Annotated in this window: 46 protein-coding genes (1 of these 46 running past the window's edge); 25 read left to right on the forward strand and 21 right to left on the reverse strand. The window is 64.0% G+C overall.

Features of this window, described 5'->3' with window-relative positions:
• Window positions 1-156: 156 nt before the first annotated feature.
• Window positions 157-1,047: an acyltransferase gene (locus tag HU770_RS18245; protein ID WP_186658545.1), complete on the reverse strand. Its 891-nt coding sequence runs from the start codon at window positions 1,045-1,047 to the stop codon at window positions 157-159.
• Window positions 1,048-1,229: 182 nt separating this feature from the next.
• Here HU770_RS18245 and HU770_RS18250 point away from each other — a divergent pair, with 182 nt between their 5' ends.
• From HU770_RS18250 to creD, 4 genes are all read left to right on the forward strand, one after another.
• Window positions 1,230-1,730 carry an ATP-dependent zinc protease gene (locus tag HU770_RS18250; RefSeq protein ID WP_095065441.1) on the forward strand — a complete coding sequence of 167 codons (501 nt, stop codon included), beginning with the start codon at window positions 1,230-1,232 and terminating at the stop codon, window positions 1,728-1,730.
• A 177-nt stretch (window positions 1,731-1,907) separates the two neighbouring features.
• Window positions 1,908-2,588 carry a two-component system response regulator CreB gene (creB, locus tag HU770_RS18255; RefSeq protein WP_033703127.1) on the forward strand — a complete coding sequence of 227 codons (681 nt, stop codon included), beginning with the start codon at window positions 1,908-1,910 and terminating at the stop codon, window positions 2,586-2,588.
• Complete coding sequence (gene creC, locus HU770_RS18260) at window positions 2,588-4,021, forward strand: two-component system sensor histidine kinase CreC (RefSeq protein ID WP_186664716.1); 1,434 nt, start codon at window positions 2,588-2,590, stop codon at window positions 4,019-4,021. Before creB ends, creC begins: the two co-directional genes overlap by 1 nt.
• 100 nt (window positions 4,022-4,121) lie before the next feature.
• The gene (gene creD / locus HU770_RS18265; RefSeq protein ID WP_186664719.1) at window positions 4,122-5,450 is read left to right on the forward strand and encodes a cell envelope integrity protein CreD; all 1,329 of its coding nucleotides are present in this window, start codon (window positions 4,122-4,124) and stop codon (window positions 5,448-5,450) included.
• Between the two features lie 124 nt (window positions 5,451-5,574).
• Here creD and HU770_RS18270 read toward each other — a convergent pair whose 3' ends face one another.
• The 5 genes from HU770_RS18270 to aceE form a co-directional block, all read right to left on the reverse strand.
• Window positions 5,575-6,198, reverse strand: a complete 624-nt coding sequence (locus HU770_RS18270) for a glutathione S-transferase (RefSeq protein WP_186658555.1) — start codon at window positions 6,196-6,198, stop codon at window positions 5,575-5,577.
• Window positions 6,199-6,201: 3 nt separating this feature from the next.
• The gene (gene msrA, locus HU770_RS18275) at window positions 6,202-6,870 is read right to left on the reverse strand and encodes a peptide-methionine (S)-S-oxide reductase MsrA (RefSeq protein ID WP_186664722.1); all 669 of its coding nucleotides are present in this window, start codon (window positions 6,868-6,870) and stop codon (window positions 6,202-6,204) included.
• 103 nt (window positions 6,871-6,973) lie between these two features.
• On the reverse strand, window positions 6,974-9,664 hold the full coding sequence (locus tag HU770_RS18280) for an EAL domain-containing protein (protein WP_033703122.1): 2,691 nt from the start codon (window positions 9,662-9,664) through the stop codon (window positions 6,974-6,976).
• A 283-nt stretch (window positions 9,665-9,947) separates the two neighbouring features.
• Window positions 9,948-11,588: a dihydrolipoyllysine-residue acetyltransferase gene (gene aceF, locus HU770_RS18285; RefSeq protein ID WP_186664725.1), complete on the reverse strand. Its 1,641-nt coding sequence runs from the start codon at window positions 11,586-11,588 to the stop codon at window positions 9,948-9,950.
• A gap of 13 nt (window positions 11,589-11,601) precedes the next feature.
• Window positions 11,602-14,247, reverse strand: a complete 2,646-nt coding sequence (aceE, locus tag HU770_RS18290) for a pyruvate dehydrogenase (acetyl-transferring), homodimeric type (RefSeq protein WP_033703119.1) — start codon at window positions 14,245-14,247, stop codon at window positions 11,602-11,604.
• A gap of 383 nt (window positions 14,248-14,630) precedes the next feature.
• Here aceE and glnE point away from each other — a divergent pair, with 383 nt between their 5' ends.
• From glnE to HU770_RS18330, 8 genes are all read left to right on the forward strand, one after another.
• The gene (glnE, locus tag HU770_RS18295; protein WP_033703118.1) at window positions 14,631-17,564 is read left to right on the forward strand and encodes a bifunctional [glutamate--ammonia ligase]-adenylyl-L-tyrosine phosphorylase/[glutamate--ammonia-ligase] adenylyltransferase; all 2,934 of its coding nucleotides are present in this window, start codon (window positions 14,631-14,633) and stop codon (window positions 17,562-17,564) included.
• Window positions 17,565-17,748: 184 nt separating this feature from the next.
• Window positions 17,749-18,798: a lipopolysaccharide heptosyltransferase II gene (gene waaF / locus HU770_RS18300; protein ID WP_186664729.1), complete on the forward strand. Its 1,050-nt coding sequence runs from the start codon at window positions 17,749-17,751 to the stop codon at window positions 18,796-18,798.
• Entirely contained in the window at window positions 18,799-19,857 is a 1,059-nt protein-coding gene (gene waaC, locus HU770_RS18305) for a lipopolysaccharide heptosyltransferase I (protein ID WP_033703116.1), read from the forward strand.
• The gene (locus HU770_RS18310; RefSeq protein WP_095065449.1) at window positions 19,857-20,978 is read left to right on the forward strand and encodes a glycosyltransferase family 4 protein; all 1,122 of its coding nucleotides are present in this window, start codon (window positions 19,857-19,859) and stop codon (window positions 20,976-20,978) included. Before waaC ends, HU770_RS18310 begins: the two co-directional genes overlap by 1 nt.
• A complete protein-coding gene (rfaP, locus tag HU770_RS18315) occupies window positions 20,975-21,781 on the forward strand; it encodes a lipopolysaccharide core heptose(I) kinase RfaP (RefSeq protein ID WP_186658562.1) in 807 nt (268 codons plus the stop codon). Before HU770_RS18310 ends, rfaP begins: the two co-directional genes overlap by 4 nt.
• Window positions 21,781-22,515: a lipopolysaccharide kinase InaA family protein gene (locus tag HU770_RS18320; protein WP_033703113.1), complete on the forward strand. Its 735-nt coding sequence runs from the start codon at window positions 21,781-21,783 to the stop codon at window positions 22,513-22,515. The genes rfaP and HU770_RS18320 overlap by 1 nt, the downstream gene beginning before the upstream one ends.
• Window positions 22,512-23,264 (forward strand): lipopolysaccharide kinase InaA family protein, encoded by a 753-nt coding sequence (locus tag HU770_RS18325; RefSeq protein WP_047583687.1) that lies wholly within the window; start codon window positions 22,512-22,514, stop codon window positions 23,262-23,264. The genes HU770_RS18320 and HU770_RS18325 overlap by 4 nt, the downstream gene beginning before the upstream one ends.
• Window positions 23,264-24,706, forward strand: a complete 1,443-nt coding sequence (locus HU770_RS18330; protein ID WP_186664732.1) for a lipopolysaccharide kinase InaA family protein — start codon at window positions 23,264-23,266, stop codon at window positions 24,704-24,706. Before HU770_RS18325 ends, HU770_RS18330 begins: the two co-directional genes overlap by 1 nt.
• On the opposite strand, the gene HU770_RS18335 is transcribed toward HU770_RS18330, so the two are convergent.
• The 8 genes from HU770_RS18335 to HU770_RS18370 form a co-directional block, all read right to left on the reverse strand.
• Entirely contained in the window at window positions 24,667-27,468 is a 2,802-nt protein-coding gene (locus HU770_RS18335) for a DUF6543 domain-containing protein (RefSeq protein WP_186664735.1), read from the reverse strand. The genes HU770_RS18330 and HU770_RS18335 overlap by 40 nt on opposite strands.
• Before the next feature lie 66 nt (window positions 27,469-27,534).
• Window positions 27,535-27,711 carry a hypothetical protein gene (locus tag HU770_RS18340; RefSeq protein WP_077068766.1) on the reverse strand — a complete coding sequence of 59 codons (177 nt, stop codon included), beginning with the start codon at window positions 27,709-27,711 and terminating at the stop codon, window positions 27,535-27,537.
• Entirely contained in the window at window positions 27,708-28,820 is a 1,113-nt protein-coding gene (locus HU770_RS18345) for a PepSY-associated TM helix domain-containing protein (protein WP_186658569.1), read from the reverse strand. Before HU770_RS18345 ends, HU770_RS18340 begins: the two co-directional genes overlap by 4 nt.
• A gap of 55 nt (window positions 28,821-28,875) precedes the next feature.
• Window positions 28,876-31,311, reverse strand: coding sequence for a TonB-dependent siderophore receptor (locus HU770_RS18350; RefSeq protein ID WP_186664738.1), 2,436 nt, complete (start codon window positions 31,309-31,311; stop codon window positions 28,876-28,878).
• A gap of 117 nt (window positions 31,312-31,428) precedes the next feature.
• The gene (locus HU770_RS18355) at window positions 31,429-32,385 is read right to left on the reverse strand and encodes a FecR domain-containing protein (RefSeq protein WP_186664741.1); all 957 of its coding nucleotides are present in this window, start codon (window positions 32,383-32,385) and stop codon (window positions 31,429-31,431) included.
• A complete protein-coding gene (locus HU770_RS18360) occupies window positions 32,382-32,900 on the reverse strand; it encodes an RNA polymerase sigma factor (RefSeq protein ID WP_047583689.1) in 519 nt (172 codons plus the stop codon). Before HU770_RS18360 ends, HU770_RS18355 begins: the two co-directional genes overlap by 4 nt.
• A gap of 136 nt (window positions 32,901-33,036) precedes the next feature.
• Window positions 33,037-33,747 (reverse strand): 3'-5' exonuclease, encoded by a 711-nt coding sequence (locus HU770_RS18365; protein WP_186658578.1) that lies wholly within the window; start codon window positions 33,745-33,747, stop codon window positions 33,037-33,039.
• Window positions 33,744-35,681: a putative nucleotidyltransferase substrate binding domain-containing protein gene (locus HU770_RS18370; protein WP_186664760.1), complete on the reverse strand. Its 1,938-nt coding sequence runs from the start codon at window positions 35,679-35,681 to the stop codon at window positions 33,744-33,746. The genes HU770_RS18365 and HU770_RS18370 overlap by 4 nt, the downstream gene beginning before the upstream one ends.
• A 186-nt stretch (window positions 35,682-35,867) precedes the next feature.
• Here HU770_RS18370 and HU770_RS18375 point away from each other — a divergent pair, with 186 nt between their 5' ends.
• Window positions 35,868-36,311 carry a response regulator gene (locus tag HU770_RS18375; protein WP_186658581.1) on the forward strand — a complete coding sequence of 148 codons (444 nt, stop codon included), beginning with the start codon at window positions 35,868-35,870 and terminating at the stop codon, window positions 36,309-36,311.
• Between the two features lie 43 nt (window positions 36,312-36,354).
• Here HU770_RS18375 and HU770_RS18380 read toward each other — a convergent pair whose 3' ends face one another.
• Window positions 36,355-38,532 (reverse strand): malate synthase G, encoded by a 2,178-nt coding sequence (locus HU770_RS18380; RefSeq protein WP_186664763.1) that lies wholly within the window; start codon window positions 38,530-38,532, stop codon window positions 36,355-36,357.
• 453 nt (window positions 38,533-38,985) lie between these two features.
• Between HU770_RS18380 and HU770_RS18385 the strand changes: the two genes are divergently transcribed.
• Window positions 38,986-39,504 carry an ACT domain-containing protein gene (locus tag HU770_RS18385; RefSeq protein ID WP_033703100.1) on the forward strand — a complete coding sequence of 173 codons (519 nt, stop codon included), beginning with the start codon at window positions 38,986-38,988 and terminating at the stop codon, window positions 39,502-39,504.
• A gap of 247 nt (window positions 39,505-39,751) precedes the next feature.
• Here HU770_RS18385 and rarD read toward each other — a convergent pair whose 3' ends face one another.
• From rarD to HU770_RS18405, 4 genes are all read right to left on the reverse strand, one after another.
• Window positions 39,752-40,639 carry an EamA family transporter RarD gene (gene rarD, locus HU770_RS18390; protein ID WP_033703099.1) on the reverse strand — a complete coding sequence of 296 codons (888 nt, stop codon included), beginning with the start codon at window positions 40,637-40,639 and terminating at the stop codon, window positions 39,752-39,754.
• A 64-nt stretch (window positions 40,640-40,703) separates the two neighbouring features.
• Window positions 40,704-41,678 carry a serine/threonine protein kinase gene (locus tag HU770_RS18395; RefSeq protein WP_033703098.1) on the reverse strand — a complete coding sequence of 325 codons (975 nt, stop codon included), beginning with the start codon at window positions 41,676-41,678 and terminating at the stop codon, window positions 40,704-40,706.
• 69 nt (window positions 41,679-41,747) lie between these two features.
• A complete protein-coding gene (locus HU770_RS18400) occupies window positions 41,748-42,512 on the reverse strand; it encodes a TOBE domain-containing protein (RefSeq protein WP_186664766.1) in 765 nt (254 codons plus the stop codon).
• 276 nt (window positions 42,513-42,788) lie between these two features.
• Window positions 42,789-43,520 carry a ComF family protein gene (locus HU770_RS18405; protein ID WP_186664769.1) on the reverse strand — a complete coding sequence of 244 codons (732 nt, stop codon included), beginning with the start codon at window positions 43,518-43,520 and terminating at the stop codon, window positions 42,789-42,791.
• Between the two features lie 89 nt (window positions 43,521-43,609).
• Between HU770_RS18405 and bioB the strand changes: the two genes are divergently transcribed.
• The 9 genes from bioB to HU770_RS18450 all read left to right on the forward strand — a co-directional run bounded on the left by bioB (window position 43,610) and on the right by HU770_RS18450 (window position 53,975).
• Window positions 43,610-44,668, forward strand: coding sequence for a biotin synthase BioB (gene bioB, locus HU770_RS18410; protein ID WP_033703095.1), 1,059 nt, complete (start codon window positions 43,610-43,612; stop codon window positions 44,666-44,668).
• Window position 44,669: 1 nt separating this feature from the next.
• The gene (gene bioF / locus HU770_RS18415; RefSeq protein WP_186658623.1) at window positions 44,670-45,863 is read left to right on the forward strand and encodes an 8-amino-7-oxononanoate synthase; all 1,194 of its coding nucleotides are present in this window, start codon (window positions 44,670-44,672) and stop codon (window positions 45,861-45,863) included.
• Window positions 45,848-46,579, forward strand: coding sequence for an alpha/beta fold hydrolase (locus tag HU770_RS18420; protein ID WP_186658628.1), 732 nt, complete (start codon window positions 45,848-45,850; stop codon window positions 46,577-46,579). Before bioF ends, HU770_RS18420 begins: the two co-directional genes overlap by 16 nt.
• The gene (gene bioC, locus HU770_RS18425; protein WP_186658631.1) at window positions 46,572-47,390 is read left to right on the forward strand and encodes a malonyl-ACP O-methyltransferase BioC; all 819 of its coding nucleotides are present in this window, start codon (window positions 46,572-46,574) and stop codon (window positions 47,388-47,390) included. The genes HU770_RS18420 and bioC overlap by 8 nt, the downstream gene beginning before the upstream one ends.
• A 10-nt stretch (window positions 47,391-47,400) precedes the next feature.
• Window positions 47,401-48,081: a dethiobiotin synthase gene (gene bioD, locus HU770_RS18430; RefSeq protein WP_033703090.1), complete on the forward strand. Its 681-nt coding sequence runs from the start codon at window positions 47,401-47,403 to the stop codon at window positions 48,079-48,081.
• 112 nt (window positions 48,082-48,193) lie between these two features.
• A complete protein-coding gene (locus HU770_RS18435; protein ID WP_033703088.1) occupies window positions 48,194-48,508 on the forward strand; it encodes a hypothetical protein in 315 nt (104 codons plus the stop codon).
• A 317-nt stretch (window positions 48,509-48,825) separates the two neighbouring features.
• Entirely contained in the window at window positions 48,826-50,631 is a 1,806-nt protein-coding gene (locus tag HU770_RS18440; RefSeq protein WP_033703087.1) for a phenylacyl-CoA dehydrogenase, read from the forward strand.
• A gap of 158 nt (window positions 50,632-50,789) precedes the next feature.
• A complete protein-coding gene (locus HU770_RS18445) occupies window positions 50,790-52,073 on the forward strand; it encodes a GGDEF domain-containing protein (RefSeq protein ID WP_186658634.1) in 1,284 nt (427 codons plus the stop codon).
• A gap of 123 nt (window positions 52,074-52,196) precedes the next feature.
• Window positions 52,197-53,975, forward strand: a complete 1,779-nt coding sequence (locus tag HU770_RS18450) for an acyl-CoA dehydrogenase C-terminal domain-containing protein (RefSeq protein ID WP_033703084.1) — start codon at window positions 52,197-52,199, stop codon at window positions 53,973-53,975.
• A 302-nt stretch (window positions 53,976-54,277) separates the two neighbouring features.
• Here HU770_RS18450 and HU770_RS18455 read toward each other — a convergent pair whose 3' ends face one another.
• A complete protein-coding gene (locus tag HU770_RS18455; protein ID WP_033703083.1) occupies window positions 54,278-55,201 on the reverse strand; it encodes a LysR family transcriptional regulator in 924 nt (307 codons plus the stop codon).
• A 209-nt stretch (window positions 55,202-55,410) separates the two neighbouring features.
• On the opposite strand from HU770_RS18455, the gene HU770_RS18460 reads away from it, so the two are divergent.
• Entirely contained in the window at window positions 55,411-56,691 is a 1,281-nt protein-coding gene (locus HU770_RS18460; RefSeq protein WP_186664772.1) for an aminotransferase class III-fold pyridoxal phosphate-dependent enzyme, read from the forward strand.
• 151 nt (window positions 56,692-56,842) lie between these two features.
• A complete protein-coding gene (locus HU770_RS18465) occupies window positions 56,843-57,001 on the forward strand; it encodes a YqaE/Pmp3 family membrane protein (RefSeq protein WP_003177654.1) in 159 nt (52 codons plus the stop codon).
• A 47-nt stretch (window positions 57,002-57,048) separates the two neighbouring features.
• Here HU770_RS18465 and HU770_RS18470 read toward each other — a convergent pair whose 3' ends face one another.
• On the reverse strand, window positions 57,049-57,671 hold the final stretch of the coding sequence (locus HU770_RS18470) for a S9 family peptidase (protein ID WP_186664775.1). 1,210 nt of this gene lie beyond the right edge of the window; only the last 623 of its 1,833 coding nucleotides appear in the window; its start codon lies off the right edge, out of view; its stop codon occupies window positions 57,049-57,051.

Below are 57,671 nucleotides of genomic sequence, written 5' to 3' on the forward strand. Positions count from 1 at the left end.
GCTACCATCTAGGTAGGCTGAGATGGCTGTGAGTTTGAACTGCTCTGTGTATTTGCCCATCGGTCCCCCCAAGGGTTGGATTTTTTGTCCAACTTCTTGGGGGCAGTCCAATCCGTGGGAGCGGGCTTGCCCCGCGAAGAGGCCGGCCCAGGCTTACTACTTAGCCAATTCCCCACGCAACTGCTCGATCCGCTGATCCTTCTCCAGCCACAGCTGATTCACCCACGCCTGCACGGACTGCCGGAAGGCCGGGTCATTTTCATAATCCCCATCCCACAATGCCGGGTCCAGCTCACGCACTTGGATGTCGATAATCACCCGGCTAATGCTGCCATTGAGCAAGTCCCAGAAGCCGGGCGCCTTGTGGCCGGGGTAAACGATGGTCACGTCCAGCAGCGCGTCCAGCTGCTCGCCCAGCGCTGCCAGCACAAAAGCCACGCCCCCGGCCTTGGGCTTTAGCAGGTGACGGTAAGGCGATTGCTGCTCTTGGCGCTTGGCCTCGGTGAAGCGTGTGCCTTCGAGGTAGTTGACCACGGTCACCGGCTGGCGCTTGAACAGCTCGCAGGCGGCTTTGGTGATTTCCAGGTCCTTGCCCTTGAGCTCGGGGTGCTTGTCCAGAAACGCCTTGCTGTAGCGCTTCATGAATGGGTAATCCAGCCCCCACCAGGCCAGGCCCAGCAGCGGTACCCAGATCAGCTCCTTCTTGAGGAAGAACTTGAAGAACGGCGTGCGGCGGTTGAGGCTTTCGATCAGCGCGGGGATGTCGACCCAGCTCTGGTGGTTACTCACGGCCAGGTACGAGGTGTCCTTGCGCAGGCGCTCGACGCCGCGGATGTCCCACTGGGTGGGGATGCACAGGGCAAAGATCGCTTTGTCGATCTCCGACCAGGTTTCGGCCACCCACATCACTGCAGCGGATGCGTAGTCGCGGCCACGGCCCGGCAGCACCAGCTTGAGCAGGGCAAACACCAGCAGCGGGCAGATCAACACCACGGTGTTGAGCAGCAACAGAAGGGTTGTGAGAATGCCGGTCAGCAGGCGACGCATAAAGAAACTCTTGTTGTGAGATAAACGCGGTCGGCAATGATAAGCAGCGATGCGCCCCACGCCAAATTTCCAGTGCCCGTCGGCGGGGACAAATGTTTCACATTGTGTTGATTACCCTGTAACGACGAACCTATTCAACGTGTGCAGTCTAAGCACTGTCTGCAATCAAGGAAGCGTAACCCGTGAAATCACTGCTTGCCCTGTTGTCGCTGTTTGCCTTGCCGGTCATGGCCGCTGAGCCGACGATTTATGGCCGTTACGAAAACATTGCCCTGCCGGAAATCGGCGAAACGCTGAAGGCCAAGATGGACACTGGCGCCTTCACTGCATCGCTGTCGGCCAAGGACATCGAGCTGTTCACCCGCGATGGCGATGAGTGGGTGCGCTTCCGCCTGGCGACCAAGGAGTCCGACGGCAAGGTCTACGAGCACAAGGTCTCGCGCATCAGCAAGATCAAGGGCCGTGCCGACGAAGAGGAAGAAGGCGATGCGCCGGAAATCTCCAAGCGTCCGGTGGTGGACCTGGAGTTGTGCCTGGGTGATGAGAAGCGCACCGTTGAGGTGAACCTGGTAGACCGCAGCAGCTTCAACTACCCGCTGTTGATCGGGTCAAAGGCGTTGCGTGAGTTCAAGGCGGCGGTCAACCCGGCCAAGAAGTTTACCGCGGGCAAGCCGGACTGCTGACCTGGAACCTGACTGGCCCATTGTAGGAGCGGCCTTGCGTCGCGATAGGGCTGCGTAGCGGCCCCGGCGATTTATGCCACTACAGAAAACCTGGGGCCGCTACGCACCCCTATCGCGACGCAAGGCCGCTCCTACACAATAGTGCGTCGCCATCGACATTTGCACAGGCCGCGCACCATGCCCCATATCCTCATCGTCGAAGACGAAGCCGCCATCGCCGACACGCTGGTCTACGCCCTGCAGGCCGATGGCCACAGCACCGAATGGGTGACCCTGGGCAGCGCGGCCCTCGATAAGCAACGCCAGCGCCCGGCCGACCTGATCATCCTCGACATCGGCCTGCCCGATATCAGTGGCTTCGAAACCTGCCGCCAGCTACGCCGCTTCAGCGAAGTGCCGGTGATGTTCCTCAGCGCCCGCGACGGTGAAATCGACCGGGTGGTGGGCCTGGAGATCGGTGCCGACGATTATGTCGTCAAACCCTTCAGCCCGCGCGAGGTGGCCGCGCGCGTGCGGGCGATCCTCAAGCGCATGGCGCCAAGGGCTGAGCCTGCTGCTGCGGCAACGCTGTTCCAGCTCGACACCCTGCGCATGCAGATCAGCTACCGCAACCAGCCGCTGGCCCTGACCCGCCATGAGTTCCGCCTACTGCAATGCCTGCTGGAGCAGCCCCAGCGGGTATTCAGCCGCGAGCAATTGCTCGATGCCTTGGGGGTGGCCTCCGACGTGGGCTACGAGCGCACCATCGACAGCCATATCAAGAGCCTGCGTGCCAAGTTGCGCCTGGTGGCCAGCGCGGCAGAGCCGATCCAGACCCACCGCGGCCTGGGCTACAGCTACAGCCCGGATCACGCCTGATGCGCCTGGGCATCCGGATCTTCCTGGTGTATTTCCTGTTCGTTGGGCTGGCAGGCTACTTTCTGCTCAACACAGTGCGCGAGCAGATCCGCCCGGTGGTGCGCCAATCGTCCGAGGAAACCCTGGTAGACACCGCCAACCTGCTGGCGGAGATCCTGCACGATGACGTCAAGGCCGGCACCCTCGGCCAGAGCCGCCTGCCCGAAGTGCTCAAGGCCTATGGGTCGCGTAGCCCGGGCGCGCAGATCTGGGGGTTGGCGAAGAACCAGGTCAGCCACCGCATCTACGTGACTGACGCCAAAGGCATCGTCCTGCTCGACTCCAGCGGTGAAGGCCTGGGCAAGGACTATTCGAAGTGGAACGATGTCTACCTCACCCTGCGCGGCGAATACGGTGCCCGCTCCACGCGCAGCGTCGCTGATGACGAAAGCACCTCGGTGATGCACGTGGCCGCGCCGATCATCGATGACGGCCGGATCATCGGCGTGGTGACCGTGGCCAAGCCCAACAGCTCGCTGCAACCCTACATCGACCGCTCCGAGCAGCGCTTGCTGACGTTGGGCCTGGGCTTGATCGGCCTGGGCCTGTTGATCGGTGCCGCGCTGTCGTGGTGGCTGGCGCGCTCGCTGCGCAGGCTGGCCCGCTACGCCCAGGCCGTCAGCGAAGGCGAACGCGCGGCGCTGCCGCACTACAAGGGCGGTGAGCTGGCGCACCTGGCCAATGCGGTGGAGCGCATGCGTACGCAACTGGAAGGCAAAGCGTACGTCGAGCGCTACGTGCATACCCTGACCCACGAACTGAAAAGCCCGCTGGCGGCCATTCGCGGTGCTTCCGAGTTGCTGCAGGGCGAGATGCCGGCCGAACAGCGGGCGCGCTTTGTGGGCAACATCGAACGGGAGAGCGAGCGCTTGCAACAGATGATCGAGCGCCTGCTCAACCTGGCGCGGGTCGAGCAGATGCAGGCGCTGGAAGACGAACAGCAGGTGGCGCTGGCATCGCTGGTCGACGAACTGCTGCTGGCCCATGCGGCACGTATCGAAGGGGCTGGCTTGCAGGTGCGACAGCGGGTGCCGGTAGGGCTGCGGTTGTTGTGTGATCCGTTTCTGATGCGCCAGGCGCTGGCCAACCTGCTCGATAACGCGCTGGACTTTACCCCGGTGGGCGGGGCGCTGCTGTTCGAGCTGGAGCGCGAGGGCGGGCGCGTGGCATTGAGCCTGTTCAACCAGGGGCAGGCTATCCCGGCGTATGCCATCGGGCGGGTCAGCGAGCGGTTCTACTCACTGCCACGGCCGGGCAGCGGGCGCAAGAGTACCGGGCTGGGGCTGAATTTTGTGGCTGAGGTGATGCAGTTGCATGGCGGCACGTTGGCGGTGGATAACGTTGACGGCGGGGTGCGGGTGCGGTTGTGGCTGCCGATGCGGCGTATCAGCTGAGGTTGCTGGGGCTACGCGCAAAAACACGCAATCTCCATAGAGTCTCCCCAAAGCCTCCATGCAAGGCGCAGACACTGCGCCCACTGCCATAGGAGGCCCCATGAACAAGACCTTGAGTTTCAAGCTCGGCATGATTGCCCTGCTGATGTTGCTGTTGCTGATCCCCCTGCTGCTGATCAACGGCCTTATCGACGAGCGCCAGAGCCTGCGTGACAGTGTGGTGCGGGACATCGCCCAGAGCGCCAGTTTCGACCAGCAGCTCAGCGGCCCGCTGCTGGTGGTGCCCTATCGCAAGTACCAACGGCGCTGGATCGACAAGGACGGCGAGCGTACCCAGGAGACCAGCACCGTCGCCGGCCATCTGTACTTCCTCCCGGAAACCTTCGACGCCGACCTGGGCGTGGAGACCGAGCTGCGCGCACGCGGTATCTACCAGGCGCGGCTGTTTCACGCCAAGGGCCGTATCAGTGGCCGCTTCAAACTGCCCGAGCGCTGGGGCATCGACAAGGACTTCGACGACTACCGGTTCGACAAGCCCTTCCTGGTGGTGGGCATCAGCGATATCCGCGGCATCGAGAACGGCCTGGAGCTGACCTTCGACGAACGCAAATTGCCGTTCGAAGCCGGCACCGGGCTCAGCTGGATGCGCGCGGGCGTGCATGCCAGTCTGCCAGGGCTGGATGGCCTGCAGGCGCGCGAGTTCAGCTATGGCTTCGACCTGGCGTTGCAGGGCACTGGCCAGCTGCAGGTATTGCCGGTGGGCCGCACCAGCAGTGTCGACCTGCGCGCCAACTGGCCGCACCCAAGCTTCATCGGCAGCTACCTGCCCAGCCGTCGCGACATCGATGCCCAGGGCTTCAGTGCCCATTGGCAGACGTCGTTCTTCGCCACCAACCTCGAAGACGCCCTGCGCCAGTGCGCCAGCGGGGGGGAGTGCACGGACTTCAGCGAGCGGACCTTCGGCGTGAGCTTCGTCGACCCAGTGGACCAGTACCTGAAGAGCGAGCGGGCGATCAAATATGCGTTGTTGTTCATCGCGCTGACCTTTGCCGGCTTCTTCCTGTTCGAGGTGTTGAAAAACCTCAGCGTGCACCCGGTGCAGTACATCCTGGTGGGAGTGGCGCTGGCGTTCTTCTACCTGCTGTTGCTGTCGTTGTCCGAGCACATTGGCTTCGGCCCGGCGTATGGGCTGTCGGCTTTGGCCTGTGTGTTGCTGATTGGCTTCTACCTGAGCCACGTGTTGCACAGCCTCGGCCGTGGGGTGGGGTTTGCAGCAGGGTTGGCAGCGCTGTACGCGATGCTTTATGGGCTGCTCAGCGCCGAGGACTATGCGCTGCTGATGGGCTCGCTGCTGTGCTTTGGCTTGCTGGGCGTGTTCATGGTGCTGACCCGGCGGCTGGACTGGGCACGGGTGGGGAGGGCGGCATGAGGGAGGATAGAGAAATCGGGCGCTGGTTGGCCCGCAGGATCGGGCAGTTGTTTCCTGTGATACCCAAGTAAGGCTTGGGGCTGCTTTGCAGCCCATTCGCGGGGCAAGCCCGCGAATGGCCCTGTCAGGCTGTCGGTGCTGTGGCGACCATCGAAGGCCGCTTGGCCACCTCGGCATACCAGGCCGCCAACCTAGGCTGGTGCTCACGCCAGCCAAAATCAGGCTGGCGCAAATCCAGGTATCCCAGTGCGCACGCCACACCGATTGCCGCCAGATCAAAGCCCGAGATCAGCTCCGCCAGGTGCTCCTGCTCCAGGTTGGCCAGGCTGCGGCGGATCTTCTCGCCCTGCGCTTCAAGCCAGCCGTCCCAGCGCTTGCCTTCAGGCCGCAGGAAGCTCTCATAGCGCGACGACACCGCCGCATCCATGATCGCATCGGCCTGCGACACCAGCGTCATGCGCCGCCAGCGCGCCGAGCCTTCACGCGGCAGCAACGGCAGGCCGACATGCTGCAGGTCCAGGTACTCGCAGATCACCCGGCTGTCGTGCAGCACCGTGCCGTCGTCCAGGCGCAGGGCCGGGATCTTGCCGATCGGGTTGCCCAGGTTGAGCTGCGCGTCGCCGCTCACCGGGCTGATGTTCACCGGTTGCAGGGTGACGCGGTCAAGCTGGCCAGTCTCGTGCAGCACTACCATGACCTTGCGCACGAAGGGCGATAGTGGCGAGTGGAACAGCGTCATCGTGGCCATGGTTCAGTTGCCTTGCAGGCTGGGCGGCAGGCACACGCCGGTACCGCCGATGCCGCAGTAGCCGCCCGGGTTCTTGGCCAGGTACTGCTGGTGGTAGGCCTCGGCGAAGTACACGGTTGGCGCTTGGTCGATCTCGGTGGTGATCTCGCCGAAACCGGCCTTGTTCAGCTCGGCCTGGAAGGCGTTGCGGCTGGCCTTGGCTTCGTCGAGCTGCTGCGGCGAGGTGCAGTAGATGGCCGAGCGGTACTGGGTGCCGACATCGTTGCCCTGACGCATGCCCTGTGTCGGGTTGTGCAGTTCCCAGAACATCGCCAGCAACTCGCGGTAGCTGAGCTTGTTCTTGTCGAACACCACCAGCACCACTTCGGTGTGGCCGGTCAGGCCCGAGCAGACCTCTTCGTAGGTGGGGTTGGGGGTGAAGCCGCCGGCATAGCCGACCACGGTGCTGACCACGCCTTCACGCTGCCAGAAGCGGCGCTCGGCGCCCCAGAAGCAGCCCAGGCCGAAGATGGCGAAGTCGATGTCACCTTCGAAGAACGGGCCGAGCAGGGGCGTGCCCTCGAACACATGGTGGAACTCGGGCAGGGACATTGGGGTTTCGCGGCCAGGCAGCGCCTGCTCCGCAGTTGGCATGACGTTTTTGTTCACCAGGATTTCCGAACGCAGGACCATGGCCGTTCCTCTTTTTTTTTCAGATATCTGTTTGTCAGATAGATAAGTGTGGGCCGCGAAAGGGCCCGAATGGACTCTATAGTGCACGAGGTTGACGCTGCTGTCAGGCCACCGGGCCGCGCGGATAGCGCTTGAGTTTCTCGGCCAGCTCACGCCCCGGAATCGGCCGATCGAACAGATAGCCCTGGCCCACATCGCAGCGGTGCCGGCGCAGAAACGCCAATTGCGCCGGGGTCTCGATGCCCTCGGCCACCACCTTGAGCTTGAGGTTATGGGCCATGGCCACCACCGCCGAGGTGATCTCCATGTCGTCCTGGTTGTCGGGGATTTCGTTGATGAAGCTGCGGTCGATCTTGATGATGTCGATCGGAAACTTCTTCAGGTAGCTCAACGACGAATAGCCCGTGCCGAAGTCGTCCATGGCCAAGGTCAGGCCCAGGGCCTTGAGCTCGTCGAGCTGGCGGTGGGTGTCTTCGGTCGCTTCCAGCAGCAGGCCTTCGGTCAGCTCCAGCTCCAGCAGGTGCGGGGGCAGGGCCTCCTCCTTGATGATCGAGCTGATCGACGCTACCAGGTCAGGGTCGGAAAACTGCTTGGGCGACAGGTTGATGGCCACGTGCAGGTTGCCCATGCCGGCCTCGCGCAGCTGTTGGCTCATGCGGCACGCCTGGCGCACCACCCACTTGCCGATGGGGATGATCAGGCCGGTTTCCTCGGCCACGCTGATGAACTGGTCCGGGCGGATCATGCCGCGCTCGGGGTGGTTCCAGCGCAGCAGTGCCTCCAGCCCCAGCAGGCGGCCGCTGCGCAGGCACAGCTTGGGCTGGTAGAACACCTCCAGCTCGTTCTGGGTCAGGGCGCGGCGCAGGTTGTTCTCGACGAACAGCTTGTAACTGGCCTCGGCATTGAGCACTTCGGTAAACACCTGCACCTGGTGCTTGCCGTTGGCTTTGGCCTTGTGCAGGGCCAGGCCTGCGTTTTTCATCAGGCTCGCGGGGTCGATGCCATGCAGCGGCGCGCAGGCCAGGCCCACCGAGGCGGTGACGTTGATCAGCTGGTTGTCGACGAACATCGGTTTGTCGAGGGTGCGCAGCAATTGCTGGGCGACGCCCTGGCCATCTTCCAGGTGGGTGTCGTCGAGCAGCACGGCAAACTCGTTGCTGGCAAAGCGCGCCAGGATGCCGCCGGCGCTGAGGCTGTTGCGCAACCGGCGGGCGAGGCTGACCAGCAGCTTGTCACCGGTCTGGTGGCCGAGGCTGTCGTTGATGCGCTTGAAGTTGTCGATGTCCACCAGCAGCAGGCACATGGAATGCTCGTCGTTGCGGGCAAAGCGCTCGTCGAGGCTGCGGATGAAGGCCGGGCGGTTGCCCAGGTTGGTCAGGTTGTCGGTGTAGGCCAGGCGTTCGATGCGTTGCTGGGCCAGCTTGGTCTGGGTGACATCTTCGTAGATGCCGATGTAGTGGGTCAGCTCGCGGTTGTCACCATACACCTTGGAAATCGACAGCTGGCCCCAGTAGGGCTCGAGGTTTTTACGCCGGCTCTTGAATTCGCCCTGCCAACTGTTGCCCATGGCCAGGCTCGACGGCGAATCGAACAGCAGCTCGCTGAGGTTTTCCAGGGCGGGCAGTTCGGCCAGTTGGCGGCCCTGGACTTCGTCGGTGCTGTATTGGGTGATCGCGGTGAAGCTTGGGTTGACGTACTCCACCACGCCATCGCGGTTGACCAGCAAAAAGGCGCTGGCGCTTTGCTCTACGGCGCGCTGGAACAGGTGCAGGGCACTGGCTGCCGTGCGCCGGTTGTGGTTGGTGATGACCTGGGCGAACTGGTCGGCCAGCTCACCGGCAAAGGCGATTTCGTCAGACTGCCAGGCCCGCGGCTGGCCGCTCTGCTCCAGGCACAACACGCCGATGACCTGGCCATCGACGCGCACGCTGGCATCGAGCATGGCTTTGTTGTCGGGGCGCAGGCTTTGCGTCAGGGCGCGGGTGCGCGGGTCGTGGCTAGCGTTGTGGGCGTCGATGGCGCGGCTGGCGTGCAGGGCGTCGAGGTAGTCGGGAAAGCGGCTGGCATCGATGGCTTCGGGCAGGCGGTGTTGCTGCTCGTGGCGATACCAGGCGCTGATCGGCTCCAGGCGCTGGTCTTCCAGGTGCCAGATGCTGGCGCTGTCGACCTTGTAGATTTCGCAGGCGCTCTGGGTGATCAGCTCGGCAGCTTCGAGCAGCGAGTTCCCGGCACTGTAGCGCTGGCGGGCCAGGCGCAGGATGAGGTCTTGCTGGCCACGCACCCGCTCCAGGTGTTCAAGCTGTTCTTGCTGGGCGCGCTGGTTGAGTTGCAGGGCCAGCTGCAGGCGGGTGTTGCGTGACTCCAGCTCGCTGGGGTCTGCGTCGTTGGCGTCGTCGGGCGGGTCGTCGAGCACGCTCAGGTAGCCGCGCAGCAGTTGGCGATTGTGCTGCCTGTAGGCCTCGCCGGCTTCCACCAGGCGCAGCGATGCACCAGGGCCATGCAAGGTGTAGCGCACCCGGTAATAGCCGCGACGGGCCAGTTGCGACTGGATTTCATCGTGCAACCTGTAGCGGGCCTCGGGTTCCATCAGGCTGGCATAGGGCGCATCGACGAGGGCACAGAGTTCGCCGGCCTGCAGGCCGAACTGGCGCTCGCAGGCAGGGTCGAGGTAGAGCATTGCCCAGGTGGCTTCGTTGAGCCTTTCGAAACGCAGCATGCCGAGCCGCGAGGGCACGGGTAGCTGCGTGACGACCTCGGCCGCCACACGGCTGGCGGCATCGGGTTGGCTTTTCATCGAAGACTCGCTTGAAGAGGGTGACACGGCCTGGGGGGCGGCGTATCTGGCAAGGTTGCATCATGTCCCGAGGGCTGGCAAGCGGCCATGCGTGATGCTGTGTACGGGTTATCGGCTGTTTGGCCGGAAATGTTAGTTCGCCTTGAGAATTTTGGCGTCTGGGAGATCGAGCGCCACACCCTATCGGCGGACAAAAAAAAGCCCCGCCAAATGACGGGGTTGAGGTACGAGCGTGGCAGCTCGAAAAGGGTACTGCCCCTCTTGCGAGGGGCAGCTTGCCGCCTTACAGCAGCAGGGTGCGGATATCCGCCAGCACGTCGCCCAGGCGCTTGGTGAAGCGCGCGGCGGCAGCGCCGTTGATCACACGGTGATCGTAGGACAGCGACAGCGGCAGCATCAGCTTCGGCTGGAAGGCTTTGCCATCCCACACCGGCTGCATGGTTGCCTTGGACACACCGAGGATCGCCACCTCTGGCGCATTGACGATCGGCGTGAAGCCGGTGCCGCCAATGTGGCCGAGGCTGGAGATGGTGAAGCAGGCGCCTTGCATGTCGTCGGCCGACAGCTTTTTGGTGCGCGCCTTCTCGGCCAGTGCAGCGGCTTCGGCAGCCAGTTGCAGCAGGTTTTTCTGGTCGACGTTCTTGATCACAGGGACCAGCAGGCCGTCCGGGGTGTCCACGGCAAAGCCGATGTTCACGTATTTCTTGCGGATGATGGCCTTGCCGCTTGGTGCCAGCGAGCTGTTGAAGTCCGGCAGTTCCTTGAGCAGGAAGGCGCAGGCCTTGAGCAGCAGTGGCAGCACGGTCAGCTTGACGCCAGCCTTCTCGGCCACGGCCTTCTGCGCAACGCGGAAGGCTTCCAGCTCGGTGATGTCGGCAGAGTCGAACTGGGTGACGTGCGGCACGTTCAGCCAGCTGCGGTGCAGGTTGGCGGCACCGACCTGCATCAGGCGGGTCAGGGCCACTTCTTCCACTTCGCCGAACTTGCTGAAGTCCACGGCAGGGATCGGCGGGATGCCAGCGCCGCCAGTCGCGCCGGCAGCTGCCGGTGCTTCTTTGGCCTTCTGCATCATCGCCTTGACGTAAACCTGCACGTCTTCTTTCAGGATACGGCCGTGCGGGCCGGTCGCGGCAACCGCGCCCAGCTCGACACCGAACTCACGGGCCAGCTGGCGAACAGCGGGGCCTGCGTGAACCTTGGCGTTGTTGCCGGCAGCCGGTGCGGTAGCGACCGGTGCAGGGGCAGCAGCGGGGGCAGCGGCAGCCGGTGCGGCGGCCGCAGCCGCCTCAGCCTTGGCCGGTGCAGCAGCGGCAGGCGCTGGCGCAGCAGCCGGGGCGGTGCCCGCGACTTCCAGTTTGATGATCAGGTCACCGGTGCCGACTTCGTCGTCCAGCTTGGCGATCACTTCCTTGACCACGCCAGCGGCGGGCGAAGGGATTTCCATGGAGGCCTTGTCGGACTCCAGGGTAATCAGCGACTGGTCGGCTTCGACGGTGTCGCCGACCTTGACCAGCACTTCGATGATCTTGGCCTTGCCCGACGAGCCGATGTCCGGCACGTGGATGTCCTGCACGCTGGCAGCAGCAGGGGCTGCAGCCGGCGCAGGGGCCGCTTCGGCAGCCGGCTTTTCAGCGGCAGCCGGCGCAGCGGCAGGGGCAGGTGCGGCGGCTGGGGCCTCGGACGCAGCAGCGCCCTCGGCTTCCAGAACCAGCAACTCGTCGCCCTCTTTCAGGCGATCGCCCAGCTTGACCTTCAGCTCTTTGACGATGCCTGCCTTGGGGGCCGGGATCTCCATGGAGGCCTTGTCGGACTCCAGGGTCAGCAGGCTCTGGTCAGCCTCGATACGGTCACCGACCTTGACGAACAGCTCGATGATTTCACCTTCACCGCTGCCGATGTCAGGTACGCGAATGAGTTCGCTCACTTAAAAATACTCCTCAGCAGTCCAGTGGGTTGCGCTTGTCCGGATCGATGCCGAACTTGACGATAGCGTCAGCCACCACTTTCGGTTCGATCTCGCCACGGTCAGCCAAGGCTTCCAGGGCAGCCAGCACCACGAAGTGACGGTCGACTTCGAAGAAGTGACGCAGCTTCTTGCGGCTGTCGCTGCGACCGTAACCATCGGTACCCAGGACTTTGAACTCTTTGCTCGGCACCCACTGGCGAATCTGTTCGGCGAACAGCTTCATGTAGTCGGTGGAGGCGATGACCGGGCCTTTGCGACCGTTCAGGCACTCTTCGACGTAAGTCAGCTGAGGCTTCTGGCCAGGCTTGAGGCGGTTGGCGCGTTCCACGGCCAGGCCGTCACGACGCAGTTCGTTGAAGCTGGTGACGCTCCACACGTCGGCACCGACGTTGAACTCTTCACGCAGGATCTTCGCCGCTTCGCGGACTTCGCGCAGGATGGTGCCGGAGCCCATCAGCTGAACGTGGTGCGCGGCTTCGCGGGTGTCTTCTTCGAGCAGGTACATGCCCTTGATGATGCCTTCCTCGACACCGGCCGGCATGGCTGGCTGCTGGTAGGATTCGTTCATCACGGTGATGTAGTAGAAGATGTCCTGTTGCTCTTCGGTCATCTTCTTCATGCCGTCCTGGATGATCACCGCCAGCTCGTAGCCGTAGGTCGGATCATAGGTGCGGCAGTTCGGGATGGTGCCCGCCATCATGTGGCTGTGACCGTCTTCGTGCTGCAGGCCTTCACCGTTGAGGGTGGTGCGGCCGGCGGTACCGCCGATCAGGAAGCCACGGGTGCGGCTGTCGCCAGCGGCCCAGGCCAGGTCGCCGATACGCTGGAAGCCGAACATCGAGTAGAAGATGTAGAACGGCAGCATCGGCTGGTTGTGGCAGCTGTACGAGGTACCGGCAGCGATGAACGACGACATGGCGCCGGCTTCGTTGATGCCTTCCTCGAGGATCTGGCCCTTCTTGTCTTCGCGGTAGAACATCACCTGGTCTTTATCGACTGGCTCGTAGAGCTGGCCGACCGACGAGTAGATGCCCAACTGGCGGAACATGCCTTCCATACCGAAGGTACGGGCTTCGTCCGGGATGATCGGGACGATGCGCTGGCCGATTTCCTTGTCCTTGACCAGCTGCGCCAGGATGCGCACGAAGGCCATGGTGGTGGAAATTTCACGGTCGCCCGAGCCGTCCAGGATCGCTTTCAGCGTTTCCAGGGATGGGGTCGGTACGCTGAAGCTCTTGGCGCGGCGCTGAGGTACGAAGCCACCCAGGGCAGCGCGGCGCTCGGCCAGGTACTTGGCTTCGGCAGAACCTTCTTCCGGCTTGAAGAACGGCAGGTTCTCGAGGTCGGCATCCTTGACCGGGATGTCGAAGCGGTCACGGAAGTGACGCAGGCTGTCGACGTCGACCTTCTTGGTGTTGTGCGCGGTGTTCTTGGCTTCGCCTGCACCGGTGCCGTAACCCTTGATGGTCTTGGCCAGGATGACAGTCGGCTGCTCTTTGTGGTTCACCGCCTGGTGGTAAGCCGCGTAGACCTTGTACGGGTCGTGGCCGCCACGGTTGAGCTTCCAGATCTCTTCGTCGGACAGGTCTTCGACCATGGCCTTGAGCTCTGGGGTGTTGAAGAAGTTCTCACGCACGTAGGCGCCGTCTTTGGCTTTGTAGTTCTGGTACTCGCCATCGATGACTTCGTCCATGCGGCGCTGCAGGGCACCGTTGGTGTCCTTGGCCAGCAGTGGGTCCCAGAAACGGCCCCAGACGACTTTGTTGACGTTCCAGCCACCGCCACGGAACACGCCTTCGAGTTCCTGGATGATTTTGCCGTTACCGCGAACTGGGCCGTCGAGGCGCTGCAGGTTGCAGTTGATGACAAAGATCAGGTTGTCCAGCTTCTCGCGGCCAGCCAGGGCGATTGCGCCCAGGGATTCCGGCTCGTCGCACTCGCCGTCGCCCATGAAGCACCAGACCTTCTGCTTGCCGGCCGGGATGAAGCCACGGGCTTCCAGGTACTTCATGAAGCGTGCCTGGTAGATCGCCTGGATCGGGCCCAGGCCCATCGAAACGGTCGGGAACTGCCAGAAGTCAGGCATCAGCCAAGGGTGCGGGTACGAAGACAGGCCTTTGCCGTCCACTTCCTGACGGAAGTTGTTCATCTGGTCTTCGCTGATGCGCCCTTCCATGAAGGCACGGGCGTAGACGCCTGGCGAAGCGTGGCCCTGGAAGAACACCAGGTCGCCGCCGTGTTCTTCGGTCGGGGCCTGGAAGAAGTAGTTGAAGCCGATGTCGTACAGGGTGGCACTGGAGGCGAAGCTGGAGATGTGCCCGCCCAGGTCCGAGTCTTTCAGGTTGGTGCGCATGACCATGGCCAGAGCGTTCCAACGCACCAACGAGCGAATGCGGCGTTCCATGAACAGGTCGCCAGGCATGCGTGCTTCGTGGGTGACAGGGATGGTGTTGCGGTATGGCGTGGTGATCGCATACGGCAGCTGGGAGCCACTACGGGTGGCCAGCTCGCCCATACGGGTCATCAGGTAATGAGCGCGGTCTTCGCCTTCTTTGTCGAGGACCGACTCCAGGGCATCCAGCCATTCCTGGGTTTCGATTGGATCGAGGTCTTGCATGGCTTGCTCCAGGGCGGAAAGGCAACCAGAATCGATTGCCTGAGTTTGCGACTGGCCTTATGGGCAGACGTCGTGAATTCTTGGATTACCGGAGTGTGATCCGGCGCCGTGTAGTTTTACTACAAATGCATTCGCATTTCATGCTTTTAGACAGTCGGGGTAGTAGTAAAACTACAGAAATGCGGCTTTTGGTCGCACCCCTGCTTGTGGGGAAAAACGTTCATGTTGGTTGGCGGTGTGTCGCGAACGGGTGATTCTTGATGTTTTTTGCCAGTGATTCGTTTTTTTTAGCTATTTCCAACTTTTGTATGACAGTCCAACCGTGGTCCGCCTTCCATTTGGCCGCCTTTACCCCTCTCTTTCACGCCGATCAAGGATAGTCCATGCGCCTGCCTTTGCCGCTCGATCTGCCCGCCACCCTGCAACCGCTGGTCGCTCGTAATCAGCAGTTCCTCAGCGATGCCGTGGCTGGCCACCCCGAACTCGACCTGAACGCTTGGAGCCCGGCCCATCGGCAACAGTTCGACCAGGTTGCCGCCGCCAGCGACTTCGTCCTCGGCCAGGCCCAGCGCGAGCCGGCCATGCTGTTTGCGCTGATGGCCAGTGGGGAACTCGAGCGGCGCTATGCGCCCGGTGAATTGCGCGCGCAGGTCGCTGCCGTGGCCCAGGCCGCGCAAAGCGAAGACGCGCTTGCGCGTAACCTGCGCCGCGAGCGCAACCGTCAACAGGTGCGCATCATCTGGCGCGACATCACCCGCCAGGCCGAACTGGGTGAAACCTGCCGCGACCTCTCCGACCTTGCCGACGCCGCCATCGACGAAGCCTATCAATGGCTGTACCCACGCCATTGCCAGCAGTTCGGCACGCCCATCGGCCACCGCAGCGGCCAGCCGCAGCACATGGTGGTGCTGGGCATGGGCAAGCTGGGGGCGGTAGAGCTGAACCTGTCGTCGGACATCGACCTGATCTTCGCCTTCCCCGAAGGCGGCGAGACCGAAGGGGTCAAGCGCTCGTTGGACAACCAGGAGTTCTTCACCCGCCTGGGCCAGCGCCTGATCAAGGCCCTGGACCCGGTCACCGTCGACGGTTTCGTGTTCCGCGTCGACATGCGCCTGCGCCCCTATGGTTCGGCCGGTTCGCTGGTACTGAGCTTCAATGCCCTGGAACAGTACTACCAGGACCAGGGCCGTGACTGGGAACGCTACGCCATGATCAAGGCCCGGGTAGTGGCCGGTGACCAGGTGGCAGGCGCCCAGTTGCAAGAGATGCTGCGCCCGTTCGTCTATCGCCGTTACCTGGACTTCTCGGCCATCGAGGCCCTGCGCACCATGAAGCAGTTGATCCAGCAGGAGGTGCGGCGCAAGGGCATGTCCGAGAACATCAAGCTGGGTGCCGGCGGCATCCGCGAGGTGGAATTCATCGCCCAGGCCTTCCAGCTGATCCACGGCGGGCGTGACCTGAGCCTGCAGCAACGGCCCTTGCTCAAGGTGCTGGCGACCCTCGAAGGCCAAGGTTACCTGCCGCCGGCGGTGGTGGCCGAGCTGCGCGAAGGCTACGAGTTCCTGCGCTATACCGAGCACGCCATCCAGGCCATCGCCGACCGCCAGACCCAGATGCTGCCAGACAGCGAGACAGACCAGGCGCGTGTCGCCTATATCCTGGGCTTCGCCGACTGGCAGGGCTTCCATGACCAGTTGATGCAATGGCGTGGCCGTGTCGACTGGCACTTCCGCCAGGTGATCGCCGACCCGGATGACGAAGACGGCGAGGGTGAGCTGGTGGTGGGGGGCGAGTGGTCGCCGCTGTGGGAGCAGGCGCAGGATGAAGACGCCGCCTGCCGGCAGCTTGAAGAAGCCGGCTTCAAGCAGCCGGCCGATGCCTTGCGCCGCCTGGCCGGGTTGCGCTCCAGCCCGCAGCTGCGGTCGATGCAGCGCATTGGCCGCGAGCGCCTGGATGCCTTCATCCCACGGCTGCTGGCCCAGGCCGTCGAGCATCAAGACCCTGATCTGGTGCTTGAGCGGGTGCTGCCGCTGGTCGAGGCGGTCGCGCGGCGTTCGGCCTACCTGGTGCTGCTCACCGAAAACCCGGGGGCCCTGCGCCGGCTGTTGACCTTGTGCGCGGCCAGCCCGTGGATCGCCGAACAGATTGCCCGCTACCCGTTGCTGCTCGACGAACTGCTCAACGAAGGCCGGCTGTTCAGCCCGCCACTGGCGCCGGAGCTGGCCAGCGAACTGCGCGAGCGTTTGACGCGCATCCCCGAGGACGACCTGGAGCAGCAGATGGAGGCGCTGCGCCACTTCAAGCTGGCCCACAGCTTGCGTGTGGCCGCCTCGGAAATCAGCGGCAACCTGCCGTTGATGAAAGTCAGCGACTACCTGACCTGGCTGGCCGAAGCCATCCTTGACCAGGTGCTGGCGCTGGCCTGGCGCCAGACCGTGGCCCGCCACGGCCAGCCCAAGCGCAGTGATGGCAGCCTGTGCGACCCGGGTTTCATCATCATTGGCTACGGCAAGGTCGGTGGCCTGGAACTGGGCCATGGCTCGGACCTGGACCTGGTGTTCATCCACGACGGTGACCCGCAGGCCGAAACCGATGGCGACAAGCCCATCGACAGCGCGCAGTTTTTCACCCGCCTGGGCCAGCGCATCATCCACCTGCTGACCACCCAGACCAACTCCGGGCAGCTCTACGACGTGGACATGCGCCTGCGCCCCTCCGGCGCTTCGGGGCTGCTGGTGAGTTCGCTCGGTGCATTCGAGCGCTATCAGCAGAACGAAGCCTGGACCTGGGAGCACCAGGCCCTGGTGCGGGCCCGCGTGCTGGTCGGCTGCAAGCAGGTGGGCGCAGCGTTCGAAGGCGTACGCGCCAAGGTGTTGGGGCAGGCCCGTGACCTTGAGAAATTGCGCACCGAAGTCAGTGAAATGCGCGCCAAGATGCGCGGCAATCTCGGTACCAAGGCTACCGCCGCCGGCACGGCGGCGAATGCGTTCGATGCCGGGGTTGCGTTCGATATCAAGCAGGATGCCGGCGGTATCGTCGATATCGAATTTATGGTGCAATACGCCGCTTTGGCCTGGTCTTTTGACCATCCGGCCATACTTCGATGGACCGATAACATCCGCATTCTGGAAGAGCTGGAGCAGGCGGGCTTGATGCCGGCCAGTGACGCGGTGCTGTTGCGCGAGGTGTACAAGGCGTTCCGTTCTGCCTCCCACCGCCAGGCCTTGCAGAAGCAGGCCGGGGTGATCGATGCGGCGCAGTTTGCCGATGAGCGTCGTGAGGTACGGCGCATCTGGGGCGAGCTTGGGCTGAGTTGAGATTGCCGGGGCCGCTTGGCGGCCCTTTCCGACCGGTCCGGCGCCCCGGCAGGGCCGCTCCGGGGGCCTGGAGGCCCATGTTCCACCACCGGTGGTACACTGTCCGCCACATAGCCTGAATATAAAGAGGGGAGGCCAGGCTGTACCGCAGCCTGCAGCCTCCCCGAGCGTTTCTGGACTAAGCATGAGAATACTGATCATTGGCCCCAGCTGGGTCGGCGACATGGTAATGGCGCAGACCCTGTTCCAGTGCCTGAAACAGCAGCACCCCGACTGCGTGATCGACGTGCTGGCGCCCGAGTGGAGCCGGCCGATCCTCGAACGCATGCCCGAGGTGCGTCAGGCCTTGAGCTTCCCGCTCGGCCATGGCGCGCTGGAGCTGGCCACACGGCGGCGCATCGGCAAGTCCCTGGCCGGCCAGTACGACCAGGCGATCCTGCTGCCCAACTCGCTGAAATCGGCGTTGGTACCGTTTTTTGCCGGTATCCCCAAACGCACCGGCTGGCGCGGCGAGATGCGTTTCGGCCTGCTCAACGACGTGCGCAAGCTGGACAAGGCGCGCTACCCGCTGATGATCGAGCGCTTCATGGCCCTGGCCTATGCGCCGGGTGCCGAGCTGCCGCAACCCTACCCGCGCCCCAGCCTGCAGATCGAGGCGCAGAGCCGCGACCTGGCCCTGGCCAAGTTCGGCCTGGCGCTGGACCGCCCGGTGCTGGCGTTGTGCCCTGGTGCTGAGTTTGGCGAGGCCAAGCGCTGGCCGGCCGAGCACTACGCCGCCGTGGCCGATGCCATGATCCGCCAGGGCTGGCAGGTGTGGCTGTTCGGCTCGAAAAGCGATCACCCGGTCGGTGAGCAGATTCGCGACCGGCTGATCCCGGGGCTGCGTGAAGAATCGTACAACCTGGCGGGTGAAACCTCGCTGGCCGAGGCCATCGATTTGATGTCCTGCGCCGATTCGGTGGTGTCCAACGACTCTGGGCTGATGCACGTGGCCGCCGCGCTGAACCGCCCGCTGGTCGCCGTCTATGGCTCGACCTCGCCGGGCTTCACGCCGCCGCTGGCCGAGCACGTCGAAGTGGTGCGCACCGGCATCGAATGCAGCCCTTGTTTCGACCGTACCTGCCGCTTCGGGCACTACAACTGCCTGCGCCTGCTCGAACCGCAGCGCGTCATCGCCGCCTTGCACAGCCTGGGTGGTCCGAACCTGATCGAAACCGTGGCCGAGGTTGACTAAGTGCGGGTACTGATCATCAAGACTTCGTCGCTGGGGGATGTGATCCACACCCTGCCGGCAATCACCGATGCCGCCCACGCCATACCGGGCATTCGTTTCGACTGGGTGGTGGAAGAAGGCTTTGCCGAGATCCCCAGCTGGCACCCTGCGGTCGACGAGGTGATCCCGGTGGCGATCCGGCGCTGGCGCAAGCATCTCTGGCAGACCCTGAAGAGCGGCGAGTGGAAGGCGTTCAAGCAGCGTGTTCGCGCGCGCAAGTACGACCTGGTGATCGATGCCCAGGGCCTGGTCAAATCGGCCTGGCTGACCCGCTACGTCAAGGCACCGGTGGCCGGGCTGGACCGCTACTCGGCCCGCGAAGGCCTGGCCAGCCGCTTCTATGACCGGCCGCTGTCGGTCGCGGTTGGCCAGCACGCCGTGGAGCGGGTGCGTCAACTGTTCGCCATGGCCCTGGCCTATGACCTGCCGGAAGGCATCGGCAACTACGGCCTGGACCTCGATCGCCTGCAATTGCCGCCAGCTGCCCCCTACGTGGTATTCCTGCACGGCACCACCTGGGCCACCAAGCATTGGCCCGAGGCCTACTGGCGCGAGCTGGCTGAGCGCATGGGCCGGCGCAAGCTGCAAGTGCGCCTGCCCTGGGGCAACCCGGCCGAGAAGGCGCGCGCCGAGCGTATCGCCCAGGGCTTGAACAACTGCCAGGTGCTGCCCAAATTGAACCTGGTCGGCGTCGCCCGCGTGCTGGCTGCGGCCAAGGCCTGCGTGGCCGTGGACACCGGCCTGGGCCATCTGGCCGCAGCGCTGGACGTGCCGACCATTTCGCTGTTTGGCCCGACCAACCCTGGCCTGACCGGCGCCTATGGCCGCGCCCAGGTTCACCAGGCCAGCGATTTCCCCTGCGCGCCCTGCCTGCAGAAGAAGTGCACCTACAAACCGAGCGCCGATGACCTGCGCCGGTTCGATCTCAAACGCGAGTGGCCACTGTGCTTCACTCGCCTGAATCCCGAGCATGTGGCGAGCCGCTTGAGCGCGTTGCTGCTGGCTGAGGATGTTCGTTAATGCAACTGGCTTTCGTGCTTTACAAATATTTCCCCTTCGGCGGGCTGCAGCGCGACTTCATGCGCATTGCCCTGGAATGCCAGAAGCGCGGCCATCAGATTCGCGTGTACACGCTGATCTGGGAAGGTGATATTCCGCCGGGCTTCGAAGTGCTGGTGGCGCCGGTCAAGGCGCTGTTCAACCACCGGCGCAACGAGAAGCTCAGCGCCTGGATGGCCGCCGACCTTGCCAAGCGCCCGGTCGACCGCCTGATCGGCTTCAACAAGATGCCGGGGCTGGACGTGTACTACGCCGCCGACGGCTGCTTCGAAGACAAGGCCCAGACCCTGCGCGGCGGCCTGTACAAGCGCTGGGGCCGCTACCGGCACTTTGCCGCGTACGAGCGGGCGGTGTTCGCCAAGGATGCGAAAACCGAGGTGCTGATGATCTCCGAGGTGCAGCAGCCGCTGTTCGTCAAACATTACGGCACCCCGGCAGAACGCTTCCACCTGCTGCCGCCGGGCATTTCCCCGGATCGCCGCGCGCCGGCCAATGCCGCCGAGATCCGCGCCGGGTTCCGCAAGGAATTCAACCTGGCGGACGATGACCTGCTGCTGGTGCAGATTGGTTCGGGGTTCAAGACCAAGGGCGTCGACCGCAGCCTCAAGGCCTTGGCCGCACTGCCGTCGGCGTTGCGCAAGCGCACCCGCCTGATGGTCATCGGCCAGGACGACCCCAAGGTGTTCCAGCTGCAAAGCGCCACCCTAGGCTTAGGTGACCAGGTGCAGTTCCTCAAGGGGCGTAGCGACATCCCGCGCTTCCTGCTGGGCGCCGACCTGCTGATTCACCCGGCCTACAACGAAAACACCGGCACCGTGCTGCTCGAAGCCCTGGTGGCAGGCCTGCCGGTGCTGGTGTCCAAGGTGTGTGGCTACGCCCACTACATTGCCGAGGCCGACTGCGGCCTGGTCCTGGACGAGCCGTTCGAGCAGGAACAACTCAATGGCTACCTGCAACGCATGCTCGAAGACCCGCAGGCGCGCGCCGACTGGTCGCGCAATGGCCTGGCCTTTGCCGATACGGCCGACCTGTACAGCATGCCGCAGCATGCTGCCGACGTGATCCTGGGGCAGACCGCATGAAGCTGATACTGGCCGAACCCTTCAAGCGCCTGTGGGCCGGGCGTGATGCCTTCGAGGCCGTGGAAGCGCTGCAAGGCGAGGTATACCGCGAGCTGGAAGGCCGCCGCACACTGCGCACCGAGGTCGAGGGCGAAGGCTTTTTCGTCAAGATCCACCGGGGCATCGGTTGGGGCGAGATTTTCAAGAACCTATTCAGCGCCAAGCTGCCGGTGCTCGGTGCCGGCCAGGAATGGCGAGCCATCCAGCGTCTGCACGAGGTCGGTGTGCCGACCATGACCGCAGTCGCCTATGGCGAGCGCGGCAGCAACCCGGCCACCCAGCACTCGTTCATCGTCACCGAAGAGCTGGCGCCGACCATCAGCCTGGAAGACTTCAGCATCGACTGGGTCAGGCAGGCGCCCGAGCCACGCCTCAAGCGTGCGCTGATCGCCGAAGTGGCGAAGATGACCGGTGGCATGCACCGCGCCGGGGTCAACCACCGCGACTGCTACATCTGCCACTTCCTGCTGCACACCGACCGCCCGGTGACGGCAGACGACTTCAAGCTGTCGGTCATCGACCTGCACCGTGCCCAGACGCGGGCGAGCATCAGCCGCCGCTGGCGTGACAAGGACCTGGCCGCGCTGTATTTCTCGGCGCTGGACATCGGCCTGACCCGTCGCGACAAATTGCGTTTTCTGCGTGGCTACTTCCAGCGCCCGCTGCGCCAGGTGCTTGCCGAAGAGGCCGCGCTGCTCGCCTGGCTGGAACGCAAGGCGCAGAAACTCTATGACCGCAAGCAACGTTATGGGGATGCACTCTGATGTCGGGTTGGACACTGGCGCCCGGCTACGAACACCTGGCGGCGGATTTCGGCAGCCTTGATGCCGTCTTTGCCATCCAGGGCGAACGCTTGACCCGCGACCCGCTCAGCGAGGTGGTGCGCATCGAGCGTGACGGCGTCAATTACTACGTCAAGCGTTACACCGGCGCCGGCAAGCACATGCGCCGTTACCTCGGCAGGCCGCGCATCAAGGCCGAATGGCAGAACCTCAAGCAGTTCGCCAAGTGGGGCATCCCCACCGCCGAAGTGGTCGCCTGGGGCCTGGAACGCAAGGGCCTGGCGTTTGGCCGGGGGGCGATGATCACCCGTGAACTGCCGCGCACCGAAGACTTGTCGGCGCTGGCCGAGCGCAATGATGCACGCCTGGCTGACCGGGCCTGGGTCGAGCATGTCAGCCAACAGCTGGCGCGCCACACTCGGGTCATGCACGAGCACCGTTTCGCCCACAACGACCTGAAGTGGCGCAACTTGCTGGTCGACGACCAGGGCACGCTATTCTTCATCGACTGCCCGACCGGCGACTTCTGGCGCGGTTTCATGTGGCGGCACCGGATGATCAAAGACCTGGCGTGCCTGGACAAGGTCGCCAAATACCACCTGTCGGCGACCCAGCGCCTGCGTTTCTACCTGCAATACCGCGGTCGCGACCGGCTCAATGCCCGCGACAAGAAGCGGATCCGCCAGGTGCTGAGCTTTTTCGAGGGAAGGGAATGACCGATTACCTGGCCAGCGCAGACCTCGCGCTGCTCAAACGCCACGGCTTGAACGACTTCGAGGCGCTGTGGGCGCTGCAGCTCGATGCCGTGGACGAGCCCAACACCGGGCGCGGGGGCTGGAGCAGCGTGTTCCGCCTGGAGCTCGAAGGCAAAGGCTACTACCTCAAGCGTCAGAGCGACTACCTCACCCGCACCCTGCACAGGCCCTTCGGCGAACCGACCTTCGCCCGCGAATTCCGCAATATCAGCCGTTACCAGAAGCTGCACATCCCGGCTTTGCAGGCGGTGTTCTATGGCGAGCGCAAGCAGGCCGGCCAGCACCGGGCAATTCTCATGACCCGGGCGCTGGACGAATGGGCCGACCTGGACAGCCTGTTGGCCCAGTGGCCGCAGCTGGGCGACGCCGAACGCAAAGGCATCCTTGAAGCTTGCGGCCAGTTGGCGCGCACGCTGCACAGCGCCGGGCAGGTACATGGCTGCTTCTACCCCAAGCATATTTTCTTGCGCCAGCGCCGCGAGGGCTGGGACGCGCAACTGATCGACCTGGAAAAGACCCGCCCGCTGCTGTTCGGCATGCGTGACCGGCTCAAGGACCTGGAGCCGTTGCTGCGCCGTGCCAGTGCCTGGAGTGAGGCGGATGTGCGTCAGTTGCTGGCGGCCTACCTGGCGCAGCCGGCGGACAGCGCCCTGGTCGACAACTGGCTGCAACGGCTGACGCAACGCCGTCGTGAAAAAGAGGCCCGCTGATGCGTTTGTCTGAACTGAAAGCTGCCGGGCGCACCCCGGCATTGCCCTTGAGTATCACCCTGGCCGATGCCGCCGGTAGCGCCGACCTGCAATTGTTCAGCCTGCTGCGCGTACTGCCCGGCCAGCGCTATGTCGGTGCCGGTGTCTGGCGTGGCACGCCGGTGCTGGCCAAGCTGCTGGTGGGGGGCAACGCTGCGCGGCATTTCCAGCGCGAGTTGCAGGGCGTGAAGCTGTTGGCCGAGCAAGGCCTGACCACGCCGAAGCTGCTGGCCGATGGCTTGAAGGAAGGCGAGGGCGGCTGGCTGTTGTTCGAGTTTCTCGATGGCGCAGAAAGCCTGGCCGATGCCTGGGCCGCCGTTGAGCACCTGCCGGTACTGGCCGACGAACAGCACCTGGTGCTGGGCGAAGCGCTGACCGCGGTGGCGCAGATGCACGCCAAGGGCCTGTGGCAGGAAGACCTGCACCTGGACAACCTGCTGCGCCACGGCGCCAAGCTGTACCTGATCGATGGCGCGGGCATCAAGGCCGAGACGCCGGGCCAGCAGTTGTCGCGCCCGCGTGTGCTGGAAAACCTCGGGGTGTTCTTCGCCCAGTTGCCCAAGCGTCTGGAGCCCTTCATCGAAGAGCTGCTGGTGCATTACCTGCTGGCCAATGCCGAGCACGCGTTGCCGATGGAAGCGCTGCAAAAGCAGATCGACAAGGTGCGCAACTGGCGCCAGAAGGACTACCTGGAAAAGGCCGGCCGCGAGTGCACACTGTTCAGTGTCGAGCGCAGCCTTTCGGGCCTGCGGGCGATCCGCCGTGGTGAAGTCGAAGCGATGCTGCCGGTGCTGGCGCAGGCCGATGCGCTGATCGACAACGGCCACCTGTTCAAGACCGGCGGCGCCGCCAGCGTGGCTCGCATCGACGTCGATGGCCGCCCGCTGGTGCTCAAGCGCTACAACATCAAGAACACCGCGCACTGGTTCAAGCGCTTCTGGCGCCCGAGCCGGGCCTGGCACTCGTGGATCGAAGGCCATCGCCTGGAGTTCCTCGATATCGCCACACCGCGCCCGTTGGCGGTGCTGGAGCAACGGGTGATGGGCCTGCGCAGCCGTGCGTACCTGGTCACCGAATTCGTCGATGGCCCGGACCTGACCGCGTGCTTTGCGCCCTATGTGGAAAACGGCGAGGCGCCTGAAGAGCAGGTCGATGCGTTGGTCAAGGTGATGCAGCAACTGATCCGCGAGCGCATCAGCCATGGTGATTTCAAGGGCCACAACCTGTTCTGGCACAACGGCCAATGGTCGCTGATCGACCTCGACGCCATGTGCCAGCACGCCACGGGGCTCAGCTTCGCCCCGGCCTACGCCCGTGACCGGGCGCGGCTGCTGCGCAACTGGCCGAGTAGCTGTGCCCTGCATCAGCGCCTCGACCGGTTGCTGCCAAGGCTCGCCGAGTAGCCTTCGGGCAGCGCCAGCCAATCGCTGCTGCGCCCGGCCTGGCGCACACGGATGCGCCATTGGTGGTCTTGCCAGCGCAGGATCGCCCACGGCACCACGCCGGCTTGCTGGGCGTGGGGGATGAGCAGGTGGTAGCGCCCGGCGAGCAGGTGCGCGCGCAGTGGCAGTTGCCCGGCAGCGGTTTGCAGGTAGAGCTGGTCGTCTGCGCGGTACAGCCCTGCCAGCGCATCCACCGCCTCACCCGCCAGCGGCGGTTGCAGGCGGCAGTCGGCCAGCAACTGCGCAAGATCCGGCAGGCCGTCGTACCACAGCACCGGTGAGTCGATGACCCAGTTGCCATCGGCCAGGCGTTTGACCGGCTGCTGCAAGTAGGCATCGGGTTGCGTCGGGTCGATGACCCGCCAGCGACGGCCGTCGAACACGACCTTGTAGTAACGGCCGTGGGCGTCCTGGATGTAATACAGGCTCAGCCCTTCGAATGCCGATGCTTTCTCGAAAACGCCTTCGCCGTGCACACCGTCAATGGTGTAGCGCAGGTTATCGAGTGCAGGCGTGATGCTGTAACGCGAGGGCAATGGTAATGGCGGTTGTGTCGGCATGCCACGCATCATCCGGCGCATCAGGCCGGTGCTGACCATGCTGGTGCCGGCATCGTTGGCATAGCTCAGGGCGTTGTAGGTATGGGTCAGCACGCCGTCGATGTCATCTTGGCCAAAGGCGTCCACCCCACCCCAGATCTCGATGGCCATGCGCCCCAGCGCAAGCGGAAGTTGCACCCGGGCAGGCAGTACCAGGCTGATCAGGTCTAGCAGGCGCCAGGCCAGGTCGGCGCCTTGCTGGAGGTCGGCTTCCCCGGTGGTACGGCTGTCGGCATCGACCTTGGCCAGCCAGGCGCGCACCTCGGCCCTGTAGCAGGCGAAAAACAGCTCGTCGTCGATCGCCGGGGTGCGCAGTACGGGGCTCAGCCGGCCTTTGTTCAGCAGCCGTTCGATGCCTGCGGGTGCCAGCAACGGCAGGCGGCCCGCCATGTAGGCGCGCAGGGCGGGTTGTTTGCGCAGTAGGCGCATCAGTTCGCGCGCATTGCTCAGCCCCCGCCAGGCGCGGCGGTCGGGTGCGTCCGGCGTGTAGAGGATGAACGCGCCCACGCCGGCGCCCTCGGCATTGATCAGCAACACGCCTTGCAAGGTATGGCCATGGATCGTCAATTGGCGCACGGTGACGCGCTGTCCGTCCACCGGGGGGCGAAGCGCGTTATGCGGATAGTCCAGCACCTGACGCACCCAACGGTAGGCTCGCTCATCAGGGTTGCGGGCGAGATGCCCGGCATAGCGCGCCTTGGCCGCCTCGGCGCACATGCGGGCGCGGTTGACCAGGGCATGGGCATTCAGCCGCCACCCCCCGACCGGGGAATCGATCAATTGGGTTTTCAGGTAGGCATGATAGCTGCCACCGACATTCAGGTGCCTGATCATCGCCTTGATGTAGGCCGGGTTCAGTGCCTCGGGTAATGGCTTGCCGTGACGGTGGGTTACCCGGGCGGTGAGCCAGTAGTCGTAGTCGAACCAGGCCACGTTGCGCAATGCCAGCTCGTGTAGCGGGTAGCTCTCTCTGATCAGTTCGATCATCTGGCCGCCGACGTGCTCGAAGCCTCGCCAGGTAACGTAGCTTGAAGGGTGAAACGGATTCAACTGCGGGCCTGCCTGCCGGCTGTGCACGACATGGATCATGATGTCTGCGGCTGCGTAGCGCAGGCCATGATCGTGGCGCAGGCGTTCTTCGACGCGCGCGCGCGCCCAGCCCTGCAGGCTGTCCTGCTGGCGGAACTGCCCCAGGGTGAGGATGCCCGGGGCGGCGACGCGATTGCCGGCGGCTACCAGTTGTTGCATCGTCTGCATGATATGCGTAAGCCCCTGGGGCCCTGCCTTGCTCAACCAATTGGGCAGGTTTTTTTCCAGCAGCAGGCCGTAGCGGGTGTCGAGCAAGGCTTGCTTGCCGGCTTCAGCCGCCACTGAAAGGGCATTGTGCAGCGTCTCGACGGCCGGTGCCGGGGCACCCTGGGCGCTTGCCCAGGCTTGGTTGACACGCAGGCGCTGCGCTTCGATCAGGCTGTCGACCTGGGCTTGCACCGGGTCATCGGGATACCATTCGTAGCGTAGCCGGTCGGCCTTGGCGGCGTTGCCGATACGCGCGTCATCAACCAGCAGGCGTAGCAGTGGCGGGCCTTGCAGTGGGTCGTCGAGGCGCTCGCACAGCTCAAGGTGCAAGTCGGCCAGCGAGGCGTAGGCCTCGATGCCCTGGGCCAGGCCGCACAGCAAGGCCGGGCCCAGGGCCTGCTCTGGGGTGAGCTCGGCAGCCTCGTCGTTGCCGGTGACGACCACGAACATACCCGGCAGCACCGCGCGGCTGTGGGGCTGGCTACGGCTGAGGACCAGGCGGTACACCTGGGCACGCGTGGCCACCGGCTGGGGCCTCCGTTGCCAGGCGTTGGGCAGGTCGAGGCACAGGCTGAGGGCGTCGGCCTCGGGGGCGGGCAAGGTCCCGTCGGCCAGGCGCAGTGTCAGCTCGGCGTGCATCAGGGCGCGGCGCAGGTCGCCGAGGCGCACCCTGCGCGAGCGGCCTTGGGTGTCGCAGGCGGCCCAGTATTCCGCCAGTTCGCCCTGCAGTTGCTGTCGGCTGAGCGGTTGCCGGTCGGCGGCCGGTAATTGCGCCAGCAGGGCGATGATCTGCTGGTCGAGGAATTCGATGCGTTCCAGCGGTAGCATGTTGCGCTCCTTTCTTAAGGGAGCCGCAACGTTAGGGCCCAGGGCAAGGGCCGGAGCGGTAGCCGGTTATCGACTGCAAAGCCCGCGCAGGCTGAGGATGGCGGGCACGCCGAGGCCCAGCCAGGCCAGGGCGTCCCAGGCACCGTCACCCAGCAAGGCGGCAAACAGGCCGGCGGCTCCGAGCACGCTGATGGCGGCCGGCCAGGCGAAGATCCGCCAGGATGATCGAGAGGCGTGGCTCATGCCCGCACCTCCCGGGCTTTGCGCTGCTTGCTTAGCCACAGGTACAGGCCGCTGCCGAGCACGATGATGGTCAGCACATCCAGCACCGCCCAGAGAATCTGCATGGGGCGCCCGCCGTAGTCACCGAAGTGCAGTGGCTGGGACAGGCCCATGGCGTCCATGTACCACGGGCGTTCGCCCACTGCCGTCACGTGCAGGGTGCGCGCATCGATCAGCACGGGGGTGAGCAGGTGCGAGGTCAGGTGAGTGGCGCCCTTCATGAACACGGCGTAATGGTGCTCGCTGGAGAACCGCGTGCCGGGGAAGGCGATGAAGTCCGGGCGCATACCGGGCGCGGCCTGCTCGGCGATGTCCAGCAGGCGGCTGGCCGGGGCGCGCTCGGTGAGCGGCGGGGCGTTACGGTAGGGCGCGACCATGGCGGCCAGGCTGTCGTTGCGCCAGGCGGCGATCACCAGGTCGGACAAGGCACTGATCACCCCGGTGACACCAACGGTCAGCGCCCAGGCCAGGGTCACCACGCCAATCAGGTTGTGCAGGTCGAGCCAGCGCAGGCGGCGGGATTTGTCGTGGCGTACCGTGGCGAAATCCAGGCGGCGCATGAACGGCGCGTAGAGCACGGTGCCAGAGATGATCGCCACGACGAACAGCACACCCATGAACGCCAGCAGCAGCTTGCCGGGCAGCCCGGCGAACATGTCGACGTGCAGGCGCAGCATGACCATCATGAAGCCGCCGTTGGCGGCGGGCATGGCGACAGCTTCGCCGGTGCGGGCGTCGAGCATGAAGGTGTGTGACGAATTGGGCTCGGTGCCTGCGGTGGCGGCGGTGATCGCCACCACGCCGTTGCGTTCGTCCTCGTCGTAGCCGAAGTACTGCATCACTTCGCCGGGGCGATGCTGCTCGGCCTTGAGTACCAGTTGCTGCAGGTCGAGGTGCGGGGTGCCTGCGGGCATCTCGCGCAGCTCGGGGGCATCGCCGAGCAGATGCTCCAGCTCGTGGTGGAAGATCAGCGGCAGGCCGGTCAGCGCCAGCAACAGCAGGAACAAGGTGCAGACCAGGCTGCTCCAGGTGTGGATCGCGGACCAGCGGCGGATGGTTGAGCTTTTCATCACGGTACCGTTTCTCGTCTGATGAAACCTGGGGCTGCACAGCAGCCCGGGCGACTCAGAACTTGTAATTGACGCTGGCCACCACGTTGCGTTCGTCTCCGTAGTAGCAGTAGTAACCGTCACAGGTCGACAGGTAGTCCTTGTTGAACAGGTTCTTCGCATCGACGGCCACCGTCACGCCCTTGAGCGTGCCGTTGAGACGGCCCAGATCGTAATGCACCGACGCGTCGTAGACTGTGTACGACCCAACATGGCCCCAGTCGGTATTGGTGGTGTTGCCGTAGGTATCGCCCACATAGCGCACACCAACGCCTACGCCAAAGCCGTCGAGCGCCCCTTCGTGCCAGGTGTAGTCGGCCCACGCGGTGGCTTGGTTGCGTGGCACCTGCGCCATACGCTTGCCTTTCTCTCCGTCGTTGCCTTTGATGATCTCGCTGTCGTTGTAGGTGTAGGAACCTACCAGTTTGAGGTTCTCGGTGACGTCGGAGGTGGCTTCGAGCTCCAGGCCCTTGACTCTGACTTCACCTACCTGGCGGGTCACGCCACCTTCGGTGACCGACATGTTCTGTTGGGTCAGGTCGAACACCGCCGCCGTGAACAGGCTCTTGCTGCCGGGGGGCTGATACTTGATACCTAACTCGTACTGCTTGCCTTCGGTGGGCTTGAACGCATCGGTACTGTTGACCGCAGCACCTGTTGCTGCCTGGAACGACTCGGCGTAGGACAGGTACGGCGTCAAGCCGTTGTCGAACACATAGCTCAGGGCCGCGTTGCCGCTGAACTGCTTGTCACGCTGGGTATTGGTGGCGTCGCCCTGGTTATGGAAGGTAGTGCCGGTGTGCACCCAGTCTTCACGACCGCCCAAGGTCAGGCGCCAGTTGTCCAATGCCATCTGGTCCTGCACGTAGAGACCGGTCTGTTGGGTCTTCTGTGTGTAGTCATACATGTCGAAGTATTGGACGTTGGAGAAATCCTGGCCGTACACCGGATTGTGGATGTTGCTCGGCGGTACGCCAGCGGAACCCCAGCGCCAGCGGGCATCGCTGGTCGAGCGTTGGTGGTCGAGGCCCAGCAGCACGGTGTGACTGATTGCGCCCGTCTGGAAGTCGGCCTGGAAATTGTTGTCCAAGGCGAACTGCGAGATGTCCTCTTCGACGATACCTGCGGTGCGTTGCACGGTGCCGTCGGCGCTTACGGCCTCATCTGGCCCGGCTGGCCAGATCGACCCACCGGCGGTAATACCCTTGAAGTCCAGTTCGTTGCGTGCGTAACGCAGGTTCTGACGGAACTGCCACACATCACTCAAGCGCGTCTCGAACGCATAGCCCAGGTGGTAGTAAGTGCGGTCGTACGATTCCCAGTCTGGATCGCCCAGGTTCTTGTGGTGGGAGATCTTGCCCGCTGGGCTGTCCAGCTTGGTGCCCTGCAGTGGCAGGAACTGACCGGTAATGCCGGTATCGTCGCGGGTGTACTGGGTAATGAAGGTCAGTTTTGTGACGTCGTTGATGTTCCAGGTCAGGCTGGGGGCGATGTTGTAGCGCTTGTCTGGAATATGGTCGATCGGGGTACCGCTGTCGCGCACGGTACCGCTTACCCGGTACAGGAACTGGCCGCTGTCATCGACCTTGCCCGTGCTGTCAAAATTAATCTGCCGGTGATTATTGCTGCCGACCTGGGCTTCCACCTCGTGGCTGGCTTCCAGCTCTGGCCGGCGGGTAGTCATGTCAAGCAGGCCGCCGGGCGGGGTTTGGCCGTAGACCGAGGACGCAGGGCCACGCAGCACGGCAATACGCTCAAGGTTCCAGGGCTCAATTTTCGGCGAAGCGTAGTTGCCCTTGGGCAAGGGCAGGCCGTCGAGGAATTGTGTGGGTACGAAGCCACGCACTAGCAGCCAATCGCTGCGCGAATCGGAGCCGTAGCCGCTGCTTTGTACCCCAGCGGTATAGCGCAGTGCGTCGTTGAGGCTGAGGACGGGGCGGTCTTCCATTTGCTGACGGGTGATCACGCTGACCGAGCGCGGCAATTCGGCGATGGCCGTGTCGGTCTTGCTGCCTGCTGCGGTACGTGTGGCGGTGTAGCCTTCCACTGGGCCCCAGGCGCTTTCGTAGGCCGCATTCGCATTGATCGCCGTCTCCGGCAATGCGAGCGTTCCTTCAGGCGTCGCCACCAGGCTGTAGCTGCCGACGCTGCTCTGCTGCAACTGCAACCCGCTGCCGCGCAGGGCGGCCTGCAGGGCGCCGATGCCGTCGTACTGGCCGGTGACGGGCGCCGAAGTGCGGCCGCTGACCAGTGCTGGGTCGATGGCCAGGGCGATGCCCGATTGGCTGGCGATCTGGTTGAGGGTGCTGGCCAGGGGGGCGCTGGGCAGGTCGTAGGCGCGCAGGGCGGATTGCTCGGCGGCGAACGGGGCAGGGCTGGCCAACGGCGCAGCCAGGCCAATGGCCAGGGCCATCAGGCTGGGGCGCAGGATACGATCGACAGTACGGGACATGCAGCGGCTCCTCGACGGATAAGTGCTTACTGCTTCCTTGCCGAGCGAGATTTCAAAAGTGACAGGGGGGTGTCATGAAAAAAGCGAGATTGTTTGCAGGGCGGCCACAGGCCGCTACTACTGGGGCTGAACCGTTACCCACCACGGGGTATGCCGCTCGATCTTCACCGGCAGTGCCGGCACCAGCGATGCCAGGGCCAGGTCGATGTCGGTCAGCGGGAAGCTGCCGGTAACACGCAGGTCGGCGACCTCGTCTGCCACCCCGAGGTGGCCGCTGCGGTACTTGCCGAGGGCAGCGACCAGGTCAGCCAGGCGTACGTTGTCCACCACCAGCATGCCGCGGGTCCAGGCATCGGCACCGACGTCGACCGTGCCGAGCTGGCCGAGGCCGTTGGCATCCATGAGCACCTGCTGGCCTTCGCGCAATACCTGTTCGTCACCACTGTTCAGCGGCATGGCCGCGACCGAGGCCTGCAGCACTTCCAGGCGTGTTCCGTTGGCCTCACGGCGCACCAGGAAGCGCGTGCCCAGCGGGCGCAGGCGGCCGTCGTCGGTGCGTACCAGCAACGGGCGTGGGTCTTGGTGGCCGGTCTCGACCGAGATTTCACCCTGGTGCAGCACGATCACCCGTTGTGCGCCTGCGTAGTCGATGTCCACTGCTGTGTGGGTGTTCAGGCTCAGCAAGGTGCCGTCTTCCAGGCGCAGGGTGCGCAGCTCGCCGGTGGCGGTGCGTTGGTCGGCCAGCCAGTAGTGCGCTGACAGCGACGGGGCGCCGACCCAAGCCAGCAACGAACCCAGCAGGAACATGCCCGCCAGGCCACCGCCCACCTTGCCGATGCGCCGGCGCAAGCCGGCACGCGATTGCAGCAGCGCCTGGCGCGCGGGCCCGGCAGCGGCGCTGACGCGCAGGTCAAGGCAACCCAGCTGGCGCCAGGCGCGGGCATGCTCTTCGCTGGCAGCGTGCCAGCGCATGAACTCACTGCGTTCATCTGGCGTGCCGCTGCCCTGGTCCAGGCTCAGCTTCCAGGCAATGGCTGCATCCAGCACCCGCGACGAGACCGGTGAACCGTTCACGTCGGCTCCCCGTACAAGGCCACATAGCACTGGCGCATGCCCTGGGCGATGTACTGGCGTACCCGCGAGACCGAAACACCAAGGCGCTCGGCGATTTCGGCGTGGCCCATGCCGTCCAGGCGGTTATGCAGGAAGGCCGCACGGGCCTTGCTCGACAGCTTGCCAAGCAGGCGGTCGATGGCCTTGAGGTCTTCGAGAATCAGGTGCTGGATTTCGGGGGAGGGCTGTTCGGCTTCCGGCAGGTGGGCGAGTTCGGCCAGGTAGGCCTGCTCCAGTGCGGCGCGGCGGAAGTGGTCGAACAGCAGCCCCTTGGCCACGGCGGCCAGAAAGGCGCGCGGCTCGCGGGGCGTGTCCAGTTGCTCGCGGCCGAGCAGGCGCACGAAGGTGTCCTGGCTCAGGTCTTCGGCACGTTGGCGGCAGGCCATGCTGCGTTGCAGCCAGGCGAGCAGCCAGCTGCGGTGATCGCGGTAAAGCGCACCGACCAGCTCGGCGTGTGGGCTGTGTGCAGAAGACAAGCAGCGTCCCCCCGGAACGAATGCATTAACTAACGATAATTATTCGCGATTGTTGCAGAGGCGGGGGGCGCCGCGCAATGGACGCTTATCGGATTGCCACCAGGGCGGGGCTTCCAGGCGCTGAATCATCCAAGCCCTACAAACCGTGACTCTGTGCCGCACGCCGCCGCCACCCGCGCAACCGCTGCTCAAGTTGCAACGGGCTGTCGAGCTGCTGGCGGCGAGCCTGGCTGAACAGGATCAACGCCAGCTCGGCAGTGACCTGGGCATCGGCGCTGGCATGGTGGCGCTCTTCAACCTGCAGGCCAAAGCGGGCGACCCAGTCATCCAGCCCGGCTTCGCGCAGTACCGTGTCGGGGTTGAGCATCGGCGCCAGTTCAGCCACATCCAGGAACGGTACCTGCAGGCGATAGCCCAGGCTTTCCTTGAGCGCCCGCGCCAGCATGCGCTGATCGAAAGGCGCATGGAACGCCAACACCGGGCTGTCGCCAATGAAGTCGAGCAGGTCGATCAACGCCTCGACTGGGTCGCAACCCGCGGCCAGGGCACTGGGCCCTAGCCCGTGAATCAGCACACTGGCGTTGGTCTTCTGGGAGGGGCGGTACAGAGTGCGTTCGAACTGCTGGGCAAAGTCGATGGCACCGTCCTCGATGGCCACGGCACCGATCGACAGGACCTGGTCGCGGTTGGGGTTGAGGCCACTGGTTTCCAGGTCCAGCACCACCCAGCGCTGTTCGCGCAACGTGCACACCCCCAGCGCAGCCGGCTTGGGCAACTGCGCCAGGCGTTGGCGCGCGGTGTCGTCCAGCGTGGGCAGGCTGGGGCGCAGCCAGGCGAACAGGCTCATAGCTGGTACCGCAAGGCCAGGCTGCTTTGCAGGCGCTGGGCCTGGCGCAGCGACTCACGCAGGATGCGTCGGTCCAGGTGGTTGAGGCTGTCGGGGTCGACGCGGTTGGAGTAGGGCAGGTTATCGCGGGTCTGGCGCTGGTGCTGCTGCATGCGGGTCTGCTGGATGAAGTGGTAGGCCTCTTCGTAAGCCGCACCGTCGAGTGGTTCGATGATGCCCTTCTGCACCAGCTGGCGCAGGCGTTCGAGGGTGTTGCAGGCGCCGATGCCGTTGGCCAGGGCCAGCAGGCGCGCACCATCGACGAAGGGCGTCAGGCCTTGCACCTTGAGGTCGAGGGTGGCGGCCTTGTCGTTGCCCTGGCGGGTCAGCACGAATTCGCGCAGGCGCCCCACCGGTGGGCGTTGGCGCAGGGCGTTGTCGGCCATCATACGCTGGAAAATGCGGTTGTCGGCGACCTGGGCCAGCAGGCTCTGGCGCAGTTGTTCACAGCCTTGCTCGTCACCCCAGACCACGCGCAGGTCGAAATAGATGCTCGAACCCAGCAGGTTTTCGGGGCTTGCCTCGCGGATGAATCCTGCAAAGCGCCGCGCCCATTCCCCGCGTGACAGGCACAGCGCGGGGTTGCCGGCCATGACATTGCCTTTGCACAGGGTAAAGCCGCACTGTGCCAGGCACTGGTTGATGTACTGCGCCAGGGGCAGCAGGCGGGCACGGATCGCGTCGGCTTCGGCGCTGTCGCGGGCCTCGAACAGAATGCCGTTGTCCTGGTCGGTGTGCAGGGTCTGCTCGCGCCGCCCCTCACTGCCGAAGCACAGCCAGCTGAACGGCATGCCTGGGTCGCCGCGTTCGGCTAGGGCCAGTTCGATCACCCGGCAGACCGTGTGGTCGTTGAGCAAGGTGATAATCTGGGTGATCTGCGTCGACGAGGCGCCATGGGCGAGCATGCGCTCGACCAGCTGGCTGATCTCACCGCGCAGCGACACCAGGGTGTCCAGGCGCGGGGCATGGCGGATGGTACGCGCCAGGTGCACCAGGTCGACACGTTGCAGGGAGAACAGGTCACGCTCGGAAACCACCCCGCACAGGCGCTGGTTGTCCACCAGGCAGACATGCGCGATATGCCGCTCGGTCATGGCCATGGCGGCATCGAAAGCACTGGCCTGCGGGCTGAGGTAGAACGGCCTGGCGGTCATGTGCCGGTCGATGGGCGCGCCCAGGTCGGCATCCGCGCCCGCCACCACCTGGCGCAGGTCGCGCAGGGTGAAGATGCCGATCGGGTAGCGCTGGGGGTCGACCACGACAATGCTGCCGACCTGCTGCTCGTGCATCAGCCGCACGGCGTCGCGCAGCGGCGTGTCGGGGTTGCACACCACCGGGTGTCGCATGGCCAGCTCGCCCAGGGGGGTGTTCAGCGAGTACTGGGTGCCGAGGGTTTCCACGGCGCGTTGGCGCACCTGCTGGTTGACCTGGTCGAGCAGGCTGCTGACCCCGCGCAGGGCAAAGTCGCGAAAGGCTTCCGACAGGGAGAACACGCGGATGAAAGCGGCCTTGTTCAGTTGCAGGCAGAAGGTGTCCTCACCGGCCAGGTGCTCGGTGCGGGTGGCGCGCTCGCCAAGCAGGGCGGCCAGGGGGAAGCACTCGCCGCTGGTGATCTCGAAGGTGGTCTCCACACCGGGTTTGACCAGGTGCTGGCGTTCGCCGACCACGCGCCCTTGTTTGACGATGTAGAAGTGCTCTACTGGGCCGTCGGCGGGTTTGACGATGCTTTCGCCACTGGCATAGAAACGCAGCTGGCACTGCTCGACCAGATACGCCAGGTGGCTGTGCTCCATCTGGTTGAAGGGTGGGAAGCGCTGCAGAAACTGCAACGTACCTTGTATGTTCTGCAGCACAGCCGTCCTGCCCGCCTGGCTGTAGGCGTCCTTTTTACTCATGACACTGACCGTATCGCTACGCCGAACTATATATATCTATATATAGGTGCCGGCCTTGTTGTTCTCGGTCCCCATGGTCGGCTGGCTGAGGTGTGGTGCCCATTGGACGTAAGTCTATGGGCGGCGTGTGATCAATATCGCAAAGCGCGGTCTTACCGGTGAGCAAGACTTTTTGACGAGACGACCATGGTTGAGCATGACGACATCCTGAGTGACGCCGAACGCGAGGCACTGGCCGGGCTGGTGGCGCCTATTGCGCCCAAGCCTGTGGTTCTGGTGGTGGATGACAACCGAGTGAACAGCGAGGCCTTGAGCCTGTACCTGAAAAGCAGAGGCATCGACTGCATGACGGCCGACGGGGTCCAGGAGGCGATGTTCAAGCTGCATTACGAGCCGAGGATCGCCTTGGTGATCACTGACCTGCGCATGGAGCCCAAGGATGGCCTGGATCTGATCCGGTATATTCGTAAGTCGGAGCGGGCGGCGTTGTCGATCATCGTGGTGTCGGGCGACACCGATGTGAAAGAGGCGGTAGACGTGATGCACCTGGGGGTGGTCGACTTTTTGCTCAAGCCGGTGGACCTGGGCAAACTGCTGGAGCTGGTGAAGAAAGAACTGAAGATTGGGTGATGGGTAGGGGGGCCGCAAAGCGGCCCCCGTACGCAGATGTTACTTACAACCCGTTACGCGCCTTGAACTCGCGACGGCGACGGTGCAGTACCGGCTCGGTATAACCGTTCGGCTGCTTGCCACCTTCGATCACCAGCTCCACGGCCGCCTGGAACGCGACGTTGTCGTCGAAGCTCGGCGCCATCGGTTGGTACAGGGGGTCGCCAGCGTTCTGCTGGTCGACCACCACCGCCATGCGCTTGAGGCTTTCCAGCACCTGCGCCTCGTTGACCACGCCGTGGCGCAGCCAGTTGGCCAGCAGCTGGGCCGAGATGCGCAGGGTGGCGCGGTCTTCCATCAGGCCGACGTTGTTGATGTCCGGCACCTTCGAACAACCCACGCCCTGATCGATCCAGCGAACCACGTAGCCAAGGATGCCCTGGGCGTTGTTGTCCAGCTCGTTGCGGATCTCCTCGGCCGACCAGTTGGTGTTGGCGGCCAGCGGGATGGCCAGGATGTCGTCGACCGAAGCCGGGGTGCGCGTAGCCAGCTCGCGCTGACGCGCCTGCACATCGACCTTGTGGTAGTGCAGGGCATGCAGGGTAGCGGCGGTCGGCGAAGGTACCCAGGCGGTGTTGGCACCGGCCAGCGGGTGGGCGATCTTCTGCTCGAGCATGGCAGCCATCAGGTCGGGCATGGCCCACATGCCTTTGCCGATCTGCGCACGGCCTTGCAGGCCGGTGGCCAGGCCGACGTCGACGTTGTTGTTCTCGTAGGCGCCGATCCACTTCTCGTTCTTCATGGCGCCCTTGCGCACGACGGCGCCGGCTTCCATGGAGGTGTGAATTTCGTCACCGGTGCGGTCGAGGAAGCCGGTGTTGATGAACGCCACGCGCTCGGCAGCGGCCTTGATGCAGGACTTGAGGTTGACCGTGGTACGGCGCTCCTCGTCCATGATGCCGACCTTGACGGTGTTGCGCGGCATGCCCAGCAGGTCTTCGACCTGGCTGAAGATTTCAGCGGCGAAGGCCACTTCTTCCGGGCCGTGCATCTTCGGCTTGACGATGTAGACGCTGCCGGTACGGGTGTTCTTGCGGCTGGTGTTGCCGTTGAGGTTGTGCAGGGCAATCAGGTTGGTGAACAGACCGTCCTGGATACCTTCGGGGATTTCATTGCCTTGGGCATCGAGGATCGCCGGGTTGGTCATCAGGTGGCCAACGTTGCGCACGAACAGCAGCGAACGGCCGTGCAGGGTGACCGTGCCACCGTTTGGCGCGGCGTATTCGCGGTCTGGGTTCATGGTGCGGGTGAAGGTCTTGCCACCCTTGTTCACGCTTTCGGCCAGGTCGCCTTTCATCAGGCCCAGCCAGTTGCGGTAGACGATGACCTTGTCATCGGCGTCCACGGCCGCGACCGAGTCTTCGCAGTCCATGATGGTGGTCAGTGCCGATTCCATCAGGATGTCTTTGACGCCGGCGGCATCGGTGCTGCCAACCGGGGTGCTGGCATCGACCTGGATTTCGAAGTGCAGGCCGTTGTGCTTGAGCAGCACGGAGGTCGGCGCGGCGGCATCGCCGACGTAGCCGATCAGTTGGGCATCGTCACGCAGGCCGCTGTTGCTGCCGCCCTTGAGGGCGACGACCAGCTTGCCGGCTTTGATGCTGTAGGCCGTGGAGTCGACATGCGAGCCTGCAGCCAGTGGCGCGGCTTCGTCGAGGAAGGCGCGGGCAAAGGCAATAACCTTGTCGCCCCGGGCTTTGTTGTAGCCCTGGCCTTTCTCGGCGCCGCCTTCATCGCTGATGGCATCGGTGCCATACAGGGCGTCGTACAGCGAACCCCAACGGGCGTTGGCGGCGTTCAGGGCGAAGCGGGCGTTCATCACCGGCACTACCAGCTGTGGGCCGGCCATGCGGGCGATTTCTTCGTCCACGTTCTGCGTGGTGGCCTGGAAATCGTCGGCTTGTGGCAGCAGATAGCCGATTTCCTGGAGGAAGCTTTTGTAGGCTACGGCGTCATGGGCCTGGCCTTTGCGTGCCTGGTGCCAGGCGTCGATCTTGGCTTGCAGCTCGTCGCGCTTGGCGAGCAGGGCTTTGTTCTTTGGAGCGAGGTCATTGATGATCTTCTCTGCACCTGCCCAGAACTGCTCGGCGACGATGCCGGTCCCGGGGATGGCTTCGTTGTTCACGAAGTCGTACAGGACCTTGGCGACCTGAAGGCCACCGACTTGAACGTATCCAGTCATTGCTTGCCTCACTCTGCTCAGCTATTTCGCTCTTCTGTATTAAGCCTGTAGCGCTTCTCTAAACACGGCACCAGTGCGTGCCCAGGTCGGATGAACCCGAGGGCGGCTGGGTGCGGCCTGCCAGACGGGCTGGCGGGCAGTGTGCGTATTTTCACAGGCGCCTTGGCAGACATCCAAACGACGTTTTGTAGTCCGCGCCACGGGATACTACATGAAGCAGTAGGCGGGGCAAAATCAGACTAAAAGCGTCGTTGTGCGACCCGTTGGTCGCGTATGGTCACGCTGGGAATTGGTATGTTCGCAAAAAACAGGTGGATTGTTCCAGATAAATCTTGAAACAGTACACGATTAGTCATGTCGATTGCCCTGCGGCAGGTTGCCGCGCCTTGCCTATACTCAATCGATCCCCCGGTTTATCGCCGCCCAGCGCGGTTCGACACAGAGGAAGGGCTTGTGGATCATCTTGTACTCACTGTGATTGCCCCTGACAAGGCCGGCCAGGTCGAACGCATTGCCCAATGCATCGCCGACCACAGCGGTAACTGGCTGGAAAGCCGCATGTCGCGCATGGCCGGGCAGTTCGCCGGCATCCTGCGGGTGGCGGTGCCGGCGGAAAATTATGCAGAACTGGTCGCGTCGCTGCAGGCCCTGGCCCGCTACGATATTCGTGTATTGATTGCCGAGAGCGGCATCGAGCCGTCGTGCACCTGGAAGCCTATCGCCATGGAGCTGGTGGGTAATGACCGGCCCGGGATCGTGCGCGATATCACCCGGCTGCTGGCCGAGCTTGGGGTGAACCTGGAGCGCTTTACCACTGAAGTGCGGCCTGCACCGATGAGCAGTGAGCCGTTGTTTCATGCCAATGCATTGTTGGCGCTGCCGTTGACCTTGTCGCTGGACGAACTGCAGCAGCGGTTGGAGAGCCTGGCGGATGATTTGATGGTGGAGTTGGAGCTGCGGGCGGAAGAGTGATCCGCGATGGCTGGGGCCGCTTTGCGGCCTCAGGGTTATCCCCCGTTTTACAGGTACGGCCCTGTGGATAACCTGGGGGCGCACCTCTCCAGCCCGCGCGAATCAAGGCCTGCAAAGGTTTGATCAAAAAACGCCCAGAATTCAGCAGCTTGTGCACAAAGCACGGGGACGATGGTGTGGATAACCTCTGGAGATGTCTCTGCAGGCCACGACCCACGTGCCCTGCAGAGTTTTGATCGTTTTTTGATCAGGCGCGCTTGCGCAAATTCAGCCAGGCATCGACGCTGTATATCGCCAAACCTGCCCAGATGAACACGAACGCCACCAGCGTGCTGGACGACAAATGCTCGTCAAACAGCAGCACCGCCTGCAGCAGCACCAGGGTCGGGGCGAGGTACTGCAGGAAGCCCAGCGTGGTATACGGCAGATGGCGTGCGGCAGCGTTGAAGCACACCAGCGGCACCAGCGTTACCGGCCCTGCCGCCATCAACCACAACGCTTCGCTGCTGGTGTAGAACGCGCCCTGCGCGCTCATCGCGGCGGGGTGCAGCAACAGCCAGCCAAGGGCCAGGGGCACCAGCATCCAGGTTTCCACCACCAGGCCCGGCAACGCTGCCACGGGCGCCTGTTTGCGGATCAGCCCATAGAAGCCGAAGGTCAGCGCCAGTACCAGCGAGACCCAGGGCAGGCTGCCGACCTGCCATACCTGCTGAGCCACGCCCACCGCCGCCATGGCCACTGCCAGCCATTGCAGGCGGCGCAGGCGCTCGCCCAGGATGAGCATGCCCAGCAGCACGTTGATCAGCGGGTTTATGTAGTAGCCAAGGCTGGCTTCGAGCATGCGGCCATTGTTCACCGACCATACGTAGGTCAGCCAGTTGCCAGCGATCAGCGCGCCGCTCAGCGCCAGGATGGCCAGCCGGCGCGGGTTGTCGCGCAGTTCGCGCCACCAGCCGGGGTGCTTCCATACCAGCAACAGCAGCGAGCCAAACAAGGCCGACCAGAGCACCCGGTGGACGATGATCTCCACCGCCGGCACGCTCTGGATCGCTTTGAAGTAGAGAGGGAACAGGCCCCAGATGATGTAGGCACTAAGGCCCAGGATGTACCCGCGTTGCGGGTTTGCGGCGTGCATGCAGAATCCTTGCTTAGGTAGCTAAATAAAGCGACGCCTATTGTAGACAGAGGTCAGCGCACTTCTAGAACAATTTCAGCGGTTGTTCATCGAGGGCTGCCATCTGCTCGCGCAGCGCGAGAATCTGGTCGCCCCAGTAGCGCGGCTGGCCGAACCACGGGAAGCTTCGCGGGAATGCCGGGTCGTCCCAGCGCCGCGCCAGCCACGCGCTGTGGTGCAGTTGGCGCAAGGCGCGCAGCGGCTCGATCAGGGGCAGCTCGCGTGGGTCGAAGTCGTGGAACTCGTTGTAGCCGTCGATCAGCTCTGCCAGTTGGCCGAGGCGTTCTTCGCGGCTGCCAGCGAGCATCATCCACAGGTCCTGCACCGCCGGGCCCATGCGGCAGTCGTCGAGGTCGACCACGTGATACACCTCGTCGCGATGCATCAGGTTGCCCGGGTGCAAGTCGCCGTGCAGGCGCATCACCTTGTGTGGGGTGCGCGCGTAGATATCCTCGACCCGTTTCAGCAGGTCGCGGGCCACGGACTCGAAGGCGGGCAGCAATTCGCGCGGGACGAAGTTGCCTTCGAGCAGGGTCTGCAGGGAGGCGTGGCCGAAGTTGTCCACAGCCAACGCTTCGCGATGCTCGAACGGCCGTGTCGCGGCAACGGCGTGCAGGCGGCCGAGCAACTGGCCGAGGCGATAGAGCTGGTCGAGGTTGCCGGGTTCTGGTGCATGGCCGCCACGGCGGGGGAACAGTGTGAAGCGAAAACCCTGGTGCTCGAACAGTGTGCGGCCGTCGTGCTGCAGAGGCGCGACCACGGGCACTTCACAATCGGCAAGCTCGGCAGTGAAGCGGTGTTCTTCAAGAATCGCCGCATCGCTCCAGCGGCCAGGTCGGTAAAACTTGGCGATCAGCGGTTGTGAGTCTTCGATGCCTACCTGGTAGACGCGGTTTTCGTAGCTGTTCAGCGCCAGGATCCGGGCATCGCTGAGGAAGCCGATGCTCTCCACGGCGTCCAGGACCAAGTCGGGGGTGAGGGTGACGAAGGGGTGTGACATGGTGGCTCCGGGGATAGGCGGCGTGCAGCCATGGTAACGCATTCCACCTTGCCAAACGGTGCGGCCAAGCTACACCGGCACCCCCAGCAGCACATAAGAAGGATGGAACTGTGCCCGTACCTGGCTGCCCGTTTGAATCCGATTGCGCGTCAACCACGCCTTTTCGGCGAACGCGCACAATGTCTGCCCATTGCCCAGCGCCAGCCGTACTTCGCTGGGCCCGTCAACGTCCGCCAGCACGTGTTCCACCGTTGCCTTGAGGCAGTTGCTGCCCGCGTCGGCGTCATCGCCATCCCCCAGCAGTTGCACCCACCCGGCCTTGAGCAACGCGACCACCATTGTCCCCAGGGTCAACTCCAGGCGCGCGGTGCTGTCGTGGGTAATCAGCGCCTCGATCTCCAGGCCACCACCCAGCGCCAGGCTTACGCAGTCATGCCGGCCTTCACGGCGTAGGCCGCTGACCTTGCCCTGCAGCTGATTGCGCGCACTGGTGCGCAGCATCAGGCGCCCGAGCAGGTCGAGGTCGCTGGACTCTTCGGCCGCTTCCAGGATTTGTGCCTGCAGGGCCTGCAGGCGTTGATAAAGACGCAGCACGCGTTCGCCTTCGACCGACAGGCGTGCGCCGCCGCCGCCACGCCCGCCGGTGCTGCGCTCGACCAGGGGCTGGCTGGCCAGGTTGTTGAGCTCGTCGATGGCGTCCCAGGCGGCTTTGTAGCTGACGCCTGCGGCCTTGGCGGCGCGTGTGATCGAGCCTTGTTCGGCGATGTGCTGGAGCAGGGCGATGCGTTGCGGGCGGCGGGCGATGTGCTGGGTGAGCAGGGCGGGTAGGGACATGGGCAGGATAATCAGTGGTTGATGCAAGGTCGTTGCTTTATAGCATGGCCCTGATTGGTTGCATGGCCCTGATTTGGTTGCATGGCCCTGATTGGTTGCATGGCCCTGATTGGTGTAGGAGCGGCCTTGCGTCGCGAAAGGGCTGCGCAGCGGCCCCCATCGATTTTAGCGGCGACGCTGGAATCCGGGATTAGCGGCGACGCTGGAATCCGAGATTAGCAGCGACGCTGAAATCCGGGGGCCGCTGCGCGACCCTTTCGCGACGCAAGGCCGCTCCTACACGGGCTTGGGGGTGCGTGCCAGGCAATACACATCGACCCGGCGTGCCCCGGCCTTGGTTAACACCTGGGCAATCGACTGGGCGGTGGTGCCGGTAGTCAGCACGTCATCGACCACCGCTACATGCCTCCCCGCCAGTGCCTTGTGCCCGGTGACGCAGAACGCCTGGCGCAGGTTGCGGCGCCTGGCCTTGGCATCCAGGTGCTGCTGCGCCTGGGTCTCGCGTGTACGCAGCAGCAGCCTCTCGTCGCAATCGATGCCCAACTGCGACGCCAACCAGCGCGCCAGCATGCCGGCCTGGTTGAAGCCGCGCTCACGCAGTCGACGCTTGGCCAAGGGCACAGGCAACAGCAGGTCAGGTTGCGCCAGGCCTTCTGCATAGCGGTGTTGCAGGCCCTGGCCGAGCAATTCGGCCATCAACCGCCCCAGCGGCCACTGGCGTTTGTGCTTGAAGCGGCTGATCAGCGTGTCTACCGGGAACCCGTAATGCCACAGCGCGATGACCTGGTCGAACGCCGGCGCCCGGCGGCTGCACTGGCCGCAGGTCAGGTTGGCCATCGGCAAAGGCAGTGCGCAGCGCAGGCAGTAGTCCTGCAACCAAGGCAACGCCTGTTCGCAGGCGACACACAGTGAGTACGCCTGTTCGGCAGGGGCGTCGCAGAGCAGACAGTGTTGGTTAATATTTACACACTTGTAAACCAGTGCTTTCAGGTTGGGTTGACAGTTCATAGGCCTTCCATGACTATGCGAGCTATCCGTGATGCGCTGGCGGGCATTCCTGTCCCGGCGCCAGTTACAGCCTAAACAAGGAAACGCCGATGAGCGCCAGCACAACTGCAACAACACGTCACGACTGGACCCTGGCCGAGGTCAAGGCGCTGTTCCAGCAACCATTCAACGACCTGCTGTTCCAGGCGCAAACCGTGCACCGCGCGCATTTCGACGCAAACCGCGTGCAGGTCTCGACCCTGCTGTCGATCAAGACCGGCGCCTGCCCGGAAGATTGCAAATATTGTCCGCAGTCCGGCCACTACAACACCGGGCTGGAAAAACAGAAGCTGATGGAAGTGCAGAAGGTGCTGGAAGAAGCCGCCCGCGCCAAAGCCATTGGCTCGACCCGCTTCTGCATGGGCGCGGCGTGGAAGCACCCGTCGGCCAAGGACATGCCCTACGTGCTGGAGATGGTCAAAGGGGTCAAGGCCATGGGCCTGGAAACCTGCATGACCCTCGGCAAGCTCGATCAGGACCAGACCCAGGCGTTGGCCCAGGCCGGCCTCGACTATTACAACCACAACCTCGACACCTCGCCCGAGTTCTACGGCAGCATCATCACCACCCGCACCTACAGCGAACGGCTGCAAACCCTGGCCTATGTGCGTGATGCCGGGATGAAGATCTGCTCTGGCGGCATCCTCGGCATGGGCGAGTCGCTGGATGACCGCGCCGGCCTGCTGATCCAGCTGGCCAACCTGCCCGAGCACCCGGAGTCGGTGCCGATCAACATGCTGGTCAAGGTGGCGGGCACGCCGCTGGCCGAAGAAGAAGATGTCGACCCGTTCGACTTCATCCGCATGCTGGCGGTGGCCCGCCTGCTGATGCCCAAGTCGCATGTGCGCCTGTCTGCCGGCCGTGAGCAGATGAACGAGCAGATGCAGGCCCTGGCCTTCATGGCGGGCGCCAACTCGATCTTCTATGGCGAGAAACTGCTGACCACCGCCAACCCGCAGGCTGACAAGGACATGCAGCTGTTCGCCCGCCTGGGTATCAAGCCTGAGGCCCGCGAAGAGCACGCCGATGAAGTGCACCAGGCAGCCATCGAGCAGGCGCTGGTCGAACAGCGCAGCAGCGAGATGTTCTACAACGCAGCAACGGCCTGAGATGGCCTTTGACCTGGCAGCGCGCCTGGCCGAACGGCGCGCTGCAGACCTGTATCGGCAGCGGCCACTGCTGGAGAGCCCGCAGGGGCCTGAAGTGGTGGTCGATGGCCAGCCGCTGTTGGCGTTTTGCAGCAATGATTACCTGGGCCTTGCCAATCACCCGGAGGTGATCGCCGCCTGGCAGGCCGGCGCCGAACGCTGGGGTGTCGGTGGCGGCGCGTCGCACCTGGTGATTGGCCACAGCACGCCGCACCACCAGGTCGAAGAGGCGTTGGCAGAGCTGACCGGGCGGCCGCGCGCGTTGCTGTTCTCCACCGGCTACATGGCCAACCTGGGCGCCATCACTGCGCTGGTCGGGCAGGGCGACACGGTGCTGCAGGACCGCCTCAACCACGCCTCGCTGTTGGATGGCGGGCTGCTCAGTGGTGCCCGTTTCAACCGCTACCTGCACAACGACCCGGCCAGCCTGGCCAGCCGCCTGGACAAGGCCGTGGGCAATACCCTGGTGGTGACCGATGGGGTGTTCAGCATGGATGGCGACCTTGCCGATTTGCCGGCCCTGGCCAAGGCCGCCCGCGCCCGCGGCGCCTGGCTGATGGTTGATGATGCCCATGGCCTGGGGACCTTGGGGGCCCAGGGTGGCGGTATCGTCGAGCACTTTGGTTTGGGTGTGGATGATGTACCCGTGCTGATCGGCACCCTGGGCAAAGCCTGCGGCACGGCCGGCGCTTTTGTTGCCGGTAGCGAAGCGTTGATCGAGGCGCTGGTGCAGTTCGCCCGGCCTTACATCTACACCACCAGCCAGCCCCCGGCGCTGGCCTGTGCCACGCTTAAAAGCCTGGAGCTGCTGCGCCGCGAAACCTGGCGCCGCGAGCACCTGGCCGCGTTGATCCGCCAGTTCCGCCAGGGCGCCCAGCAGATCGGCCTTGAGCTGATGGACAGCCCCACACCGATTCAGCCGATCATGATCGGTGACAGCGCCCAGGCCCTGCGCCTGTCACAGATGTTGCGCGAGCGGGGCTTGCTGGTGACGGCGATCCGCCCTCCCACCGTGCCCGCCGGCAGCGCGCGCCTGCGGGTGACGCTGAGCGCCGCGCACAGTGAGGCGCAGGTGCAGCTATTGTTGAATGCATTGGCCGAGTGTTATCCACAACTGGAGCGCACCACTGGAGAGCGCCGATGCGAAATCGACTGATTCTATTGCCCGGCTGGGGCCTGGGCACCGCTGCGCTGGAGCCACTGGCTGCCAGCCTCAGGGCCCAGGATGCACGTCTGCAGGTCGAGCTGATGCCCCTGCCGGAACTGGCCGAGGCCGATGTGCAGGCCTGGGTCGACCACCTCGATCGCAAGCTGCCGACTGATACGTGGCTGGGCGGCTGGTCGCTCGGCGGCATGTTGGCCAGTGAGCTGGCAAGCAGGCGCGGTGATCACTGCTGCGGCCTGCTGACCCTGGGCAGCAACCCCAGCTTCGTGGCGCGGCCGGACTGGCCCCACGGCATGGCCGACGACACCTTCGGCACCTTCCTCGACGGTTGCCGCAGCCACACCCAGGTGACGCTCAAGCGCTTTCGCAGCTTGTGCAGCGACGGTGCCCTGCAACCGCGTACGTTGCTGCGTCAGCTTGGCGTAGGGGTGCCGGACACCGACCCGCTGTACCTTGCCACCGGCTTACAGGTGCTGGCGCAACTGGACACCCGCGCAGCCCTGCAACACTTCGCCGGGCCGCAACTGCACCTGTTCGCCGGTAGCGATGCGCTGGTACCGGCGGAGGCCGCCAAGGCCCTGAGCGAACTGTTGCCGGACGTGGAAGTCGGCCTGGTCGAAGAGAGTTCCCACGCCTTCCTGCTGGAGTACCCACAGGAGCTGGCGGCGGGCATCAAGAGTTTCCTGCATGAGAGTGGCGATGACTGACCTTTCCCGTCCGACCCTGCCCGGCGCACTGCCGGACAAGCGCCAGGTGGCGGCCTCGTTTTCCCGCGCGGCGGCCAGCTACGACAGCGTCGCGGCCTTGCAGCGCGACGTTGGCATGAGCCTGCTGGGCCAGTTGCCGGCAGGGCTGGCGCCGTCGCGCTGGCTTGACCTGGGCAGCGGCACCGGGCACTTCAGCCGGGTGCTGGCCGAGCGCTTCGCGCAGGCCAGTGGCGTGGCGGTGGATATCGCCGAAGGCATGCTGCGCCATGCCCGGCATGAGCAGGGCGGCGCCCAGTACCACGTGGTCGGCGATGCCGAGCGCCTGCCGCTGCGTGAGGCCAGCGTCGACCTGGTGTTCTCCAGCCTTGCAGTGCAGTGGTGCGGGCAGTTCGCCAGTGTGCTGGATGAGGCGCGGCGGGTGCTGCGCCCAGGCGGTGTACTGGCGTTCAGCAGCCTGTGCGTCGGTACCCTGGACGAGCTGCGCGCCAGTTGGCAGGCGGTGGATGGCCTGGTGCACGTCAACCGCTTCCGCCGCTTCGACGATTACCAGCGCCTGTGCGCAGGCAGTGGCTTGCAGCACGTGACGCTGCAGCAGCGTGCGCATGTGCTGCACTACCCGGATGTACGCAGCCTGACCCACGAACTGAAGGCCCTTGGCGCCCACAACATCAACCCGGGCCGCCCCTCGGGCCTGACCGGCCGCGCGCGCATGCAAAGCTTGTTGCAGGCATATGAGGCATTTCGCCAGCCCCAGGGGCTGCCAGCCACTTATCAAGTGGTCTATGGTGTGTTGCGCAAGCCACAGGGGTAAGGGGAGTCAGATGAGCCAGGCCTATTTCATTGCCGGTACCGATACCGACGTCGGCAAGACCACCATTGCCGCCGGCCTGCTGCATGCGGCGCGGTTGCAAGGCATGAGCACCTTGGGGGCCAAGCCGGTGGCGTCCGGTTGCACGGTAACCCCAAAGGGCTTGCGCAACAGCGATGCGCAAGCGCTGATCGATGAAAGCTCGATCAAGTTGCCGTACGAACAGGTCAACCCGTTTGCCTTCGAGCCTGCGATCGCACCCCATGTCGCGGCCCGTGAGGCTGGCGTCACGCTGGGCGTGCCCGAGCTGCTGGCGGCGATGCGCAACGTGCTGCAGCAAAACGCCGACTTCACCTTGATTGAAGGCGCCGGTGGCTGGCGCGTGCCGTTGTCGGGCCAGGCCAACCTGTCTGACCTGGCCATCGCCCTGAAACTGCCGGTGATTCTGGTGGTGGGGGTACGCCTGGGCTGTATCAGCCATGCCTTGCTCAGCGCCGAAGCGATCGCCCGCGACGGGCTGCAATTGGCGGGCTGGGTGGCGAACATCATCGAACCGCGCACGTCGCGCCTGGAAGAGAACCTGGCCAGCCTCGCCGAGCGGTTGCCCGCGCCTTGCCTGGGGCGGGTGCCCAAGTTGAAGCAGGCGAGTGCCGACATGGTGGCGGAGCATTTACAGCTTGATTTGCTCGATTAACCGCCGCTGTCTATCGACTGGCACTGGGCCATTAACGATTTAAACGGGCCTTTTCTGCCGTCGCCTGCTTTAATTAGGCCTGTTCGTCATCCAGCGTCAATGGAGTCCTGACATGGAAATCACCGGTAGCTCCGCCTACTACGCGGGCCTGAGCGCAATCCAGACCGGCCAGAACCGCGTCGATCAAGCCGCCAGCCAGATTGCCAACACCAGCCAGATTGCCAACAACAGTGCCGAGCGCACTGCCACCAGCCAGTCCAGCGACTTTCAGGCAGAACGCCTGCGCGCGGTCGATCGCAGCCAGCAAATGGACATGGCGACCAGTACCGTGCAACTGGCACTGGGCAAGCATGAAGTCGAGCTTGGCGCAAAAGTCGTCAAGGCTTCCGACGAAATGCTCGGTCGGATCATCGACACCTACGCCTGATTTCTGGCATCCCCTGTAAAACACCTCCTTTCAACACTGTGGGAGCGGGTTTACCCGCGAATGCGTCCGATCAGACACCTTTATCGTCTGGGAGGCCCTGTTCGCGGGTAAACCCGCTCCCGCAGCCTGTGCATTTCAGGCACTGATCGTCGTGCAGTGGCCGAAACGTCATTTTTCGTGACGTAAATGGCACCATCGTCCCTTCTTGACATCCGCGCGTGCTAAACGTAAGTTTCAAACAACTGTTTGATCGAAAGCCGCCAAGAGCTTGTCGGTAGTACCGATCACCCCCGAACTCATCACAGAGGTTCACCGCAATGCCTGACTACAAAGCCCCCTTGCGTGATATCCGTTTCGTTCGCGACGAGCTGCTCGGCTACGAAGCGCATTATCAGAGCCTGCCGGGTTGCGAGGACGCCACGCCCGACATGGTCGACGCGATCCTTGAAGAAGGCGCGAAATTCTGTGAGCAGGTACTCGCCCCGCTGAACCGCGTTGGCGACCAGGAAGGCTGCACCTGGAGCGAGTCGGGCGTGAAGACGCCGACCGGCTTCAAAGCGGCTTACGAGCAGTTTGTCGAGGGTGGCTGGCCGAGCCTGGCGCATGACGTTGCCCACGGCGGCCAAGGCCTGCCGGAATCGCTGGGCCTGGCCCTGAGCGAGATGGTCGGTGAGTCGAACTGGTCGTGGGGCATGTACCCAGGCCTGTCCCATGGCGCCATGAACACCATTTCCGAGCACGGCACGCCTGAGCAGCAAGAGGTCTACCTGACCAAGCTGGTTTCCGGCGAGTGGACCGGCACCATGTGCCTGACCGAGCCGCACTGCGGCACTGACCTGGGCATGCTGCGTACCAAGGCCGAGCCTCAGGCTGACGGTTCGTACAAAGTGTCGGGCACCAAGATCTTCATTTCCGCTGGCGAGCACGACATGGCCGACAACATCGTCCATATCGTGCTGGCCCGCCTGCCCGATGCCCCGGCTGGTACCAAAGGCATCTCGCTGTTCATCGTGCCGAAGTTCATGCCCAACGCCGAAGGCGCTGCCGGCGAGCGTAACGCCGTGAGCTGTGGCTCGATCGAACACAAGATGGGCATCCACGGTAACGCCACCTGCGTGATGAACTTCGACGGCGCAACCGGCTACCTGATCGGCCCGGCCAACAAAGGCCTGAACTGCATGTTCACCTTCATGAACACCGCTCGCCTGGGCACCGCACTGCAAGGCCTGGCCCATGCCGAAGTGGCCTTCCAGGGCGGCCTGAAGTATGCCCGTGAGCGCCTGCAGATGCGCTCGCTGACCGGCCCTAAAGCCCCTGAAAAGGCGGCCGACCCGATCATCGTCCACCCAGACGTGCGCCGCATGCTGCTGACCATGAAAGCCTTCGCTGAAGGCAACCGCGCCATGGTCTACTTCACCGCCAAGCAGGTCGACATCGTCAAGTACAGCCAGGACGAAGAAGAGCGCAAGAAAGCTGACGCGCTGCTGGCTTTCATGACCCCGATCGCCAAGGCCTTCATGACCGAAGTCGGTTTCGAGGCCGCCAACCACGGCGTGCAGATCTACGGCGGCCATGGTTTCATCGCCGAGTGGGGCATGGAACAGAACGTGCGCGACAGCCGTATCTCCATGCTGTACGAAGGCACTACCGGCATCCAGGCCCTCGACCTGCTCGGCCGCAAGGTGCTGATGACCCAAGGTGAAGCGCTGAAGGGCTTTACCAAGATCGTGCACAAGTTCTGCCAGGCGCAAGAAGGCGTCGAGGCGGTCAAAGAGTTCGTCGAGCCGCTGGCGGCCATCAACAAGGAATGGGGCGAGCTGACCATGAAGGTCGGTATGGCCGCCATGAAAGATCGCGAAGAAGTGGGTGCCGCTTCGGTCGATTACCTGATGTATTCCGGTTATGCCTGCCTGGCCTACTTCTGGGCTGACATCGCCCGCCTGGCTGCCGAAAAGCTGGCTGCCGGTACTGAAGAAGTGGCGTTCTACACCGCCAAGCTGCAGACCGCGCGCTTCTACTTCCAGCGCATCCTGCCGCGTACCCGTACCCATGTGGCGGCGATGCTGTCGGGTGCAGGTAACCTGATGGCGATGGAAGAAGAGCACTTCGGTCTGTCTTACTGACCCATAAGCTGTAGAAAAAACCCGCCTGCCCTCACCGGCAGGCGGGTTTTTTCGTTTCGGGGCCAGGGCATTGCCAGCGGGTATTCAACTGTTCACGCGCGCTGCCGATGAAATAAGGGCACAATGCCACTATTGATCTGCCGGGTTGGAGATTACCCTTGTTTCGTCTTGATGCTGTACGCGTAAGCCACTTCCTGCCTTCGCTGTTTCTGTTGCTGGCAGGCCTTGCGGCGGCTTACGTAAGAGACCTCAGTGTCTTTTTCACGTCGCTGTTCAATGTGCTGCCCACCTTGGTCCTGCTATTGGGCGGTGCCTACTGCGCCGTTTATCGCCGCCAGCGCGAGCTGTTTCTGATGGTCACGGTGTACATCGCCTACTATCTGCTCGACACCCAGACCGACTTCTACCGCGACAACGGCCACGTGCGCGCGGATGCCGCGGTGATCTTCCATCTGGTGTGCCTGCTGCTACCAGCCCTGTTCGCGCTGTATGGCGCCTGGCAGGAGCGCACCCACCTGCTGCAGGACCTGGTCGCGCGCTTCGCGGTGCTGTTTGCCGTTGCCAGCGTCGCTGTGGCCCTCGAGCAAAGCTACCCCGATACGCTGCTGACGTGGCTGGCGGAGATCCGCTGGCCGTCCTTGCATGGCCAGTGGATGAGCCTGATCCAGATGGCCTACCCGTTGTTCCTCGCGGTGTTCATCCTGCTGGTGGTGCAGTACCTGCGCGAGCCCAGGCCCTTGCACGCGGCGCAGGTGATTGGCCTGATCGGCGTCTTCTGGATGCTGCCGCAAACGTTCATCCTGCCCTTCACCCTGAACATCATGTGCAGCCAGGTGATGTTGATGATCGCCGCTGCCGTCGCGCACGAGGCTTATCAGATGGCTTTTCGCGATGAGCTTACCGGCCTGCCGGGGCGCCGCGCCTTGAACGAGCGCATGCAACGGCTGGGGCGCAACTATGTGATCGCCATGACCGACGTCGACCACTTCAAGAGATTCAACGATACCCACGGCCACGATGTCGGCGACCAGGTGCTACGGCTGGTGGCCAGCCGGTTGTCCAAGATCACCGGCGGCGGTCGGGCCTATCGCTATGGCGGCGAGGAATTTGCACTGGTCTTCGCGGGCAAGACGGCAGAAGAATGTGTGCCGCACGTGCAAGCCGTGCGCGAGATGATTGCCAACTACGCCATGCAACTGCGTGACCCGAACAGCCGCCCGCAGGACGATTCGGCAGGGCGACAGCGCCGCGGTGGCAGCGGCGCCGGTACGGTTTCGGTAACCATCAGCATCGGCGTTGCCGAGCGCCAGGCCGATCACCGCAACCCGGAGGCCGTGCTCAAGTCTGCCGATCAGGCGCTGTATAGCGCCAAAGAGGCGGGGCGCAATTGTGTCATGGTGCATGGGCAACAATCGCAACGTGGAGCGGTGCGAATGGCATGACCAGATTAGACCATGCGGTCAACTGATGACCCTATGTCTCGTAAAAGTTGTTCGGTTACACTGCCAGCAACCCAGTGTCGCGGTTCTCCGAGACCGCCCCGACCCTACTAGCGAGAGGTTGTCATGGCCGACTATAAAGCGCCCCTGCGCGACATGCGCTTCGTTCTGAATGAAGTCTTCAACGTGGCCGAGCAATGGGCACAGTTGCCCGCGCTGGCCGACGTGGTCGATGCCGAAACCGCCCTGGCTGTGCTGGAGGAGGCCGGCAAGGTCACCGCGCGGACCATCGCCCCGCTCAGCCGCGCCGCCGATGAAGAGGGCTGCCGCTGGGACAACGGTGCGGTGAGCACGCCCGCTGGCTTCATCGACGCTTACAACACTTATGCCGAAGGCGGCTGGGTGGGTGTGGGCGGTGACCCGCTGTTCGGCGGCATGGGTATGCCCAAGGTCATCTCGGCCCAGGTCGAGGAAATGGTCAACGCGTCGAGCCTGGCCTTCGGCCTGTACCCGATGCTGACTGCCGGCGCCTGCCTGTCGATCAATGCGCACGCCAGTGAAGCACTCAAGGCAGCCTACCTGCCCAACATGTACGCTGGCGTCTGGGCGGGCTCCATGTGCCTGACCGAGCCCCATGCCGGTACCGACCTCGGCATCATCCGCACCAAGGCGGAGCCCCAGGCCGATGGCAGCTACAAGGTCAGTGGCACCAAGATCTTCATCACCGGTGGCGAGCATGACCTGACCGAGAACATCATCCACCTGGTGCTGGCCAAGTTGCCGGATGCCCCGGCCGGGCCCAAAGGTATTTCGTTGTTCCTGGTGCCCAAGTTTCTGGTCAACCCGGACGGCAGCCTGGGCGCACGCAACCCCGCCACCTGTGGCTCGATCGAACACAAGATGGGTATCCAGGCATCAGCCACCTGCGTGATGAACTTCGACGAAGCGGTCGGTTACATTGTCGGTGAGCCGAACAAGGGTTTGGCGGCCATGTTCACCATGATGAACTATGAGCGCCTGGGCGTAGGCATCCAAGGCCTGGCATCGGCCGAACGTTCCTACCAGAACGCCGTGGAGTATGCCCGTGACCGCCTGCAGAGCCGCGCCCCGACCGGCCCGCAAGCCAAGGACAAGGCCGCAGACCCGATCATCGTCCACCCGGACGTACGGCGCATGCTGTTGACCATGAAGGCCTTGATCGAAGGCGGACGCGCCTTCTCCAGCTACGTGGCGATGCAGCTCGACAGTGCCAAGTACAGCGAAGACCCGACCACCCGCAAGCGCAGTGAAGAACTGGTGGCGCTGTTGACCCCGGTTGCCAAGGCCTTCCTCACCGATCTTGGCCTTGAGTGCACCGTGCATGGCCAGCAGGTGTTCGGCGGGCATGGCTACATCAGGGAGTGGGGGCAGGAGCAATTGGTACGTGATGTGCGGATTACGCAGATCTACGAAGGCACCAACGGCATCCAGGCCCTCGACCTGATGGGGCGCAAGGTGGTGGCCAGTGGGGGGGCGTACTACAAGCTGTTCTCCGACGAGATACGCCGGTTTGTCGCCGGTGCCGACAGTGAACTGGATGAGTTTGCCAAACCCTTGGGTGCTTACCTTGACCAGCTGGACGGGCTGACCGAGTGGGTACTGGAGCAGGCCAAGGGTAACCCCAATGAAATTGGCGCCGCTTCGGTCGAGTACCTGCAGGCGTTTGGTTACGTCGCCTATGGCTACATGTGGGCGTTGATGGCGCGGGCGGCCAAGGCTGGCGAGGGGGATGAAGCCTTCTACTCCGGCAAACTGGGGACGGCGCGGTTCTACTTTGCGCGTCTGTTGCCGCGGGTGCAGTCATTGGTGGCCTCGGTCAAGGCGGGGAGCGAGGCGCTGTATCTGCTGGAGGCTGAGCAGTTCTGATCGGTTGATGCTGGGGGTGCGAAGCGCCCCCCAATCTCCGGTATGACTGGCAATGAATCCTCTTTGTAAGCTTTTTCCTACACAACGTGGTGACTTTTCACCACTGTTCTCAGATTGGATCCACAGGTAATCTTTACCACATGGACGTTGCGCAGGAAGCGCAAAGGACAGATCAAGGAAGACGACGAAGGACTTCCTGCCAGGATGGCGGGGCGATACGGATGTCACAGGGAAACAGTCTGGGAAACCCCGCTTCGGCGGGGTTTTCTTTGTGCGCGTGTTTTGCAGCCGAGCACATCCTTTCAGCCGAGCACATCCAGTGGCGAGCCTCCCAGGTGGCGCGCGTCTGTCTCTTCTTCCAGCAATGTACGCAGCAGCTCGACCGACGCCTGCTGGCGCTGTGCATCGCGGAACACCAGCCCAACCTTGAGCGGCACCCGCGGCTCGCTCAATGGCTTCCACAGCAGGCCCTGGTCATCCTCGGCCGCGTCCTTGGCCCGGCCAGGCAGGATGGTGGCCAGCGCCGTGTGCGCCAGGCTGTCGAGAATCCCGGCCATGTTGTTCATTTCTGCCTGCACCTGCGGCCGACGCCCCTGGCTGGCCAACTGCGCCTGCCAGATCTGGCGAATCTGAAACTCCTCGCCCAGCATCAGCATGGGTAGCTCGGCTGCCTGACGGATCGACACCTTCTTGAAATCCTTCAATGGGTGGGTATCGGGGATGACAAGCTGCAGTTCATCTTCGTACAGCAGCAGGCCATGCAGCCCAGGTTGGCGCGGCGGCAGGTAGCTGATGCCGATGTCCAGGCTGCCATTGAGCAAACGCCGTTCGATTTCCAGCCCCGACAGCTCGTAGATCTGCACCACAAGGTGCGGCTGTGCCTTGCGCAAGCGTTCGAGCAGCTGCGGCACCAGGCTTGGCCGCACGGTCTGCAGCACGCCGATGGCCAAGGTGCGCAGGGACTGGCCCTTGAAGTTGCGCATGGCCTCATGGGCCCGTTGCAAGCCATCGAGCAACGGCAGGGCATGGTTGTACAGCGTGTGTGCGGCCAAGGTCGGCAGCAGGCGCTTGTTGCTGCGCTCGAACAGGTTCAGGTCGAGGCTGTGTTCCAGTTGGCGTATCTGTTGGGAAAGCGCTGGCTGGGACAGTGACAGACGCTCGGCGGCGCGGCCTACGTGGCCTTCTTCGTACACCGCGACGAAATAACGCAGTTGGCGGAAATCCATAAGTAACACTTATCGAAAATGCTGGAAAAACGAAATGGTCGAAAACCGTTGCGAAGCCTAGTCTATCGCCGTATTCCAGAGGGTTACAGCGGTCATTGAGCTGATTGTTACCCCAGATGAAAAACACTTTTGATAGGCAAGGCTAAATATCAAGTGCCGGCATTCAGACCGCACATAGCCGCCCTTTACCGTGATTGGTTGGAGCCCTGATGAACCTGTTCAACCTGCGCCGGTCGGCAGCCGCCGCTGTCGCCGAGCCCAAGCGTGCGCCGGTGACCGTGGCGGATGCGCCGCAGTTGTCCCGCGAGTGCCTGATGCCGAGCACCGAACGCGCGCCGCAGATGTTCGTGCGTGGTCAGGGTTCGTGGTTGTGGGACAGCGAAGGGCATGCCTACCTGGATTTCACCCAGGGTGGTGCGGTAAACAGCCTTGGCCACAGCCCCAGCGTGCTGGTCAAGGCACTGGGTAACCAGGCCCAGGCACTGATCAACCCAGGTTCCGGTTATCACAGCCGCGCGCTGCTGGCACTGGTCGAACGCCTGTGCCAGAGCACCGGCAGCGACCAGGCCTACTTGCTCAACAGCGGCGCCGAAGCCTGCGAAGGGGCGATCAAGCTGGCGCGCAAATGGGGCCAGCTACACCGTAACGGCGCCTATCACATCATCACTGCCAACCAGGCTTGCCATGGCCGCAGCCTGGGCGCGTTGTCGGCCTCCGACCCACTGCCGTGCAATCGTTGCGAACCGGGCCTGCCGGGTTTCAGCAAGGTGCCGTTCAATGACCTGGCGGCGCTGCATGCAGCAGTGGATTCGCGCACCGTCGCGATCATGCTCGAACCGATCCAGGGCGAGGCAGGTGTTATTCCGGCCACGCAGGCGTACCTGAAGGGTGTCGAAACACTGTGCCGCGAGCTGGGCATCCTGTTGATCCTCGATGAGGTGCAGACCGGCATCGGCCGTTGTGGCGCCCTGCTCGCCGAGCAGAGCTACGGCGTGCGGGCCGACATCATCACCCTGGGCAAGGGCCTGGGTGGTGGTGTGCCGCTGGCGGCCTTGCTGGCGCGCGGTAGCGCTTGCTGCGCCGAGCCGGGTGAGCTGGAAGGCAGCCACCATGGCAACGCGCTGATGAGCGCTGCGGGCCTGGCAGTGCTCGATACCGTGCTGGAGCCTGGCTTCTTCGAGCATGTACAGGACAGCGGTCGCCACCTGCGCGATGGCCTTTGCCGCTTGGCGGGGCGATATGGCCAGGGCGAGGCGCGCGGCCAAGGCCTGCTGTGGGCCTTGCAACTGCAGGAGCGCGTCGCTCAGGACTTGGTCAAGGCTGCCCTGCATGAAGGCCTGCTGCTCAATGCCCCGCAGGCCGATGTGGTGCGCTTCTCGCCCGCGCTGACCGTGAGCAAGGGCAACATCGACGAAATGCTCCTGCGCCTGGCCCGCGCCTTTGCTCGTCTGCATGCACAGCAGCAGGCCCGCCGGGAAATGCCGGCATAACCGAATTCAACGAACCGTCTGGCGTTTCTGCGCATCGCCCTTGGCCTGTTTCATTTGGCCAGGGGCGTTTTTTTTTGCCCGGTATTGCAGGGGTGTGGAACCTCTGCGAAGCGCGGCTAGTCTTTGTTGAGACCCTTCAGGAGAGACTCGCATGGACTTCATTCGTATCATCATCGCCATCCTGCTGCCGCCACTTGGGGTGTTTCTGCAGGTGGGCTTCGGCGGGGCATTCTGGCTGAATATTCTGCTGACCCTGCTGGGGTACATTCCGGGGATCGTGCATGCGGTGTATATCATTGCCAAGCGATGAGCGCATTGGGGCCGCGTTGCGGCCCTTTTCGCGACGAAAGGCCAGATTCAGTGAGGGACCTGGCCTAACACCCGGCAATAGAACGTCCACTCCTCTTCCAGCGCATGCGCCAGGTTCTCTGCCTGGCGGAACCCGTGTCGCTCCCCCGCATAAAAGTGCCCTTCGGCTTCTATGCCATTTGCCTTCAGTGCATCGAGCATCAGGCGCGTCTGCTCCGGCACCACCACAGCATCCAGTTCACCCTGGAAGAAAATCACCGGCACCTTGATCTGCGCGGCATGCAGCAGTGGCGTGCGTGCGTGATAGCGCTCGGCATCTTGCAGTGGGTCGCCGATCAACCAGTCCAGGTAATCCCCTTCGAACTTGTGCGTGGCGCGGCTCAGGGCAATAGGGTCACTGACCCCGTAGAGGCTGGCCCCCGCTCGGAACACGTCGTGGAACGCCAGGGCGCACAGCGTGGTGTAACCGCCCGCGCTGCCACCGCGGATGAAGGCCTTGTGCGGGTCGATCAGCCCCAGCCCGGCCAGGTGCGCGACCGCTGCGCAAGCATCCTCGACATCCCGCTCGCCCCAGTGCAGGTGCAGGGCCTGGCGATAGTCCCGGCCATAGCCGGTACTGCCCCGGTAATTCAGGTCGGCGACGGCGAAGCCGCGCTGGGTCCAGTACTGGA

Origin of the sequence: Pseudomonas sp. SWRI68 (assembly GCF_014269165.1) — a bacterium.
Classification (GTDB): domain Bacteria; phylum Pseudomonadota; class Gammaproteobacteria; order Pseudomonadales; family Pseudomonadaceae; genus Aquipseudomonas; species Aquipseudomonas capeferrum.

What these genes read in the sequence shown, in the direction of transcription:
- HU770_RS18350 (WP_186664738.1), bottom strand. Translation starts at nt 31,311, where the DNA reads ATGTCCCGTACTGTCGATCGTATCCTGCGCCCCAGCCTGATGGCCCTG.
- HU770_RS18440 (WP_033703087.1), top strand. Translation starts at nt 48,826, where the DNA reads ATGCCTGACTACAAAGCCCCCTTGCGTGATATCCGTTTCGTTCGCGAC.
- creC (WP_186664716.1), top strand. Translation starts at nt 2,588, where the DNA reads ATGCGCCTGGGCATCCGGATCTTCCTGGTGTATTTCCTGTTCGTTGGG.
- HU770_RS18320 (WP_033703113.1), top strand. Translation starts at nt 21,781, where the DNA reads ATGTCGGGTTGGACACTGGCGCCCGGCTACGAACACCTGGCGGCGGAT.
- rarD (WP_033703099.1), bottom strand. Translation starts at nt 40,639, where the DNA reads ATGCACGCCGCAAACCCGCAACGCGGGTACATCCTGGGCCTTAGTGCC.
- HU770_RS18420 (WP_186658628.1), top strand. Translation starts at nt 45,848, where the DNA reads ATGCGAAATCGACTGATTCTATTGCCCGGCTGGGGCCTGGGCACCGCT.
- HU770_RS18330 (WP_186664732.1), top strand. Translation starts at nt 23,264, where the DNA reads ATGCGTTTGTCTGAACTGAAAGCTGCCGGGCGCACCCCGGCATTGCCC.
- HU770_RS18465 (WP_003177654.1), top strand. Translation starts at nt 56,843, where the DNA reads ATGGACTTCATTCGTATCATCATCGCCATCCTGCTGCCGCCACTTGGG.
- bioD (WP_033703090.1), top strand. Translation starts at nt 47,401, where the DNA reads ATGAGCCAGGCCTATTTCATTGCCGGTACCGATACCGACGTCGGCAAG.
- aceE (WP_033703119.1), bottom strand. Translation starts at nt 14,247, where the DNA reads ATGCAAGACCTCGATCCAATCGAAACCCAGGAATGGCTGGATGCCCTG.
- HU770_RS18280 (WP_033703122.1), bottom strand. Translation starts at nt 9,664, where the DNA reads ATGAAAAGCCAACCCGATGCCGCCAGCCGTGTGGCGGCCGAGGTCGTC.
- HU770_RS18340 (WP_077068766.1), bottom strand. Translation starts at nt 27,711, where the DNA reads ATGAGCCACGCCTCTCGATCATCCTGGCGGATCTTCGCCTGGCCGGCC.
- HU770_RS18375 (WP_186658581.1), top strand. Translation starts at nt 35,868, where the DNA reads ATGGTTGAGCATGACGACATCCTGAGTGACGCCGAACGCGAGGCACTG.
- HU770_RS18365 (WP_186658578.1), bottom strand. Translation starts at nt 33,747, where the DNA reads ATGAGCCTGTTCGCCTGGCTGCGCCCCAGCCTGCCCACGCTGGACGAC.
- HU770_RS18325 (WP_047583687.1), top strand. Translation starts at nt 22,512, where the DNA reads ATGACCGATTACCTGGCCAGCGCAGACCTCGCGCTGCTCAAACGCCAC.
- HU770_RS18400 (WP_186664766.1), bottom strand. Translation starts at nt 42,512, where the DNA reads ATGTCCCTACCCGCCCTGCTCACCCAGCACATCGCCCGCCGCCCGCAA.
- HU770_RS18435 (WP_033703088.1), top strand. Translation starts at nt 48,194, where the DNA reads ATGGAAATCACCGGTAGCTCCGCCTACTACGCGGGCCTGAGCGCAATC.
- msrA (WP_186664722.1), bottom strand. Translation starts at nt 6,870, where the DNA reads ATGGTCCTGCGTTCGGAAATCCTGGTGAACAAAAACGTCATGCCAACT.
- HU770_RS18310 (WP_095065449.1), top strand. Translation starts at nt 19,857, where the DNA reads ATGCAACTGGCTTTCGTGCTTTACAAATATTTCCCCTTCGGCGGGCTG.
- HU770_RS18345 (WP_186658569.1), bottom strand. Translation starts at nt 28,820, where the DNA reads ATGAAAAGCTCAACCATCCGCCGCTGGTCCGCGATCCACACCTGGAGC.
- bioC (WP_186658631.1), top strand. Translation starts at nt 46,572, where the DNA reads ATGACTGACCTTTCCCGTCCGACCCTGCCCGGCGCACTGCCGGACAAG.
- HU770_RS18335 (WP_186664735.1), bottom strand. Translation starts at nt 27,468, where the DNA reads ATGCTACCGCTGGAACGCATCGAATTCCTCGACCAGCAGATCATCGCC.
- bioF (WP_186658623.1), top strand. Translation starts at nt 44,670, where the DNA reads ATGGCCTTTGACCTGGCAGCGCGCCTGGCCGAACGGCGCGCTGCAGAC.
- rfaP (WP_186658562.1), top strand. Translation starts at nt 20,975, where the DNA reads ATGAAGCTGATACTGGCCGAACCCTTCAAGCGCCTGTGGGCCGGGCGT.
- creD (WP_186664719.1), top strand. Translation starts at nt 4,122, where the DNA reads ATGAACAAGACCTTGAGTTTCAAGCTCGGCATGATTGCCCTGCTGATG.
- HU770_RS18245 (WP_186658545.1), bottom strand. Translation starts at nt 1,047, where the DNA reads ATGCGTCGCCTGCTGACCGGCATTCTCACAACCCTTCTGTTGCTGCTC.
- HU770_RS18380 (WP_186664763.1), bottom strand. Translation starts at nt 38,532, where the DNA reads ATGACTGGATACGTTCAAGTCGGTGGCCTTCAGGTCGCCAAGGTCCTG.
- glnE (WP_033703118.1), top strand. Translation starts at nt 14,631, where the DNA reads ATGCGCCTGCCTTTGCCGCTCGATCTGCCCGCCACCCTGCAACCGCTG.
- bioB (WP_033703095.1), top strand. Translation starts at nt 43,610, where the DNA reads ATGAGCGCCAGCACAACTGCAACAACACGTCACGACTGGACCCTGGCC.
- HU770_RS18370 (WP_186664760.1), bottom strand. Translation starts at nt 35,681, where the DNA reads ATGAGTAAAAAGGACGCCTACAGCCAGGCGGGCAGGACGGCTGTGCTG.
- HU770_RS18405 (WP_186664769.1), bottom strand. Translation starts at nt 43,520, where the DNA reads ATGAACTGTCAACCCAACCTGAAAGCACTGGTTTACAAGTGTGTAAAT.
- HU770_RS18460 (WP_186664772.1), top strand. Translation starts at nt 55,411, where the DNA reads ATGAACCTGTTCAACCTGCGCCGGTCGGCAGCCGCCGCTGTCGCCGAG.
- HU770_RS18270 (WP_186658555.1), bottom strand. Translation starts at nt 6,198, where the DNA reads ATGGCCACGATGACGCTGTTCCACTCGCCACTATCGCCCTTCGTGCGC.
- waaF (WP_186664729.1), top strand. Translation starts at nt 17,749, where the DNA reads ATGAGAATACTGATCATTGGCCCCAGCTGGGTCGGCGACATGGTAATG.
- HU770_RS18455 (WP_033703083.1), bottom strand. Translation starts at nt 55,201, where the DNA reads ATGGATTTCCGCCAACTGCGTTATTTCGTCGCGGTGTACGAAGAAGGC.
- creB (WP_033703127.1), top strand. Translation starts at nt 1,908, where the DNA reads ATGCCCCATATCCTCATCGTCGAAGACGAAGCCGCCATCGCCGACACG.
- HU770_RS18395 (WP_033703098.1), bottom strand. Translation starts at nt 41,678, where the DNA reads ATGTCACACCCCTTCGTCACCCTCACCCCCGACTTGGTCCTGGACGCC.
- HU770_RS18450 (WP_033703084.1), top strand. Translation starts at nt 52,197, where the DNA reads ATGGCCGACTATAAAGCGCCCCTGCGCGACATGCGCTTCGTTCTGAAT.